The 57671-nt window shown below is 65.2% G+C and carries 51 protein-coding genes and 1 tRNA gene (1 of these 52 running past the window's edge); 28 read left to right on the top strand and 24 right to left on the bottom strand.

All coding sequences use genetic code 11. The annotated features are described in order from the left end of the window. A partial coding sequence (locus VGM71_RS14690; RefSeq protein ID WP_331546464.1) for a citrate/2-methylcitrate synthase occupies positions 1–508 on the top strand: 508 nt, incomplete at its 5' end. A gap of 59 nt (positions 509–567) precedes the next feature. Here the strand turns inward: VGM71_RS14690 and VGM71_RS14695 are convergent. Continuing rightward, entirely contained in the window at positions 568–1251 is a 684-nt protein-coding gene (locus VGM71_RS14695) for a TerC family protein (RefSeq protein ID WP_331546466.1), read from the bottom strand. Between the two features lie 282 nt (positions 1252–1533). On the opposite strand from VGM71_RS14695, the gene VGM71_RS14700 reads away from it, so the two are divergent. The 3 genes from VGM71_RS14700 to VGM71_RS14710 all read left to right on the top strand — a co-directional run bounded on the left by VGM71_RS14700 (position 1534) and on the right by VGM71_RS14710 (position 5304). Continuing rightward, the gene (locus VGM71_RS14700) at positions 1534–2985 is read left to right on the top strand and encodes a bifunctional 2-methylcitrate dehydratase/aconitate hydratase (RefSeq protein WP_331546468.1); all 1452 of its coding nucleotides are present in this window, start codon (positions 1534–1536) and stop codon (positions 2983–2985) included. A gap of 281 nt (positions 2986–3266) precedes the next feature. Further along, positions 3267–4391 carry an OmpA family protein gene (locus tag VGM71_RS14705; RefSeq protein ID WP_331546470.1) on the top strand — a complete coding sequence of 375 codons (1125 nt, stop codon included), beginning with the start codon at positions 3267–3269 and terminating at the stop codon, positions 4389–4391. 142 nt (positions 4392–4533) lie between these two features. Beyond that, positions 4534–5304 (top strand): pseudouridine synthase, encoded by a 771-nt coding sequence (locus VGM71_RS14710; RefSeq protein WP_331546472.1) that lies wholly within the window; start codon positions 4534–4536, stop codon positions 5302–5304. 18 nt (positions 5305–5322) lie between these two features. Here VGM71_RS14710 and kbl read toward each other — a convergent pair whose 3' ends face one another. The 4 genes from kbl to VGM71_RS14730 all read right to left on the bottom strand — a co-directional run bounded on the left by kbl (position 5323) and on the right by VGM71_RS14730 (position 12322). Further along, entirely contained in the window at positions 5323–6522 is a 1200-nt protein-coding gene (gene kbl / locus VGM71_RS14715; RefSeq protein ID WP_331546474.1) for a glycine C-acetyltransferase, read from the bottom strand. 90 nt (positions 6523–6612) lie between these two features. Next, complete coding sequence (locus VGM71_RS14720; RefSeq protein WP_331546476.1) at positions 6613–10272, bottom strand: DUF748 domain-containing protein; 3660 nt, start codon at positions 10270–10272, stop codon at positions 6613–6615. Between the two features lie 154 nt (positions 10273–10426). After that, positions 10427–11446: an L-threonine 3-dehydrogenase gene (tdh, locus tag VGM71_RS14725; RefSeq protein ID WP_331546658.1), complete on the bottom strand. Its 1020-nt coding sequence runs from the start codon at positions 11444–11446 to the stop codon at positions 10427–10429. Between the two features lie 147 nt (positions 11447–11593). Beyond that, on the bottom strand, positions 11594–12322 hold the full coding sequence (locus tag VGM71_RS14730; protein WP_331546478.1) for a hypothetical protein: 729 nt from the start codon (positions 12320–12322) through the stop codon (positions 11594–11596). Positions 12323–12438: 116 nt separating this feature from the next. On the opposite strand from VGM71_RS14730, the gene miaA reads away from it, so the two are divergent. From miaA to VGM71_RS14785, 11 genes are all read left to right on the top strand, one after another. Further along, a complete protein-coding gene (gene miaA, locus VGM71_RS14735; protein WP_331546480.1) occupies positions 12439–13401 on the top strand; it encodes a tRNA (adenosine(37)-N6)-dimethylallyltransferase MiaA in 963 nt (320 codons plus the stop codon). 152 nt (positions 13402–13553) lie between these two features. After that, positions 13554–13835 (top strand): RNA chaperone Hfq, encoded by a 282-nt coding sequence (gene hfq / locus VGM71_RS14740; protein ID WP_331546482.1) that lies wholly within the window; start codon positions 13554–13556, stop codon positions 13833–13835. A gap of 56 nt (positions 13836–13891) precedes the next feature. Beyond that, complete coding sequence (gene hflX, locus VGM71_RS14745; protein ID WP_331546484.1) at positions 13892–15193, top strand: ribosome rescue GTPase HflX; 1302 nt, start codon at positions 13892–13894, stop codon at positions 15191–15193. 174 nt (positions 15194–15367) lie between these two features. Beyond that, positions 15368–16438, top strand: coding sequence for an FtsH protease activity modulator HflK (hflK, locus tag VGM71_RS14750; RefSeq protein WP_331546486.1), 1071 nt, complete (start codon positions 15368–15370; stop codon positions 16436–16438). Then, the gene (gene hflC / locus VGM71_RS14755) at positions 16435–17307 is read left to right on the top strand and encodes a protease modulator HflC (RefSeq protein ID WP_331546488.1); all 873 of its coding nucleotides are present in this window, start codon (positions 16435–16437) and stop codon (positions 17305–17307) included. The genes hflK and hflC overlap by 4 nt, the downstream gene beginning before the upstream one ends. A gap of 303 nt (positions 17308–17610) precedes the next feature. Then, positions 17611–18918 carry an adenylosuccinate synthase gene (locus VGM71_RS14760; protein WP_331546490.1) on the top strand — a complete coding sequence of 436 codons (1308 nt, stop codon included), beginning with the start codon at positions 17611–17613 and terminating at the stop codon, positions 18916–18918. Between the two features lie 4 nt (positions 18919–18922). Further along, positions 18923–20290 (top strand): bifunctional tetrahydrofolate synthase/dihydrofolate synthase, encoded by a 1368-nt coding sequence (gene folC / locus VGM71_RS14765; protein WP_331546492.1) that lies wholly within the window; start codon positions 18923–18925, stop codon positions 20288–20290. Positions 20291–20392: 102 nt separating this feature from the next. Then, positions 20393–21430, top strand: a complete 1038-nt coding sequence (locus VGM71_RS14770; RefSeq protein WP_331546494.1) for an SPOR domain-containing protein — start codon at positions 20393–20395, stop codon at positions 21428–21430. Positions 21431–21472: 42 nt separating this feature from the next. Then, positions 21473–22108, top strand: coding sequence for a CvpA family protein (locus tag VGM71_RS14775; protein WP_331546496.1), 636 nt, complete (start codon positions 21473–21475; stop codon positions 22106–22108). Positions 22109–22120: 12 nt separating this feature from the next. Next, positions 22121–23599: an amidophosphoribosyltransferase gene (gene purF, locus VGM71_RS14780; protein WP_331546498.1), complete on the top strand. Its 1479-nt coding sequence runs from the start codon at positions 22121–22123 to the stop codon at positions 23597–23599. A 44-nt stretch (positions 23600–23643) separates the two neighbouring features. Further along, positions 23644–24444, top strand: coding sequence for a ferritin-like domain-containing protein (locus VGM71_RS14785; RefSeq protein ID WP_331546500.1), 801 nt, complete (start codon positions 23644–23646; stop codon positions 24442–24444). A gap of 135 nt (positions 24445–24579) precedes the next feature. Here VGM71_RS14785 and VGM71_RS14790 read toward each other — a convergent pair whose 3' ends face one another. The 9 genes from VGM71_RS14790 to VGM71_RS14830 all read right to left on the bottom strand — a co-directional run bounded on the left by VGM71_RS14790 (position 24580) and on the right by VGM71_RS14830 (position 35136). Next, the gene (locus VGM71_RS14790) at positions 24580–25305 is read right to left on the bottom strand and encodes a UDP-2,3-diacylglucosamine diphosphatase (RefSeq protein WP_331546502.1); all 726 of its coding nucleotides are present in this window, start codon (positions 25303–25305) and stop codon (positions 24580–24582) included. Further along, on the bottom strand, positions 25302–26009 hold the full coding sequence (locus tag VGM71_RS14795; RefSeq protein ID WP_331546504.1) for a peptidylprolyl isomerase: 708 nt from the start codon (positions 26007–26009) through the stop codon (positions 25302–25304). Before VGM71_RS14795 ends, VGM71_RS14790 begins: the two co-directional genes overlap by 4 nt. A 65-nt stretch (positions 26010–26074) precedes the next feature. Then, a complete protein-coding gene (locus tag VGM71_RS14800; RefSeq protein WP_331546506.1) occupies positions 26075–27592 on the bottom strand; it encodes a Ppx/GppA phosphatase family protein in 1518 nt (505 codons plus the stop codon). Continuing rightward, positions 27576–28109, bottom strand: a complete 534-nt coding sequence (locus VGM71_RS14805) for a hypothetical protein (protein ID WP_331546508.1) — start codon at positions 28107–28109, stop codon at positions 27576–27578. The genes VGM71_RS14800 and VGM71_RS14805 overlap by 17 nt, the downstream gene beginning before the upstream one ends. Continuing rightward, the gene (locus VGM71_RS14810; RefSeq protein WP_331546510.1) at positions 28106–29251 is read right to left on the bottom strand and encodes an MGDG synthase family glycosyltransferase; all 1146 of its coding nucleotides are present in this window, start codon (positions 29249–29251) and stop codon (positions 28106–28108) included. The genes VGM71_RS14805 and VGM71_RS14810 overlap by 4 nt, the downstream gene beginning before the upstream one ends. Then, positions 29248–31323: a polyphosphate kinase 1 gene (gene ppk1, locus VGM71_RS14815; RefSeq protein ID WP_331546512.1), complete on the bottom strand. Its 2076-nt coding sequence runs from the start codon at positions 31321–31323 to the stop codon at positions 29248–29250. The genes VGM71_RS14810 and ppk1 overlap by 4 nt, the downstream gene beginning before the upstream one ends. 78 nt (positions 31324–31401) lie before the next feature. Beyond that, complete coding sequence (gene phoR / locus VGM71_RS14820) at positions 31402–32679, bottom strand: phosphate regulon sensor histidine kinase PhoR (RefSeq protein ID WP_414675144.1); 1278 nt, start codon at positions 32677–32679, stop codon at positions 31402–31404. A 72-nt stretch (positions 32680–32751) separates the two neighbouring features. Further along, on the bottom strand, positions 32752–33441 hold the full coding sequence (gene phoB / locus VGM71_RS14825) for a phosphate regulon transcriptional regulator PhoB (RefSeq protein WP_331546514.1): 690 nt from the start codon (positions 33439–33441) through the stop codon (positions 32752–32754). A 78-nt stretch (positions 33442–33519) separates the two neighbouring features. Further along, positions 33520–35136 (bottom strand): M48 family metalloprotease, encoded by a 1617-nt coding sequence (locus VGM71_RS14830; RefSeq protein WP_331546516.1) that lies wholly within the window; start codon positions 35134–35136, stop codon positions 33520–33522. A gap of 155 nt (positions 35137–35291) precedes the next feature. On the opposite strand from VGM71_RS14830, the gene grxC reads away from it, so the two are divergent. Then, positions 35292–35561 (top strand): glutaredoxin 3, encoded by a 270-nt coding sequence (gene grxC / locus VGM71_RS14835; RefSeq protein ID WP_331546519.1) that lies wholly within the window; start codon positions 35292–35294, stop codon positions 35559–35561. Positions 35562–35710: 149 nt separating this feature from the next. Next, a complete protein-coding gene (locus tag VGM71_RS14840) occupies positions 35711–36733 on the top strand; it encodes an isocitrate dehydrogenase (RefSeq protein WP_331546522.1) in 1023 nt (340 codons plus the stop codon). Between the two features lie 130 nt (positions 36734–36863). Here the strand turns inward: VGM71_RS14840 and VGM71_RS14845 are convergent, their stop codons facing one another. Then, positions 36864–37787: an aspartyl/asparaginyl beta-hydroxylase domain-containing protein gene (locus VGM71_RS14845; protein WP_331546663.1), complete on the bottom strand. Its 924-nt coding sequence runs from the start codon at positions 37785–37787 to the stop codon at positions 36864–36866. Positions 37788–38064: 277 nt separating this feature from the next. On the opposite strand from VGM71_RS14845, the gene VGM71_RS14850 reads away from it, so the two are divergent. Continuing rightward, positions 38065–39876 carry a hypothetical protein gene (locus VGM71_RS14850; protein ID WP_331546524.1) on the top strand — a complete coding sequence of 604 codons (1812 nt, stop codon included), beginning with the start codon at positions 38065–38067 and terminating at the stop codon, positions 39874–39876. A 50-nt stretch (positions 39877–39926) separates the two neighbouring features. On the opposite strand, the gene VGM71_RS14855 is transcribed toward VGM71_RS14850, so the two are convergent. From VGM71_RS14855 to VGM71_RS14865, 3 genes are all read right to left on the bottom strand, one after another. Then, positions 39927–41315, bottom strand: coding sequence for a PhoH family protein (locus VGM71_RS14855; RefSeq protein WP_331546526.1), 1389 nt, complete (start codon positions 41313–41315; stop codon positions 39927–39929). 82 nt (positions 41316–41397) lie between these two features. Next, positions 41398–41868 carry a peroxiredoxin gene (locus tag VGM71_RS14860; RefSeq protein ID WP_331546528.1) on the bottom strand — a complete coding sequence of 157 codons (471 nt, stop codon included), beginning with the start codon at positions 41866–41868 and terminating at the stop codon, positions 41398–41400. A gap of 25 nt (positions 41869–41893) precedes the next feature. Further along, entirely contained in the window at positions 41894–42463 is a 570-nt protein-coding gene (locus tag VGM71_RS14865) for a glycine cleavage system protein R (RefSeq protein ID WP_331546665.1), read from the bottom strand. A 148-nt stretch (positions 42464–42611) separates the two neighbouring features. Here VGM71_RS14865 and dapA point away from each other — a divergent pair, with 148 nt between their 5' ends. Further along, on the top strand, positions 42612–43505 hold the full coding sequence (gene dapA / locus VGM71_RS14870; RefSeq protein ID WP_331546530.1) for a 4-hydroxy-tetrahydrodipicolinate synthase: 894 nt from the start codon (positions 42612–42614) through the stop codon (positions 43503–43505). Between the two features lie 22 nt (positions 43506–43527). After that, positions 43528–44118 carry a hypothetical protein gene (locus VGM71_RS14875; RefSeq protein ID WP_331546532.1) on the top strand — a complete coding sequence of 197 codons (591 nt, stop codon included), beginning with the start codon at positions 43528–43530 and terminating at the stop codon, positions 44116–44118. A gap of 42 nt (positions 44119–44160) precedes the next feature. On the opposite strand, the gene VGM71_RS14880 is transcribed toward VGM71_RS14875, so the two are convergent. From VGM71_RS14880 to VGM71_RS14890, 3 genes are all read right to left on the bottom strand, one after another. Further along, positions 44161–44988 (bottom strand): hypothetical protein, encoded by an 828-nt coding sequence (locus VGM71_RS14880; protein ID WP_331546534.1) that lies wholly within the window; start codon positions 44986–44988, stop codon positions 44161–44163. A 392-nt stretch (positions 44989–45380) separates the two neighbouring features. Next, positions 45381–45704 (bottom strand): ferredoxin FdxA, encoded by a 324-nt coding sequence (gene fdxA, locus VGM71_RS14885; protein WP_331546536.1) that lies wholly within the window; start codon positions 45702–45704, stop codon positions 45381–45383. 27 nt (positions 45705–45731) lie between these two features. Next, positions 45732–45807 (bottom strand) — tRNA-Glu (locus VGM71_RS14890). 180 nt (positions 45808–45987) lie between these two features. Here VGM71_RS14890 and pcnB point away from each other — a divergent pair. From pcnB to VGM71_RS14930, 8 genes are all read left to right on the top strand, one after another. Next, a complete protein-coding gene (pcnB, locus tag VGM71_RS14895) occupies positions 45988–47349 on the top strand; it encodes a polynucleotide adenylyltransferase PcnB (RefSeq protein ID WP_331546537.1) in 1362 nt (453 codons plus the stop codon). Next, on the top strand, positions 47346–47831 hold the full coding sequence (gene folK / locus VGM71_RS14900; protein ID WP_331546539.1) for a 2-amino-4-hydroxy-6-hydroxymethyldihydropteridine diphosphokinase: 486 nt from the start codon (positions 47346–47348) through the stop codon (positions 47829–47831). Before pcnB ends, folK begins: the two co-directional genes overlap by 4 nt. A gap of 58 nt (positions 47832–47889) precedes the next feature. After that, a complete protein-coding gene (locus VGM71_RS14905) occupies positions 47890–48975 on the top strand; it encodes a GlcNAc-transferase family protein (protein ID WP_331546541.1) in 1086 nt (361 codons plus the stop codon). A gap of 39 nt (positions 48976–49014) precedes the next feature. Continuing rightward, a complete protein-coding gene (panB, locus tag VGM71_RS14910) occupies positions 49015–49857 on the top strand; it encodes a 3-methyl-2-oxobutanoate hydroxymethyltransferase (RefSeq protein WP_331546543.1) in 843 nt (280 codons plus the stop codon). A 10-nt stretch (positions 49858–49867) separates the two neighbouring features. Continuing rightward, positions 49868–50713, top strand: coding sequence for a pantoate--beta-alanine ligase (panC, locus tag VGM71_RS14915; protein ID WP_331546545.1), 846 nt, complete (start codon positions 49868–49870; stop codon positions 50711–50713). Positions 50714–50849: 136 nt separating this feature from the next. Then, positions 50850–51230: an aspartate 1-decarboxylase gene (gene panD / locus VGM71_RS14920; RefSeq protein ID WP_331546547.1), complete on the top strand. Its 381-nt coding sequence runs from the start codon at positions 50850–50852 to the stop codon at positions 51228–51230. A 93-nt stretch (positions 51231–51323) separates the two neighbouring features. After that, on the top strand, positions 51324–52958 hold the full coding sequence (gene pgi, locus VGM71_RS14925; protein WP_331546549.1) for a glucose-6-phosphate isomerase: 1635 nt from the start codon (positions 51324–51326) through the stop codon (positions 52956–52958). A 174-nt stretch (positions 52959–53132) separates the two neighbouring features. Next, entirely contained in the window at positions 53133–54035 is a 903-nt protein-coding gene (locus VGM71_RS14930; RefSeq protein ID WP_331546551.1) for a hypothetical protein, read from the top strand. A gap of 109 nt (positions 54036–54144) precedes the next feature. On the opposite strand, the gene VGM71_RS14935 is transcribed toward VGM71_RS14930, so the two are convergent. The 3 genes from VGM71_RS14935 to VGM71_RS14945 all read right to left on the bottom strand — a co-directional run. Beyond that, complete coding sequence (locus VGM71_RS14935; protein ID WP_331546553.1) at positions 54145–54594, bottom strand: RDD family protein; 450 nt, start codon at positions 54592–54594, stop codon at positions 54145–54147. A gap of 178 nt (positions 54595–54772) precedes the next feature. Further along, positions 54773–56659 (bottom strand): DNA topoisomerase IV subunit B, encoded by a 1887-nt coding sequence (parE, locus tag VGM71_RS14940; protein WP_331546555.1) that lies wholly within the window; start codon positions 56657–56659, stop codon positions 54773–54775. Between the two features lie 209 nt (positions 56660–56868). Then, positions 56869–57671 carry the end of an aminopeptidase P family protein gene (locus VGM71_RS14945; protein WP_331546557.1) on the bottom strand. The gene runs 997 nt beyond the window's last position, so only the last 803 of its 1800 coding nucleotides appear in the window; its start codon lies off the right edge, out of view; it ends in the stop codon at positions 56869–56871.

The following is a 57671-nucleotide window of genomic DNA, read 5'->3' on the forward strand; positions in this document are numbered from 1 at the left end:
CTCGGCACTGACCGGCGCCATCGGTGCGTTGCGCGGCCCGAAGCACGGCGGCGCCAACGAGGTGGCGATGGAGATCATCGCTCGCTATCGCAGTGCAAACCAAGCCGAGGCCGACATCCGTGCCCGCGTCGAGCGCAAGGAAATCATCATCGGGTTCGGGCATCCGGTGTACACGGTGTCGGATCCGCGCAACGAGATCATCAAGGAAATCTCGCGCAAGCTGTGCACCGACGGCGGCAATCCCACGCTGTTCGAGGTGTCCGAGCGCATCGAGAAAGTGATGGCCGAGGTCAAGACGATGTTTCCGAACCTCGACTGGTTCTCGGCCAGCGCGTATCACATGATGGGCGTGCCCACCGCGATGTTCACACCGCTGTTCGTCATCGCGCGCACCTCTGGCTGGAGCGCGCACGTGATCGAACAACGAGAGGACGGCAAGATCATTCGCCCGAGCGCGAATTACACGGGGCCCGAAGATCAGAGTTACGTCCCGATCGACAAGCGCTGAGTCTTGACGGGGAAAGTGAAAAGGGAGCCGATAGGCTCCCTTCTTTCTGCGCAATCACGTCAGGCGCCTTTCGCATGCCTGCGCCATCGCTGCATCAGCCAGCCGCCGCCGCAGATGCCGGCGATCAGCATCACGTCGAGGACATATTTCATCGCGCCGTGCTGATCGAACCAGTCGCTCAGCCAATGATCGTGGGCGATCATCCTGCTTGCGGTGAGAGCGATGGCGCCGGCGCCGATATACATGATCGCCGGGAAGCGGGTGATCAGTTTCAGGATCAGCGTGGAACCCCAGACGACCAGCGGCACGCTGATCAGCAGCCCGATGATGACCAGGCCAAGATGACCGTTCGATGCACCGGCAATGGCGAGCACATTGTCGAGCCCCATCAGCGCATCGGCGACGATGATGGTACGCAAGGCCTTCCAGAATGAATCGGCTGCGCTGATCGCCGGATCGTCATTGCCGCTGTGCTGAAGCAGCTTCCATGCGATCGGCAACAGCAACAGGCCGCCGGCGAGCATCAGGCCGGGAAGCTCAAGCAGGAATACGACGATCGCGGTCAGTCCGAAACGGACAGCGACGGCGCCGAAGGTCCCCCAGAAGATGGCCCGCTTCTGCAACGCCGGCGGCAATCGGCTGGCGGCCATCGCGATGACAATGGCATTGTCGCCGGCCAGTACCAGATCCAGCAGGATGATGGCGAACAGGCCTGAGAAAAAATCGGTGCCGGTGATTTCCATAAGCATTCCATGCGCGTTGGACAATTGTGGCGGGCACAGGCACGCGCGGCCTGGGACCACCACAAAAGTCTCGTTCGCAGATGGCTGCCGCAGCGCCCGGAGCGAGGCATCGCTCGTGTTGACGATCGCTGCACCGACGCGGGAAACCCACGCCGGGAACTACTCCCTTCTGGGATGTGTAACTCGATTGTCGGCATCCCCGCGGGGATGGTCAAGCGATCCGGCTGCTGTCCTTGCGCGCCGGTCAGCTAAAATGGCGATTTCCCGTATCGAGGCTTATCCATGAGTGCGCACGACATTCGCTCCGCTGTCCGTCCGGATCCAGACCAGCCGCTGGTCGATATCGCCGATTATGTCGCCGACTACCGGATCGACTCGAAGGAAGCCTACGACACCGCGCGCTACATGTTGCTCGATTCGCTGGGCACGGCCATGCTGGCGATGAAATTTCCAGAATGCGTGAAGCATCTCGGGCCGCTGGTGCCGGGTGCGAACCTGACGGGCGGTGCCCGGGTGCCGGGAACCAGCCACGAACTGGACCCGGCGCAGGCCGCGTTCGCGATCGGTACGCAGATCCGCTGGCTGGACTTCAACGACACCTGGCTGGCTGCGGAGTGGGGTCATCCGTCTGACAATCTGGGCGCGATCCTCGCCGTCGGTGATTATCTGAGCCGCAAGGCGGAGCACGAAGGCGGCACGCCGTTCACGGTGCGCGATGTGCTGGGCTTCGCCATCAAGGCCCACGAGATCCAGGGTTGCTACGCGCTGCTGAACAGTTTCAACCGCGTTGGCCAGGATCACGTGATCCTCGTGCGGCTTGCCTCCACCGCGGTCGCCACCGCGATGTTCGGCGGAGACAAGGAACAGATCACCACGGCGGTATCGCATAGCTGGATCGACAACGGTGCGCTCCGCACCTATCGACACGCGCCCAATACCGGTCCGCGCAAGAGCTGGGCCGCGGGCGACGCGTGCCGTCGCGCGGTCACTCACGCGATCAACGCGGTCTATCGCGGCGTGGCTGGTTATCCCTCGGCGCTGAGCGCCAAGACGTGGGGTTATTACGACGTGGCGTTCAAGGGCAAGGCTTTCGAGTTCGAGCGCGGATTCGGAAGCTACGTGATGGAAAACGTGTTGTTCAAGATCAGCTTTCCGGCCGAATTCCATGCGCAGACGGCGGTCGAATGCGCCATGCAACTGCATGGCGCGGTGGCCGGCCGGATCGAAGAGATCGACCGGATCGTCATCGAAACCCAGGAGGCAGGCTGCCGCATCATCGACAAGACCGGGCCCCTGGCCAACTATGCCGATCGCGATCATTGCATTCAGTACATGGTCGCCGTACCGCTGCTGTTCGGGCGACTCACCGCCGATGACTACAACGATGAAGTGGCTGCAGATCCGCGCATCGATGCGTTGCGGGGAAAAATGCAGGTCAGCGAGAATCCCCAGTTCACCAAAGACTATTTCGACCCGGCGAAGCGCTACATCGGCAATTCGGTGCAGGTGTTCTTCAGGGACGGCACGAGTACCGAAAAGGTGTCGATCGATTACCCGATTGGTCATCGCAGGCGCCGCGAGGAGGGCATTCCGGTGCTGCTGAAAAAATTTGAAGCGGCCATTCGGGGGCACCTGCCTGCGCATCGGGTGAAGGCCATCATGGAGGCCACCGGCACGGCGTCGAAACTGGACGCCATGCCATTGCATGAGTTCCTGGGTCTTTTCACGCTGTAAAGACGATGTGAGTGGAAAATTAACGTTGTCGGGATGACTTCGCCGCTCGACGTTGTCTGGTTTTACAACTGGCGAACTTCCTGAACGAAGTCTCACCGGAAAGCATCCGGCAAGATGTAATTCGCCACCCACTTAACGATTTTGCTACACTCTCCCCCGCTTATGGCAGGAACGCCAAGCAGGGGCTACTAAAGCTCTGAATGACGTAAGCTCAGTTCCGATACGCGATTTCCGGTTGGGACTGAACGGACGCGAAAACCTAATAATCGAGGAGACACCTGATGAAACGTAAGGGCTTGTATTTTCTGATCGCGCTGGCCCTGGGCGGCGTAGGTGCCGTTCATGCGCAAGACACTGCTGCTACGGCGGCCGACAGCGCATCCATGGATGCGACTTCCAGCTACGATGGCCGCTGGTACATCGCCCCCACCGTTGGTGGCTACTACAACGATACCGATCGCAACACCAACAGCCGCCAGATCTATTACGGCTTGGGCGTTGGTCGTTTCATCGCCCCGAACGTGTCCCTTGACCTGTTCGCGGACCGCACCAGCCGTGATGTCGATGCGGGCAACGGCAAGTGGTCCAACAATGCGTACGGCGTGGCCGCACGTTTCTATGCCGGTGGCTGGAACGCATGGCGCCCGTACCTGCTCGCCGCCGTGATGGGCAGCCAGCATCATTCCGCTGGCGACAGCGGCTGGTCCCCGGCGGCCGAACTGGGCGCGGGTCTGTCCAAGACGATCACCGACAGCTCCGACTTCCGGGTCGAAGCCGGCTATCGCTACGACTGGGACGACAAGACCCAGCCGCGCGAAGACGGTTACGGCGACTGGTTCCTGGGCCTGAGCATCGTTTCGCGCTTTGGTGCGCCGCCTGCGGCTCCGGCCCCGGCTGTTGCGCCGCCGCCGCCGGCACCTGACTGCTCGACCATGGACGACGACAAGGACGGCGTGAACAACTGCGACGACAAGTGCCCGGGCACGGCTGCCGGCACCATCGTCGATGCGACCGGTTGCCCGCAGAAGGTCGTCATTGACCTGCGTGGCGTGAACTTCAAGTTCGATCGTCCGAAGAAGGGCGAAACCAACATCGCCAAGTCGCTGGCTGAGCCGAGCGCCGATTCGATCTCGGTCCTGGATCAGGCTGTTGACACCCTGCAGCGTTACCCGCAGGTGCACGTGACGGTTGCTGGTTACACCGACTCGAAGGGTACCGACGCGTACAACCAGAGCCTGTCCGAGCGTCGCGCGAAGATCGTGTACGACTACCTGACCGCCCACGGCATCGATGCAAGCCGTCTGGAAGGACCCATCGGTCACGGCGAGAACGATCCGATCGGCGACAACGCCACCGACTCCGGTCGTGCGCAGAACCGTCGTACGGAGTTGCAGGTTCAGCAGTAATCGAACCTTGTCACCTGATGTAGAAAAAACCCGGCTTCGGCCGGGTTTTTTTATGCTTCGCGGAGGAGGGCGGAATGATCAGCGCGTCGCCTGCGTGGCCTTTGACCTGTCGTTTTGAGCCCTGGGCCGATAGGCTGCGCGGATGAGTCCGACCCGATCCCTGCTTCCAGGCGTCAAGCTGCCGCCAGCACCACGCCATGGCCTGGCACGTGTGCTGTCCAAATTGGGCATCTGCTCACGCAGCCAGGCCGAACAATGGGTGCGCGACGGTCGTGTCAGTCTGGATGGCCGCGTGATTCGGGATCCCGAATATCCGGTGCATGCCGACCGGCAGAAGGTCGCTGTCGATGGCAAGCCGGTGCAGGTCGCCGACAAGGTGTACGTCGCCATCAACAAGCCACGCGGGCTGATTGTCAGCGCGGCGGACGAGCGCGGTCGCGACACCATTTACTCCAGCCTAGCTGCAGCGGGTTTACCCTGGCTCGGCCCGGTGGGCCGACTGGACAAGGCCAGTGAGGGACTGCTGTTGCTCAGCAACGATACCGCCTGGGCTGCCGGAATCACGGATCCACAGACCCATCTCGACAAGACTTATCACGTGCAGGTTGCCGGAAAGCCCGACGCGGCGACCTTGCTGGCGATGCAAAAGGGCATCGTCGATGCCGGCGACCTTCTGAAAGCAAAACGCGCCGAACTGCTGCGCGCGGGCGAGAAGAACGCCTGGCTTGAGGTGGTGCTGGACGAAGGCCGCAACCGCCATATACGGCGCCTGCTTTCCGAACTCGGTTTCGATGTGTTGCGGCTGATCCGCGTGGCGATCGGACCATTGGCCCTGGGCGAATTGCCGAAGGGCCAATGGAGGCGACTGGACGAAGCGGAAGTCAGCGCGCTGGATCAGCGCGGCACCCGCTGACTATCCGACAGCGGCGCATCAGCTGCCAAGTACGCCCAGCTTGCGCCCAACCTTGATGAATGCCGCAATCGCCTGATCCAGCTGCGCACGTGTGTGTGCCGCACTCATCTGGGTGCGGATGCGTGCTTGGCCCTGGGGAACGACGGGGAAGAAGAAGCCGGTGACATAGATGCCTTCAAGCAGCAGCTCGGCCGCCATGGCCTGCGCTTTCTTCGCATCGTGGATCATCACCGGCACGATCGGATGCACGCCGGGCTTGATGTCGAAGCCTGCGGCTGTCATGCGCTCCCGGAAGTAACGCGTATTGTCCTGCAGCTTCGCGCGAAGATCGCCGGCGGACTCCAGCATGTCGAATACCTTGATGCCCGCAGCCACCACGTGCGGCGGCAACGAGTTGGAGAAAAGGTAGGGACGCGAACGTTGGCGAAGCATTTCGATCACTTCGCGGCGTCCGCTGGTGAATCCTCCCAGCGCGCCGCCGAGTGCCTTGCCCAGCGTGCCGGTGAAGATGTCGATCTTGTCCATGACGCCGTGCACTTCGGCCGAGCCGCGTCCGGTTTCTCCAAGGAACCCCGTGCAATGGCATTCGTCGATATGCACAAGGGCGTTGTACTTCTTCGCCAGCGTGGTGATCCGGTCGAGTGGCGCGATGAAGCCGTCCATCGAGAAGGTGCCGTCGGTGGTGATCAATTTGGTACGCGCGCCGGCGGCGTCGGCGGCCTGAAGCTGCTTCTCCAGATCGGCCATGTCGCTGTTGGCGTAGCGATAGCGTTTGGCTTTGCACAGGCGGATGCCGTCGATGATCGATGCGTGATTCAGTGCATCCGAAATAACAGCGTCTTCTTCGCCCAGTAGCGGCTCGAACAGGCCGCCATTGGCATCGAAGCATGCCGCGTAAAGAATCGTGTCTTCGGTGCCGAAGAACTTCGCGATCTGTGCTTCAAGCTGTTTGTGCAGATCCTGCGTGCCGCAGATGAAACGTACCGAGGCCATGCCGAAGCCGTGCGAATCCAGCGCGTCTTTCGCGGCCTGGATCACTTCGGCATTGTCGGCGAGGCCGAGATAATTGTTGGCGCAGAAATTGAGCACCTTGTGCCCGCCCTGCAACTCGATTTCGGCGGACTGCGGCGAGGTGATGATGCGCTCGGCCTTGAACAAGCCCTGATCGCGGATCGATTCGAGTTCAGCGCTGAAACGCGACTGGCCGGGATAGCTCATGGGGAATTCCGCAGGCTGGAGAAAGGCTGATTGTGAGCCTTTCCCGCCCCGCAGAAAACCTTGACAGCCGCCGAGCGGCGCAGCCCGCTGCTAGTGCAGCCCGAAATCGACGCGCGTGGTTTTGCCGGAATCGTCGATGCCTTTGCCATTGAGCTTTGGCGCCAGCGCGAACACGCGCTTGTCGTCGACCTTGCCACGCAGCCACTGGCGCACCGCGTCCGCGCGACGTTCGGCGAGGTGGCGCATGGCATCGTCGTCGACCGGCACGTTGTCCTCGAGCATCTTGCGCATCACATCCGGCGGCTGGGATTTGGTCAGACCGATAAGATCGCGCGGCTTCTTGAATTTGGCATGCTTGTAAGCCTTCTTCAGATACTTGTCGTTGTCTTCTTCGCTGAGTTTGGTGGATTGCGCCGAAGCATTCTTGCCATCCTGCGACTGGTCGTCCGACGCATTGGACATCTCGGCACGCACCAGGTCATCCACCGTCACCTTGCGCAGACCGGCCTCATCGAACTTGCGATCGACGCGGCCGATCACGTCGAGCTTGAGCGATGGCTTGTCATTGAGAATTTTCACGATGCCCGCCAGCCGATCCTGTGCCTGTTTGTCGAGCACGCTCGATCCCGGCACGAACTCCACGTAGCCGAGATCCTGCTTGCTGCCACCCGCGGAGGCGAGCAGGCGGAATGGAGAAGTGATCGCGCGTCCGATCAGGTTGACGATCGCGTGCCAGACCAGCCCGCCGACGCTGAAATGCGGATCGCTCAGCGAGCCGCTGACGGGCACGTGCACGTCGATCCGCCCCTCGGAATCCCTCAGCAGCGCTACCGCAAGTTTCACCGGCAGATGGCTGATGCCAGGGCCATCGATGCGGTCGCCGAAGGTCAGCTGATCGATGAAGATGTGGTTGTCCGCGGTGAGCTTGCCTTGGTCGAGCAGGTAATGGACGTCCATCGTCAACCGACCCTTGGTGATCGGATAACCCGCGTATTTGCCCGAGTACGGCGACAAGTGCGTCAGCTCGACGCCATCGGCCTTGGCCTTGACGTCGAGATACGCGACCGGCGCCAGCGGATTGATGTTGCCGTCGATATTGACCGGCGCGTCATCGTCCAGCTTGCCTTGCAGCACCAGCGCGGCAGGTGGGCCGCCGGCCGCCGTTCCGAAGGCGCCGATGGTGCCTTCGAGCTGCGTGATGTTGGCGGTGTAGTTGGGCTTGATGAAGTTGTCGGTGTAGTTGAGCTGGCCGCGTGCGACCTTGATTTCGCCGATCTGGATATCCGCCGCAGGCGCAGCCGACGACGTGGCGGCTGCAGGTGCTGCCTGAGCGACCGAAGCAGCCTGTGCGGGATTCTGCACGGCAGTGACGGACACGGGTGCAGTCGCCGGATTGCTCACTACGTCCTGCAGATTCATGCGGCCCGTCGCGTTGATGATCACGCGCGCATAGAAATCGCCGAGGGTCAGGCCCGCGATGGACACATGCGGCACAGCCTCGCCCATGCGCACATCAAGGCCGCGCGCAGTCAATGCGTTCCAGCGCAGGAAATCGTCACCGCTGATTTTGTCCTGCACGCGCACGCGGGTGAAGGCGAGCTGCCCGCGATAGCTGATCAGTGCGGCCGGTTTGCGGTCGCGATAGCGTGCACGCCCGTTCACGCTCATCAGCGCGCTGGAGATGCGCACGTTCAACGGCACCTGCACCAGCGATTGCAGCGACGCCACGTCGAGGCGCGTCGTGTTCACCCGCAGGTCGGCATCCAGCGGCTCGGGTTTCACCGTGCCGGCAATGTGATACTGGCCACGCCCGATGCCGCCGGCCAGATCGATCTTCAGCGGCTGGTGCATGTTGTCGGAGAGGTTGTCGACGCTGTACTTGTCCGCCTTGACGGTGACGTTGGTCGGCTTTCCCGTGCCACTCAGGTCTTTGAAGGCAAGCGTGCTGCCGTCGACGCCGAGGTGGCGGATCGTCCAGTGCCAGGCTGGTGCTGCATGGACGGCGGCGGATCGACGCGCGGCTTGTGGCGTCGACTTCATCAGCTCGGTCAGATCGATTTTTCCGTCTCGCGAGCGTTGTGCATCGAGCTTGAGGCCGTGCATCAGCACGCTGTCGATCTGCGCCGAATGCGACGCCAGATCGATCTTGCCGATCTGAACGTTCAATGCCTGCCACGCGACCGGCGTACGGCCACGATGCGTCAGCACGAGGTTGTTGATGGCAACCGCTGCTGGTGCGACTTGCACGTTGAACGCCTTGCCCCAGTTTGCTTTCAGCTGAGCCGTGCCATCAAGGTTGCCGCTCTTCATCTCCGACGCCAGCATCGGCGGGCCCAGCGGAAGCAGTGGCGCGATGTTCACGCCTTTCATGCCGACCGAGCCGATGTAGCTGCCCGCGGTCATGTCGATCTTGCCGGTCGTCGTTGCGGTTCCGCCGGCGAGCTGGGTGGCGAAATCAATGCTCGCCGACGGGGCGGCAAGCGTGGACAAGCCCCGCAGCGTACCGTGTAGGTGATCCAGCGTCAGCCGTGCCGGGTTGGCGCCGCTCAGATCCGAATACTCCACGCGTCCTTCCTGCAAGGTCAGCATGGCGATGCGTGCATCGGTGGCAGGTGGTTTGGGATCGGAAGCTTTCGGCGGCGGTCCCGCCGCCGTCAATGCATCGATATTGCTGCGCCCACCGGGCAGCTTGCTGTAATGCAGGGTTGGCTGATCGATTTGCAGCGTGCCGAGGTGATAGCGCGACAGCAGCGGCTCGACATCGTCGAGCGTGGTGGTCACGCGACCGAGTTCGATGAGCGGTGAGTTGTCATGGCTGGTGGCCGCGAAGTTGTCCAGTTGCAGCTTGCCGCCGAGACGCAGCTGTGGCGTCGGCTGCGCTGCAATGAAGTGCAGGTCGAGCTGCCCTGACAGTTGTCCACGCGTCACGTTGACCGGCAGCGGCGTCGGCGAGTAGCCAAGGTAGCGGGGCAGGTCGAGATGATCGAGCGTGAATGTCATCACCGATTCGCGACTGTCCGCGAACGGCTTGGTTTGACCTTCTGCACGCAGCGGACTCCCGTCCACGCGCATGGCCAGCAGCGGCTTCACGAACACATCGACGGAATGCGGCAGGTTGGTGATGAACGGAATGCCCAGCTCGATCTGGTCGACTCGATGGCTGATGTTCTGCACCTTGTCATCGACCACGATCTCGCCGTTGTGCAGGCTGATGTTGTAGAGCGAGAACCGCGCCGGCTTCTGGTCGGGTGGCGTCGGCGTGGAAGACTCGAGCAGATCGGAGAAATTGAACTGCTGCGCGGCGATGCGCGTGATGTGCACCTGTGGATGTTCCAGCGTCAGTGCATCGAGCACCGGTGCCATGTGGAACACCGAGCTCCACGAAGCGTTGATGGTCAGTTTGTCGATGTCGACGAACGGCGACGGACTATCGCGATCACCGATATGCAGATGATCCAGCGCCACGTTCAAGGTGAACGGGTTGATGCTCACGGCACCGACCGTGACGGGCCGATGCAGCGCGGCGCTGAGCCGGCTTTGCAATTGGCTCTTGAGGATCGAGGGTCCCGCAAGGAAGCCGAACAGGCCGAACAGAACGATCAATGCGAGGAGGATGACGCCAGCAATGCGCAGCCGTCGCGAGCGTGACAGGGCGACCACTTTCTCGCGCCCGGCGGCGATCCGTTTCCGCGGCCAAGAACTGCGTTCAGCCATGCCGGCATGCTCCGATGACGTCGTGAACGACGACATGATCGGTGCAGGCTGAAACTCCCCCGAGGCCGATCACGCCGTGGCAGGTTCGTGCATCGGGGAGTGTACAACGCGCTCGGCGATTCAATGCGTCACGCCGTTGGCGCGATCCGTCGTTAACGATCCGTCGTTATACGGACGTTGCGAAACGGGCTTACCAGCTGCAGACGACCTTGCCGCAACTGCCCGCATCCATCAGGTCGAAGCCGCGCTGGAAATCGTCGATGGCGATCTGGTGCGTGAGCACTTTCTGCAGCGGAAATCCGGTCAGCACCATCTGCGTCATCTTGTACCAGGTCTCGTACATGCGCCGGCCGTAGATGCCCTGCAGCGTGAGGCCCTTGAAGATCACCTTGTCCCAGTCGATGCCCGCGCCGCGCGGCATGATGCCGAGCATGGCGATCTTGCCGCCGTGGTACATGCAGTCGAGCATGTCGGCGAACGCGCGCGGATTGCCGCTCATTTCCAGGCCGACGTCGAAGCCTTCGATGTGCAGGTCGGCCACGGCGTCCTTCAGCGACTGCTTGGAGACGTTGACCACGCGCGTGGCGCCCATGTCGGCGGCAAGCTTGAGGCGGTAGTCATTGACGTCGGTGACCACCACGTTGCGCGCGCCGATGTGCTTGGCGATGCCCGCGGCGATGATGCCGATCGGGCCGGCGCCGGTGATCAGCACGTCCTCGCCGATCAGGTCGAACTCCAGCGCGCAATGCGCGGCGTTGCCGTACGGGTCGAAGAACGCGGCCAGCTCGGACGGAATCTGGTCCGGAATCGGCCACAGGTTCGAGGCCGGCATGGTCATGTATTCGGCGAAGGCGCCGTTGCGGTTCACGCCGATGCCGATGGTGTTCGGGCACAGATGCTGGCGACCGGCGCGGCAGTTGCGGCAATGGCCGCAGACGATGTGACCTTCGGCCGAGACGCGGTCGCCGATCTTGTAACCGGTCACGCCCGGGCCGATCTCGACGATGCGGCCGACGAATTCATGGCCGATGGTGAGGCCCGGCTTGATCGTGCGCTGCGACCACTCGTCCCACTTGTAGATGTGCAGATCGGTGCCGCAGATGGCGGTTTTCTCCACCTTGATCAGCACCTCGTTCGGGCCGACCTGCGGCACCGGAATCTCTTCCATCCAGATGCCCTGTTCGGGCTTGCGCTTGACCAGGGCCTTCATTGTCTGCTGCATGGCAATCCATCGTTTGGCCCGCGCGGCGGGCTGGGGAATCACAATTATAGTGCTATTGAACCGGGTGCCGAAGAGACTTCGGCAGTCGCATCACCAGCCATGCATCCGCGGCATCGACGTGCCTTCTTGCGCGACTCAGATGTCGAGGCGGTCGTAGCTGCGCTTGAACACGATCGGCTGTTGCACCGCAGGCGTGGTCCAGCTCTCGGTCACGATCAGATGATGACCGTCCGGCGAAACGACCCAGCTCTCCCTGAGCCGCACTTCGCCGTCGAACTGCATGGTGAAGTCGAGCCCATCGGCATCGAGATGCGATTGCACGCTGGCGTTGCCGCTGAGCGACTGGCTGGTCACGCCGTCGAGCCGGCCGTCGAGCTGATCCTTGTCGCCGAACACCACGTGGATGGTTTTCGCATCCTGCTGCACGTTGAGTACCGAGTCGTCGTCCAGCAGCGGCGGCGGAACATCGGGCGGCGGCGGGCTGTTGTCGCTGTCGCTGGTTTTGTTGTGGTTGCCGCCGCCCCGGCCGTGACCACCACCATGCATGCCGCCGCCCATTCCACCACCACCCATTCCGCCGCCGCCCATGCCGCGTCCACCGCCATGCCCGCCGTGGCGGCCGGATGCCGGCGTCGAGGAGCTGCTGGCGCTGGCGGGTGCTGTGGTGTTCTGCGGCGCCGCCTGTTCGAGTTTTCTTTCCGCGCGCAGGCGGGCGGCAATGTCCGGCGGGCTGTCGCTGTGCTGGTCGTCCAGTCGCCAGATGCCGGTGAAGTTCGGCATGGCTGCGGCCATGCACGCTGCCGACCAGTACGATGCGGCAGCGAGCAAACCGAGCGACAGGTACAGCGATTTCGTCTGGGTCATGGGAGTTCTTCGAGGCCTGCTAGGGTGTTGGCAAACCACCCAAGCAACGCCCTTCGCGAGGGTCCGGTTGACGCGTTGCCCACGGGTCGCGCTGCGCTGGCCATTACAATGCGTCCATGCCCATCGACCAGCGCCCCCTCGCCATCTTCCTGATGGGCCCGACCGCGTCGGGCAAGACGGCACTGGCATGCGAACTGGCTGACCGGCTGCCGCTGGATCTGGTCAGCGTGGATTCGGCGCTGGTCTATCGTGGCATGGACATCGGCAGCGCCAAGCCGGATGCCGCGACGCTCACGCGCCATCCGCACGCGTTGATCGATATCCGCGATCCGTCGCAACCATATTCGGCTGCCGAATTTCGCGACGACGCGGTATCCGTCATGCAAACCATCAGCGCGCGCGGGCGAGTGCCGTTGCTGGTCGGCGGCACGGGTCTCTATTTTCGCGCCCTGCAGCAAGGGCTCTCCGAATTGCCTGAGGCGGATCCGGCGATTCGTGCAGGCTTGTCGGAGGAGGCTGCGCGTATCGGCTGGCCGGCCATGCACCAGCGCCTGGCGCAACTCGATCCGGTGGCGGCCGGGCGCATCGGCAATAACGACGCGCAGCGATTGCAGCGCGCGCTGGAGGTCATTGAACTCACCGGCCAGCCGCTGTCCGATCTGCAACATGGGCGAAGCGAGCTCTTTCCCTGGCGTGTGCTGAAGCTGGCCTTGTTGCCGGAGGATCGCGGCCCGTTGCATGCGCGCATCGCGGAGCGTTTCGACGCGATGCTCGCGGCCGGTTTCCTCGACGAGGTCCGGGCCTTGCGCGCGCGAGGCGATCTGCACGCCGAGCTGCCGGCGATCCGTGCAGTCGGCTATCGGCAGGCCTGGGAGCACCTCGACGCCATGATCGATGACACCGAGTTCCGCAATCGCGCCATTTACGCGACGCGACAGCTGGCCAAGCGGCAGATCACCTGGTTGCGAAGTGACCATGCGACACGGCGCATCGATCCCGACCGCGTACGGCCGTTGAAGCCTGCTCTCGACGCCGTCGAGCTGTTCCTCGGCGAGCCTGCACGGCCGCCGAGAGAGTAAAACGCAGCGCCACGGCTCGTGGATACAGCGATCCGGTCGGCAAAAGCCCCCTTTCATCAAGCTTTTGAAACCGGTTAACATCCAGTCATGTTGGGCCCGGGCGCCGCGTTGGCGTTTTTTCCGGACCTGTCCGCGGAAGGGGAGAAGAAGAAATGTCCAAGGGACAATCGTTGCAGGATCCGTTTCTGAATGCGCTGCGCCGCGAACGCGTGCCGGTCGCCATCTATCTGGTCAATGGCATCAAGCTGCAGGGAACGGTCGAGTCGTTCGACCAGTTCGTGGTGCTGCTGCGCAACCAGGTCAGCCAGATGGTCTACAAGCACGCCATCTCCACCGTGGTGCCCAGCCGCAATGTGCGCATGGGCAATGGGCACGACGGCCCGGACCACGACAGCCATGGCGACGCATCGTCATCGACCGACGCGGACGCTTGATTGACGGCCGTGCAGGCCGCATGACAGGGGTCTGCCCGTAAGGATCAAACCCATCCGTGTTCGATAGACACAAGAAAGGCGACCGCGCACTGCTGCTCCTGCCGCATTCGCGCGGCGAAGGCGACACCGTGCGTCGGGGCGAGGAATTCGCCGAACTGGTGAAATCCGCCGGCGCCGAGATTCTGGGCGTCATCGCCGCGCGCGTCGAGGATCCCAACCCTCGCTACTACGTCGGCAGCGGCAAGGCCGACGAGGTCGCCGAGGCGGTACGCGCGCTCGAAGTCGACCTGGTACTGGTCGACCATGTGCTGACGCCGGTGCAGGAACGCAACCTCGAAAAGCACGTCGGCGTGCGCGTGGTCGATCGCGCCGGCCTGATCCTCGACATCTTCGCCCAGCGTGCGCGCTCGCACGAAGGCAAGCTGGAAGTGGAACTGGCCCAGCTCAAGCACCTGGCCACGCGCCTGGTGCGCGGTTGGACCCATCTGGACGCCCAGCGCGGCGGTGCCATCGGCAACCGCGGTCCTGGCGAAACCCAGCTCGAAACCGACCGCCGCCTGCTCGCCGAGCGCGTCAAGATGCTGACCAAGCGCCTGCAGAAAGTGCAGACCCAGCGCGGCCAGCAGCGTCGCGCGCGCCTGCGCAACATCGTGCCGCGGGTGGCGCTGGTCGGTTACACCAACGCCGGCAAGTCCACTCTGTTCAATGCACTGACCACCGGCGATGTCTACGCCGCCGACCAGCTGTTCGCCACGCTCGATCCCACCGTGCGCAAGCTGGAAAACCTGAGCTGCGGTCCGGCCGTGCTGGCCGACACCGTCGGTTTCATCCGCGAGCTGCCACACGATCTGGTCGCCGCCTTCCGCGCCACCCTGGCCGAAGCGCGCGACGCCGATCTGCTGCTGCACGTCAGTGACGCCGCTGATGAAGAACGCGAACGCCTGCACCGCGTGGTCGACAACGTGCTGGAGGAAATCGACGCCGGCGACGTGCCGCAACTGCAGGTGATGAACAAGATCGACCTGGCCGGCGTCGAGCCGCGCATCGATCGCGATGCATCGGGCAAGCCGGTGCGGGTCTGGTTGTCCGCCGCAACCGGGGCCGGCACCGAGCTGTTGCGCCAGGCGCTGGGCGAGCTGCTGGGTGGCGACCGCGTGCGCTCGGAGCTGCAATTGCCGTTGTCGGCCGGCCGGCTGCATGCGCGCCTCAAGGCCGCCGGTGCGATCACCGGCGAGACCATCGACGAGCACGGCTGGCAGTTGCACATCGACGCGCCGCGCAGCGTCATCGCGCCGCTCAGCGGCGGCGACGCGGTGGAAACCCGCCTGCTGCGCGAGCTGCTGGCGCCAGTGGACTGAGTGGCGAGACGGGGGACGCCCCGATCCAGCTCTGCTAGAATCTTCGGCGTTTGCGCGGCCTCGTTCCAGGCGTCGCGTCGCCTCAACCGCTTTGGCCCAACTCAATGCGCGATCCCGTTCAACGTGTGTTCCGGCCGTGGTTGCCGGCCTCCGGCGAGCCCAAGGAGACTGACCGTGGCATGGAATGAACCCGGCAACGGGCAACGCGATCCCTGGAGCAAGAACCGGCAGGGCGGCAGCAAGTCGCCGCTGGACGGGCTGCTCAAGAACCTCAAGTCCGGCCTCGGCAAATTCGGCCAGGGTCCGGGCAGCCTGCTCACCGGCGTGGTGGTACTGCTGCTGGTCGGCCTGCTGCTGAGCAGCTACACCATCATCGATGCGCGCCAGGTCGGCGTGGTGCTGCGCTTCGGCCAGTACTCGCGCACCTTGCCGCCCGGCTTCCACTTCAAGCTGCCGCAGCCGGTCGAAGCGGTGACCAAGGTCGAGGCCACGCGCGTGCGTTCGGTCAACGACACCGTCAGCATGCTGACCCGCGACGAAAACATCATCACCGTCGATTTCACCGTGCAGTACCAGGTGGACGACGCGCGCAAATATTTGTTCTCACTCAACGATTCCGACGGCAGCATCCAGGCCGCCGCCGAGGCCGCGGTGCGCGGCGTGATCGGCAACAGCGACATGGACCAGATCCTCTCCGCCGCCGGCGCCAACCTGGTCAGCGAAGCCCAGCAGACCTTGCAGAAAACCCTCGACGGCTACGACTCCGGCTTGCGCGTCACCGAGGTCAGCTTCCAGAACGTGTCGCCGCCCAAGGACGTGAAAGACGCCTTCGACGACGTCAACAAGGCGCGCGAAGACAAGCAGAGCATCGAGAACGGCGCGCTGGCCTATGCCAACAAGGTCGTGCCGGTCGCGCGCGGCGACGCCGCCGCCATCGCGCAGCAGGCCGACGGTTACAAGGCCGAGCGCATCGCCACCGCGCAGGGCGACACCGCGCGCTTCGATCAGCTGCTGAAGGAATACAAGGCCGCGCCCGAAGTCACCCGCCGCCGCCTGTACATCGAAACCATGGAACAGGTGATGGCCGACAACGCCAAGGTCATCGACACCACCGGCGGCCGCAACATCATCAACCTGCCGTACGGCCGCGAGCCGGTCAGCGACATGGGCACCGTCAATGCCGTGGCGCCGACCGCCACCGACACTCCCGCCAGTGACGCCAAGACCAACGGGAGCCAGCCATGAACCGGATCGTGATCGCACTGGTCGTGGCCGTGCTGGTGCTGCTCGGCCTCAACAGCATGTTCGTGGTGAAGGAAGGGCAGAACGCCATCCTGCTGCAGTTCGGACGCATGGTGCGCACCGACTACCAGCCCGGCCTGCATTTCAAGATTCCGCTGATGCAGCAGGTGATGCAGTTCGACAACCGCATCCTCTCGCTGGATGCACCGCCGGAGCGTTACTTCACCTCCGAGAAGAAAAGCGTCAACGTCGATTTCTATGCCAAGTGGCGCATCGCCGACAACGCCGCGTTCTATCGCGCCACCGGCGGCGACGAGCTGCAGGCCGAACAGCGTTTGACCCCGGTGATCAAGGACGCGCTTCGCTTCGAGTTCAACGCGCGCACGCTGGAAGAACTGATCTCCGGCGGCCGCAAGGACATCACCGAGCGCGTGCGCCAGCAGACCGACGCCTCCGCGCGCAAGAACCTCGGCATCGCCATCGTCGATGTGCGCATCAAGCGCATCGACCTGCCGGAAGAAGTCAGCGAATCGGTCTACAAGCGCATGCGCGCCGAGCGTCTGCAATTGGCCAACGAGCTGCGTTACACCGGCCAGGAAGCCGCAGCGAAAATCCAGGCCGACGCCGATCGGCAGGCGCAGGTGCTCAAGGCCGATGCCAACCGTGACGCCGCCAAAGTGCGCGGCGACGGCGACGCACAGGCCGCCGCCATCTACGCGCAGTCGTACGGGCAAGACCCGGAGTTCTACGCGTTCTATCGCAGCATGGCCGCGTACGCCAAGTCGTTCAAGGACGGCAAGGGCGTGCTCGTGCTCAAGCCCGATTCCGAATTCCTGCGCTACTTCAGCGACCCCGGTTCACCGAAACGCTGATGCTGCGGCCGCTCGCGCATACGAGCGGCCCGATTCGACACACATCGCAAACCTGTCACCGTCAGCGCCCCACAATGGGGCTGCACCAACCTGAGCGAGAACATCATGGGCAAGTCAGTCGTCATTCTCAGGGCCCAGTGGGGGCGAGCCGGGCTTTAACGGAATGCCTTGAATGGCATTCCGTTCCGGCGAGCGCCCGAGGCAGGATGCCGCAGGCCGGGTGACTTGATGAGCCATGGATGGCGAATCTAGTCACCGACGTCGGCCCACAGCGGGTCAACTCAAACTTCAGCGAGAGACATCATGGGCAAGTCAGTAGTTATTCTTGGCGCGCAGTGGGGCGACGAAGGCAAAGGCAAGATCGTCGACCTGCTCACCGAACGCGTCGGCGCCGTCGCGCGTTTCCAGGGCGGCCACAACGCCGGTCACACGCTGGTGATCAAGGGTAAGAAGACGGTCTTGCACCTCATTCCCTCGGGCATCCTGCGCGACGACGCGCTGTGCCTGATCGGCAACGGCGTAGTGCTGTCGCCGGCCGCGCTGGTGAGCGAAATCGCCGAGCTGGAAGCGCAGGGCGTCGATGTGCGTCCGCGCCTGAAGATCTCGCCGGCCACGCCGCTGATCATGCCGTACCATATTGCCGTGGATAAGGCGCGCGAAGTCGCTTCCGGTGCCAAGGCCATCGGCACCACCGGTCGCGGCATCGGGCCGGCGTACGAGGACAAGGTGGCTCGCCGCTCCATCCGCGTGGCCGACCTCATGTATCCGCACGAACTGCCGGAGAAGGTGAAGGCAGCCGTCGAGTACCACAACTTCGTTCTCACGAAGTGGCTGAAGGCCGAGCCGGTCGATTACCAGACCGTGCTCGACGAAGCGCTCACTTGGGGCGAATACCTGCGTCCGATGGTCGACGACGTAGCCACCATCCTGCACGACATGCGCCGCGACGGCGGCAACATCCTGTATGAAGGCGCGCAGGGTGCGCTACTCGACATCGACCACGGTACCTATCCGTACGTCACTTCGTCGAACACCACGGTGGGCGGTGCGCTGGCCGGTACCGGCGTGGGCGCGCGCGACATCGACTACGTGCTGGGCATCTGCAAGGCCTACGCCACGCGCGTCGGCGGCGGTCCGTTCCCCACCGAGCTCAACGACGAGATGGGCGAGTTGTTGCGCAAGAAGGGCAACGAGTTCGGCGCCAGCACGGGCCGTCCCCGGCGCTGCGGCTGGATCGACCTGGTGGCGCTGAAGCGCGCGGTGCAGATCAACGGCATCGACGGTCTCGCCATCACCAAGCTCGACGTGCTCGACGGGCTGGAAAGCATCAAGGTCTGCATTGCGTACGAGTATCGCGGCAAGCGTCGCGAACTCGCGCCGCTCGATGCGGATGGTTGGGCCGAGTGCAAGCCGGTGTATCTCGAGTTCCCGGGCTGGGAAGAATCCACCGCGGGCATCCGCGACTGGAACAAGCTGCCACCGGCCGCGCGCGCCTACCTGCGTGCCGTCGAAGAACTCTCGGGCTGCAAGCTCGCGCTGGTTGCCACCGGCGCGGACCGCGATGACACGATCGTCCTCGACGATCCGTTCGGCGGCGACGGCAACTGCTGATCGCATGACCCGCACGCTGGGCGAGTGGCTGTCGTACCAGGAACGCACGCATCCCCGTGACATCGAGCTTGGTCTCGAACGGGTCCGTGCCGTATGGGAGGCGATGGGCGCCCCGCGCCCCGCCCCCCTGGTCATTACAGTGGGTGGCACCAACGGCAAGGGTTCCACCGTGGCCCTGCTCGAGGGCATGCTGCGCGCCGCCGGCTACCGCACGGCCTGCTATACCTCGCCGCACCTGCTCCGCTACAACGAGCGGATCAGGATCGATGGCGAGGATGCGGCCGACGAGGCGCTGGTTGCCTCGTTCGAGCGCATCGAGGCCGCGCGCGGCAGCATTCCACAGACCTATTTCGAGTTCGGTACCCTCGCGGCGCTGGACCTGATGGCGCGCGCGAGGCTGGACGTGGCAATCCTCGAGGTCGGTCTCGGAGGGCGGCTCGACGCGGTGAATATCGTGGATGCCGACGTCGCGGTTATCACCACCGTCGATCTCGACCACCAGGACTGGCTGGGCAACGATCGCGACAGCATCGGCCGCGAGAAGGCAGGCATAGCGCGGGCTGGGCGACCGGCGATCGTCGGCGAACTGGCGCCGCCGCAGGGATTGCTGGATGCGCTACGCGGCATCGGGGCGGTGATCGTTCGGGCCGGCGAAGCATACGTCTCTGTAGGAGCGCGCCTTGCGCGCGACAGCCTTTCGCCATCATTTGAAATCTCGCGCGCCAGCTCCGGGGGGCGGCCTCGAAACATGTCGCGCGCAGGTCGCGCTCCTACACCGGCTCCGGAAAATACGTGGTCGTGGGAGCATCGTGACGGTACGAGCCTCGAGTTGCCTCTCCCCGCACTCGACGCCCCGGTACAACTCGCCAACGCAGCGACAGCGATCGCCGCCATCCACGCGCTCGGAACGCGCGTGGACGTTTCCCCGGCAGCGATTCGCGCCGCGTTGTCGACGGTTCACGTCCCCGGCCGCCTGCAGCGCATCGCCGACCATCCACGCACGCTCGTGGACGTCGGCCACAACCCGCAGGCAGCGCGTGCGCTCGCGGCGTGGCTGGATGCACAGCCAGCCTCGGGCCGCGTGTTCGCAGTCTACGGCGCGCTCGCGGACAAGGACGTGGCCGGTGTCGTCAGCGCGATGGGCCGCCGGATAGATCGCTGGTTCATCGCCGGGCTGGAAGCCGACACGCCGCGCGGCCTGGGCGCAGGGGTGCTGGTGTCCACCTTGGTCGCCGTGCTGCCCGGTGCATCGGCCTCAGCACATGCGAGCGTCGCCGAGGCATGGGCTGCCGCGCGCCAGGCGGCGAGCGACGACGATACGCTGCTGTTGTTCGGATCCTTCTTCGTCGCCGCCGCGGCCCTTACCGGGTAGGAACGGCCCCCACCGGGCAAGCTCTTCACAAAGCGCCGGGGCGGCGCCATTGCCGGTTATAATCGCGCCGATCCGCATTGCGCCGGTCGTATGGAGCCTTCCTTGAAAACACGCCTGCTGGGTGCCGCCGTTCTGATCGCTCTGTTGGTCCTGTTCGTGCCGATGTTCTTCTCCAGCACGCCGCCAAAGACCGATACGGACCAGACCGTGAGCCTCGCCATCCCGCCGGCGCCCGACCGTGAGCTGCAGACCCGTACCCTCGACGTCGCGCCCGCCGGCACCCCCATCGCCCCTTCCAGCGCTCCGGCGGCGAGCGCCCCCGTGGCGCAGCCGGCGTCCCCGGCCGCCACCGTGACGCCGGGCAACGGCAACCGCCTCGCCGCGGTGGATATCACGTCGCGCAAGCCCGCCGACGCGCTCCCCGAGGATCTCGCCGCGTCGCCCGCAGCCGGCAACAAGCCCGCCGCCACGGCGGCACCGAAACCGGCGCCGGCCGCTCCGGCTCCGGCCACTCCGGTCGCGAGCCCCACGACCCTGACGGCCGGCACCGCCGCCCGCGGCAGCTACAGCATCAACCTCAGCGCCTATGCGGACCGCAGCAAGGCCGACGCGCTGGTCCAGAAAGTGAAGGCCCTGGGCTACCCGGTCAGCACCGCCGCCACGACCCAGGCAGGCAAGGCGCTGACGCGCGTCACCGCCGGTCCCTTCGAGACGCGGGCCGCCGCCGAAGCCGCGCGCCTGAAGATCGTCGCCGCCGCACCGGGCGCTCCCGCCACACTCTCCACCAAGGCCGAGGCGCAGACCGCCGACGCGCCCGCGCCTTCCCGGACGGCTCTCGCCAGGACGCCGGCCACCACCACGGGTACCACGCCCGCGGCGGTACCTGCCGCCGCGCCGCGCGCCGGCGGCTTCGCGGTCCAGGTGGCTGCCGTGAGCAACGAGGCGGAGGCCACCCGCCTGCGCGACAGGCTGCGCGGTGCCGGCATCCCGGGCTACGTGGACAGCATCGCTTCCAGCAGCGGCGCGAAGCTCTGGCGCGTCCGCGCCGGGCCGCAGACGCAGCGTGACGACGCGGTTCGTCTCAAGGACCAGATCAAGGCCAAGATGGGCCTCGACGGTGTCGTCGTCCCGGCGCCCTGACGGGCCTGACCTGCCAGCCGTCGCCAAACCGAGGAACACCGTGTGAATTGGGCCGACTACGTCATCCTTGCCGTGCTGTTCATCTCGGTCTTGATCGGCCTGGCGCGCGGCCTCATTTCGGAAGTGCTGTCGCTGGTGATCTGGGTGGCGGCGTTCTGGCTGGCCTGGCTATTCGGTCCGGTGGTCGCGCGGTATTTCGAAGGCAGCGTGTCGCTGCCCACGGCGCGGATCGCGATCGGCTACGGACTCTGCTTCATCACGGTGCTGCTGGTGGGCGCCGTGCTTCGGTTCCTGATTTCACGCCTGGTCTCGGGATCAGGGCTGGGCGGCGTGGATCGCCTGTTCGGGATGCTCTTCGGTCTCGCGCGCGGCGTGCTTATCGTCAGCGGCGTGGTGTTCCTGCTGGGTTTCACCCCGTTGCCGAACGAGCCGTTGTGGCGCGAGTCGACGATGCTGCCACAGTTCGCTGTGCCGGCGGCGTGGCTGGGCCAGCAGGTGCCGGCGAACGTGCGCGAGTACATGCATCCGCCCGCGGCGCTGAAGGACATGAAGCTGCCGGACGTGAAATTGCCCAGCCGGGAAGAATTGATGAAACTGCGCGACCTCACGACCCCCGCGCGGCCCACGCAAGAACAGAACGTTCACCCTGCCGCCGCGACCACGGCGGCCTCTTCGTAGAAGGCAAGACCCATGTGCGGAATCATCGGCATCGTCGGTACCACGGAAGTGGCATCGGCCCTGTATGACGGCCTGACCGTCCTGCAACATCGCGGGCAGGATGCCGCCGGCATCGCCACCGTGGATGGCGCCCGCCTGCGCCTGCACAAGGGCAACGGACTGGTGCGCGACGTCTTCAATTCGGCGGGCGTGAGCAAGCTGCGCGGGCGTATCGGCATCGGTCATTGCCGTTATCCCACCGCGGGGTCGGAAGGCACCGACGAAGCCCAGCCGTTCTACGTCAACTCGCCCTACGGCATCGCCTTCGCGCACAACGGCAATCTCGTGAACACCGAGACCCTGCGCAAGGAGATGTTCGAAGACGACCGCCGCCACATCGACACGGATTCCGATTCCGAAGTGCTGCTCAACGTGCTCGCGCACGAACTGCAGGTGGAAGACCGCGGCGACCTTACCCATGAGCACGTCTTCAAGGCCGTATCGCGCGTGCACGCGCGTGCACGGGGTGGGTATGCCTGCATCGCGCTGGTGCTGGGCTATGGCCTCATCGCCTTCCGCGATCCGAACGGTATCCGTCCTCTGGTGCTCGGCGAGCGCGTCACCGCGGAAGGTCGCGAGTATGCGGTGGCTTCCGAATCCGTGGCGCTCGACGTCCTGGGTTTCAAACGCCTGCGCGATGTCGCGCCGGGCGAGGCGGTCATCATTACCGAAGGCGGCGAGCTTCTCTCGCAGCGTTGCGCCGAAGACGCTGTGCATGCCCCGTGCATCTTCGAATACGTGTACCTCGCGCGTCCGGATTCGATGATCGAGGACGTCTCCGTTTACAAGGCGCGCCTGCGCATGGGCGAGAAGCTTGCCGAGAAGATCCTGCGCGAACGTGGCCCGGACCATGGCATCGACGCGGTCATTCCGATTCCGGATACCTCGCGCACCGCGGCCAGCTCGCTGGCCCAGGCGCTGGGCGTGCCGATGCGCGAGGGGCTGGTGAAGAACCGCTATATCGGCCGTACTTTCATCATGCCGGGGCAGGGCGAGCGCGTGAAATCCGTTCGCCGCAAGCTCAACGCCATCGACCTCGAGTTCCGTAAGAAGAACGTGCTGCTGGTGGACGATTCGATCGTTCGCGGCACCACCTCGAGGCAGATCATCCAGATGGCTCGCGACGCCGGCGCGAAAAACGTCTACTTCGCTTCCGCCGCGCCGCCGGTGCGCTACCCGAACATCTACGGCATCGACATGCCCGCGGCCTCGGAACTGGTCGCCGCCGGACGCACGGTGGAAGAAGTGGAGAAGGCGCTCGGTGCCGACTGGCTGGTCTATCAGGACCTCGACGATCTCATCTGGGCGGTCGCCGACGGCAACGAGGACCTGCGCAAGTTCGATACCTCGTGCTTCTCCGGCGAGTACGTGACCGGCGTGGACGCCCGCTTCCTCGAACAGCAGGAAGCCCTGCGTTCGGACGCGGCGAAGAATGAACGCCGCAGCGCGTAAAGTTAGCGTGGCACGGGCGTAGGGTCCGTGCCACGACGCCTCGCATGAATGACCTGCATGCCGCCGCCCGCCGATGCCTCGATGCGACCGATCCGGTCGAGAAGGTGCGGCTCACGTTCGAGACATGGTCCGCACTCGAAACCGGAAGCGTCTCGCCGGATACTTTCTCCCCAGCGCCATTGCCTATTGGTTTGCCGGGGCGCCCCGAGCGGCCGCGCCTCGTGCCGGCGCGCGAACTCGCACAGCGCGGGCTTGGTACGGAGGCGGGGCGCGCGGCGCTGGTGCACGCCATCGCGCACATCGAATTCAACGCCATCGACCTCGCATGGGACGCGGTTTATCGATTTCGCGGCAAGCCCGCTGCCTATTATCGCGACTGGGCATCCTGCGCGAACGACGAAGCGCGTCACTTCACGATGCTGTCGGGGCGCCTGGCCGAACTCGGCCAGGCGTACGGCGACTTCGACGCGCACAACGGTCTTTGGGAAATGGCCGAGAAAACCGCACACAGCGACACCGCGCGCATGGCTCTGGTACCGCGCGTGCTGGAAGCGCGCGGCCTGGATGTCACACCCGGCATGATGGAGCGCCTGCGTCGCCAGGGCGACGAACGCACGGTGGCGATCCTGGAAGTGATCCTGCGTGAGGAAGTCGCTCACGTAGCGGCGGGATCGCGATGGTTCCACTGGTGCTGCGCGCGCGACGGCATCGATCCCGAAGCCACCTTCGCGCAGCTGCTCGCCGATTACATGAACAACTCGCTGCGCGGCCCGTTCAACCTGGACGCCCGTCGCGCAGCAGGTTTCTCCGAATCCGAACTGACCTGGCTGGGCACGCTGAGCTGAAGCACACCCCTTGTAGGGGCGCGCCCTGCGCGTTTATGCCCGCGTCGGGTACGACATCTCTTGAGGCCGTACCCAAAAAGCTGGCGCGCAAGTTTGGTGATTGCGGCGAAAAGCCGTCGCGCGCAAGGCGCGCTCCTACAAGTGCAGTCCGCGCAAGTCGACGCTTTCGCCATCAATACGCAACACCGACCCATGCTCGTACCAGTCGCCCAGCACGATACGCTGCGCCGCCGCGCCGTCGAGGGTGAAATCGTGGATCGCCGGACGATGCGTATGCCCATGCACCAGCCGGCGCACGCCGGCCTGCCGCATGGCTTGTTCGACGGCGCCCTGGTTCACGTCCATGATCGTCTCGTCGATGCGCCCCGTGCGCGACTTGCTGTCGCTGCGCGCTTTCGCGGCAAACGCACGGCGGGCATCGAGCGGCATGGACAGGATCTGCGCCTTCCATGCCTCGGTGCGCACCTGCGCACGCACGGCCTGGTACTCCACGTCGTCGGTGCAGAGCACGTCGCCGTGCATCAACAGCGTGGGCACGCCTTCGATCTCGTGCACGGTGCCGTCGTCGAGCAAGGTCATGCCTGCGCGCTCGGCGAATACCGGCCCGAGCAGGAAATCGCGGTTGCCGACCATGAAGTACACCGGTACGCTCGCGTCGCGGACGCCATGCGTGGCGGCGGCGATGCGCTTGGGCAGTTCGGCATCGTCGTCGTCGCCGATCCACGCTTCCACGAGATCGCCGAGAATGTAGAGCGCGTTCGCGGCACGCGCCTCGTCCGAGGCAAGGAAGCGTTCGAACAACGTGGTGATGTCGGGCCGTGCATCGTCCAGGTGCAGGTCGGCGATGAACAGGGTGCTCATGCGGACTTCGGCGCCGTGGCCTTCTTGTCGGCCTTCTTCGGCGCGACAGGCTTCGTGGGAGCCGCCGTGGTGGAAGCCGGCGCGGGCGCCGCCTTTTCCTCGCCGACGACGTTGGCCGAATCGATGATCACCAGCGGATTGGGAACGTCGCCCACGAAGGGGCCTTGCGCCCGGGTGGGCAGGGCGGCGATCTTGTCGATCGTGTCCATGCCGGACACGATCTTGCCGAATACCGCGAAGCCCCAGGTGAGGCTGCTCTGGTTGCCGACGTAGTCCAGGCGCCGGTTGTCGACGAGATTCACGAAGAACTGTGAAGTACCCGAGTTCGGGTCCGTGCCGCGCGCCACGGCGACCGTGCCGCGCAGGTTGGACAGGCCGTTATCGGCTTCGCTTGGAATGGGGGCGCGGGTACGCCGCTGGGTGAGATCGCGGCTGTAGAGGCCGCCCTGCACCATGTAGCCGTTCACGACGCGGTGGAACACCGTGCCATCGTAAAAGCCGTCGCGCGCGTACTGGAGGAAATTGGCGACGCTCTTGGGCGCCTTCTCCGGGAAAAGTTCCAGGGTGAAGTCGCCCTGGCTGGTGTGCATGAGCACTCGCGGGTGCTCGCCAACGGCAGGAGGCTGGGTCGCCGGCTTGGCCGCCTGTGCGAAGGTAGCAACAGGCAGGGCGAGGAGGGTGCTGACGACAAAAGCTCTGAGCATGGGTGACCGGTCGTGACGGTGAAACATTCCCGGCATGATACGCCCCTCTGCCGGGGGATTCCCGCTCATTCGGTGACGATCTCGAGTTCCAGGCCCAGTTCCGCCAGCGGTTCGCGCTCCTGGTCCAGGTCCGCCCCGGTCAGGGGATGCTGGTCGAGCCAGTCGGCCGGCAGCGAGAGCCGCAGGCGCTGGCGCGTGGCGACGACACGGATGCGCGGCAAGGCCTCCGCGCGACGCGCCCGGCGGAACAGCACGCCGAGTCGCAGGATCGTGGTGATGTGACGGGCAAGCATGCGGTAGCGCACCGGCAGCGCCGAGATCACGGACTTCTCCGGCTTGCGACGGTGCGATTCGACGATGACGGCGAGCAACTGCTGTTCCTGCCGCGAGAAACCGGCGAGGTCGGCGTTACGCAGGATGTAGGCGCCGTGGCGATGATGCTGGCTGTGCGCGATGGCCAGGCCCAGTTCGTGCACGCGCGCAGCCCAGGAGAGCCACTCGCGCGCGTCGTTGTCGAGCTTCCACGCCTTGGCCAGCTGGTCGAAGATGGCCAGGGCCGTGGTCTCCACCCGGCGGGCCTGCGCGCGGTCGACGCCATAGCGGTTCGCGAGGGCATCGATGCTGGCCATGCGCGGGTCGGTACCCGCGGAACGGCCGATCAGATCCCAGAGCACCCCTTCGCGCATGGAACTTTCCGACACGCGGAGGCGCTCGATGCCCAGCGCCTCGAACGCGGCCTCGAAGATGACCACGCCGCCGGCGAAGACCGCGGTTCGGTCTTCGGCGAGGCCGGGCAGCTTCAGCACATCCGAGGACCCCTGCTCGATCAACGCCTCGCGGACCGCCACCAGGGACTCCGGCGTGACGCCATCGTCGGAAAGCTTCATGGCACGCACCACGGCGCCGATGGACTTGGCCGTGCCGGAGGAACCATAGGCGTCGGCCCAGCCGGCCTCCCGGTAGTCCTCGGAGAACTGCTGGAGCAGCACGCCGATTTCGCGGCGGGCGCGCAGCCAGCGCTTGCGCGTGATCTTGCCTCCGGGAAAGAAGCGCATCGTGCTGGCGATGCAGCCGACCTGCACGCTTTCCGTCAGGATGGGAGAGGTACCGCGGCCGATGATGAACTCGGTGCTGCCGCCACCGATGTCGATCACCAGGCGGTGGTCGCGCGACGCGGGCAGGTCGTGCGCCGCGCCGAGGAAGATCAGGCGGCCTTCCTCGCGGCCGGAGACGATTTCCACCGGATGGCCGAGGGCGGCCTCGGCCGCGGACAGGAAGGCATGCGGCGAGGCCAGCCGGCGCACGGTATTCGTGGCCACGGCGCGCACGTGCAGGGCGGGAATGCCGGCGATGCGCTGGCCGAAGCGCGCGAGGCTGGCGAGCGCGGCGGCGCGATGGCCGGCATCGAGCGTGCCGTCGGGACGCAGGCCCACCGCCATACGCACGGTATCGCGCAGCCGGTCGATGACGCGGGGCTCGCCGTGTTCGTAGCGTGCCACCACCATGTGGAAACTGTTGGAGCCGAGATCCACGGCGGCGAGCAGTTCGCCTTCGTTGATCTGGGATTTACCGGACGGTGCCATCGGGGAATTCTGTCATGGCTGCTTGTCGAGGGCGAGGCTTTGGTAAGGCCGAAAGCACGAACAACACGATGCACAGGAACCCGAACACCCAGTAATCCGTTGGCGCGGGGCCCCACCAGTGCCGGTGCCACGGCACGTCCGCCGGATTGAACCGGGCTAATCCGAAGGCGGGATTGAGCGTGAACCACAGTCCGTCCTCCGCCACCCAGAACAGCATCACGCAGGCGATCGCCCGCACCTGTGCGCGCCAACTCCAGAAACCCCGGAACACCATCGGGAAATGGAAGAACAGCGCAATGAACGGAAACACCCACGCGTGGTAGCCGGTCATCGGCCGGCCGCCCCAAAGCAGGTCGAGCAACCAGTGGTGCTCGATACGCCAGGTAGGCAGGCTCGTGGCCCAGCCGTGCGGGCCCTCGATCTCGATCTCCACGTGGGCGAAGCAAAAGGCGAGGAGGAGGGTGAAGAAGGCGGTCGACACGACGGCAGCGATAGGGTGACGCGCCGAGTGACTCATGCACCGTCCAGTTGGTTGAGCACCGTATGGATCACCTCGCGCGCCGCATGCGGTCGCCCGATGGCACGCGCGCTCGCGGCCATGGCGGCAAGTCGCGCCGGCTGCGCCTGGAGTTGGCCGATCCGCCAGGCGAGCGACACGGCGTCGATCGCCTTCCAGGCCGCGCCCTGTTCCATGAGGTAATCGGCGTTGCGTTCTTCCTGTCCCGGGATAGGCGCGTTGACGATCATGGGCAGGCCCATGGCGAGGCATTCGGAGGTGGTGAGGCCGCCGGGCTTGGTGATGGCAAGGTCGCAGCAAGCCATCAGGCGGTCCACGTGTGGGGTGTAACCCTGCGGGAAGAGCCGGTCGGGATAGCGCGATGCCGCGAGGTCACGCAGCCGTTCGAGCATCGCGGCGTTCCGGCCGGCGAGCACGACGAGCTGGAAGCCATTCGCTGTCGAAAGCAAGGCGTCAGCAAGCTTGTCCAGCCCGCCGACGCCAGCGCCGCCACCCATGACGAGGTAGGCCGGACGGTCGGGATCGAGGCCGATTCCGGTGGACAGCGAACGCCGGTCGTGTGGCCCCGAGAATGCGGGCATCACGGGAATACCCGTGGTGTGTACGCGTGTCGCGGGCAGGCCGACGGCGCGCATGCGTTGCGCGATCTCCGGGCTGGCGGCGAGGTAGCCCGTCATCTCGGGAATGACCCACATGCGGTGCAGGTCGAAGTCGGTGACCTGCAACCACACGGGCGCGTGGATGCGGCCCTTGCGGATCTGCCGCGCGAGCATTTCGGCCGGAAGGAAGTGCGTACAGACGATCGCATCCGGCGCGAACTGTGCGATGGCGGCACGCAACCGGCGCGTGTTCAGGCGCTCGATCGTCCGGCGCATGCGCTGGGTCAGGGCCTCCGGACGGGAGTCGTCCGTGATGCGATAGAGCATGCCCCACAGTTGCGGATGGCGGGTGATGAGGCGCAGGTAGAAGTCGGCGTAGATGCGCCGGAAGCTCGACGGTACGTAATCCATCACGTCCAGATGGAGCGCTTCGACCTCGCGTCCGTCCCCTGCCAACGTGGATACCGCCGCTTCGAGCGCCTGCGCCGCGCGTACGTGCCCCGCGCCGGCAGACACGGAAAGGAGGAGGATGCGCCGCTTCACCCGCTATAAACCGCGAGGAGGGCTTGCTGCGCCGCGTGCGGCGCCTCACCCCTGGCCGGGTGGCTGCGCGTGTAGCGGCCGTCGCTGCCGAGGATCCATGCCTGCGTGTTGTCGCGCAGGTAGTTGTCGAGTGTCTCGTCGTAGACGCGGCGGGCGAGTTGCGGCTGGAGGATGGGTACGCCTACTTCGATGCGCCGCATGAGGTTGCGTTCCATCCAGTCCGCGCTGGCGCAGTACAACTCCGGTGCGCCATCGTTGCCGAACCAGTACACGCGGCTGTGCTCGAGGAAGCGCCCGACGATGGAGCGGACGCGGATGTTCTCCGACACGCCGCGGATGCCGGGACGCAGCGTGCACGCACCGCGGATGATGAGGTCGATCTGCACGCCCGCCATCGATGCGCGGTAAAGCGCCTCGACCACATGCGCTTCGTTCAGCGCGTTGAGCTTGGCCACGATGCGGCCGGGGCGTCCGTTGCGCGCGTGTTCCGTCTCGCGCTCGATCTTGCCCATCACGCTGGTGTACAGGGTGAAGGGCGAATGCAGCAGGCGCTTCAGCTGGATCATCGGCCCCAGGCCGGACAACTGCTGGAAGACCTTGTGGATGTCTTCGCCGATCTCCGGATCCGCCGTCATCAGGCCGATATCGGTGTAGCCGCGGCTGTTGCCCTGATGGTAATTGCCGGTCGAAAGGTGGACGTAGCGGCGCAGGCCGCCGCTTTCACGGCGCACGATCAACAGCATCTTGGCGTGGGTCTTGTAGCCGACCACGCCGTAGACGACCTGTACGCCAGCCTCCTGCAGCCGGTTCGCGAGGCCGATGTTGGCCTCCTCGTCGAAGCGTGCGCGCAGTTCGATCACCACGGTGACGTCCTTGCCGTTGCGCGCGGCCTCCACCAGGAGGTCCACCAGCGGCGAATCCTTGCCGGCGCGATACAGCGTCTGCTTGATGGCGAGCACGCCCGGATCGTCCACGGCACGGCGTAGCAGTTCCACCACCGAGGCGAAGGATTCGTAGGGGTGATGCAGCAGCACGTCGCGCGAGCCGAGCACGTCGAATTCGTTCACGCCTTTTTCGAAGGCCGGCGACAGGCGCGGCGTGAACCGTGGGAATTTCAGTTCCGGGCGGTCCACCTGGTCGTAGATCATGGCGGCGCGGATGATGTTCACCGGGCCGTCGCAGCGATAGACGTCCGTTTCCTCCAGTTCGAAGTTCGCGATCAGCATCTCGGTGATGGCACGCGGGCAGTCGGCGCCGACTTCCAGCCGCACCGGCCGGGCGTAACCGCGGCCGGCGAGTTCCTCGCTCAAGGCCCGCGCGAGATTCTCCACCTCGGCTTCCTCGACCACCAGCTCGCTGTTGCGCGTGACGCGGAACTGGTACGTGGCGCACACCTGGAAACCGGGAAAAATCTCATCGGCGAAGGCCTGCAACACCTCGGCCAGGAAGACGAAGTCGCCGTCGCCACCGGATACCTCGGCGGGAAGGTGGATGATCCGGGGTAGGGAGCGCGGCGCACGCACCAGCGCCATATGGCCTTCGCGGCCGAACGCGTCGCGGCCCTTCAGGATCACGGCGAGGTTAAGCGTCTTGTTGAGGATGCGCGGGAACGGATGCGCCGGATCGAGGCCGAGCGGCGAAAGTACCGGCATGACCTCGTTCTGGAAATAGCCCTGCAGCCAGCGGCGTTGCTTGTCGCTCCAGCCGTCGCGGGTGAGGAAGCGGATGCCTTCGGCCTCGAGCGCGGGGAGCAGTTCCTCCCGCCATGTGGCGAAGATGTCGGCGACCAGTTCCAGCGTGCGTTCGCGGATGCGCGCGAGGATCTCGCTGGAAGAAAGGCCGTCCGCGCCCGCCACGGCCACGCCCAGGGCGTGCTTGTGCTTGAGCACGGCCACGCGCACCTCGAAGTATTCGTCGAGGTTGTTGCTCACGATCGTGAGGTAGCGCAGTCGCTCCAGCACGGGCACGTCGGGATCGCGCGCCTGGGCGAGGACGCGGAAGTTGAACTCCAGCGCTGCCAGCTCACGATTGATGTACAACTCGGGATTGCCGAGGTCCACGATCTTGCTCATGCGTTCCACTGTTCCGCTCACGACGTCCGATGGTGGCTCAACGGCGACCATGCCGGAAAGCGGCGACGCAGCAAGCCATTAAGGGTGCAGTCCGGCGGCTTCCTGGATACGCGCGCCGTCGAGCAGGCGTTCGCTACCGAAAATGCAGGCGAAGGTGGAGCCTTTGCCGGGCTCGCTTTCTATCGCCAGGCGGGCCTGGTGCAGGTTAAGCACGTGCTTCACGATCGAGAGGCCGAGGCCCGTGCCGCCCGAGTCGCGCGAGCGGCTGGAGGAAACACGGTAGAAGCGCTCGGTAAGCCGCGCGATGTGCGCCGCGGGAATGCCGAAGCCGGAATCCTGTACCGAGAAGCGCGCGCCGCCTTCGAACTCCGCCCAGCGGATGGCGATGCGGCCGCCTGTGGGAGTGTAGCGCACGGCATTGCTGACGAGGTTGGAGAATGCGCTGTGCAGGTCCTTGGGCGAGCCGAGCAGGTCGAACGAGGTGGCGACGTCCAGCGACACCGTATGCCGGCCCTGGCTGAGGGCCTCCGCCTCCTTGCGCAGGCTGGCGAGCAACGGGGACATCTGTACGTGTTCCTCGGCCACATGGTCCTGGGTTTCGAGTCGGGACAGGGTCAGCAGGTCTTCCACGATCTGGCCCATGCGCTTGGATTGCGCACGCATCTCATCCAGTACCGGTGCCAGCTCGGGCACGTCTTCCGGGTCGAGCAGTTCAAGATAACCGTGGATCACCGTGAGCGGCGTGCGCAGTTCGTGCGAGACGTTGGCCACGAAGTCGCGGCGGATCTGTTCCAGGCGGGTGAGGTGGCTGGTGTCGCGTGCCAGCAGGAGCCCCTGCCGGCTGCCGAAAGGCAGCAGGGTGGCGGTCACGTGGCGATTGGGATGCGCGGGCGCGGTGACGTCATTGAGCGGTTCGCGACCCCCGTCGGCGAGCCATCCGGCCAGTTCCGAGTTGCGCAGCAGTTCGGCGATGGAGCGGCCGCGGTCGCGCGGGCGTTTCAGGCCAAGGAGGTCTTCCGCCGCGTGGTTGAACCAGCGCACGTGCAGGCCGTGGTCGAGGAGGACCACGGCGTCCGGCAAGGTTCCGGCCGCGCTGCGCAAGTCGCGCAGGCGTGAGGCGATACGGCGGGTGCGAGTCATCAGACGGTCATGCTCAGGATGGGGCGTGGCGGGCGCTTGCAACATTGGCCGCGTCTCATGACGGAACAAAGACAACAGCACGACGGTTTCCGCTACGGCGACCACGGCGATGACAGAAAGGGTCGCACCTGCCAGGAAGCCCACGCCGGCGCCCGCCAGCAGCGCGGCGGCGCATGCTGCGGGTAGTCGCCAGGTGGTTACGAAGCGATCAGGCATGCGTTGGGCCGATGACGGTCTGGTGTCGTCCACCATAGCGCGGCTCGGCCCGGAAAACCTAGGGCCGGGCGCCTAGGTGCTCGAGGAGAACCGGTAGCCCGCGCCGCGAACGGTCTGGACCATGTCGTCCAGCTTCCACGGCTCAAGGGTCTTGCGCAGGCGGCGGATGTGCACGTCGACCGTGCGTTCCTCCACGTATACGCTGCCGCCCCACACATGGTCGAGCAGCTGGGCGCGCGAGTACACGCGCTCCGGGTGCGTCATGAAGAAAAAGAGCAGGCGGTATTCGGTCGGCCCGATGGGCACCGCGTCTTCGCCCGCGAATACGCGGTGCGCGGGGCCATCGATGCGCAGACCACCCAGTTCCACCACGCCCGAGCCGTCGTCGCCCTGGCTGCGGCGGAGGACCGCCTTGATCCGGGCGATGAGCTCCCGGGTGGAGAAGGGTTTGATGACGTAGTCGTCGACGCCGGCTTCCAGGCCGTTCACGCGGTCCATTTCCTCGCCGCGGGCGGTGAGCATGATGATGGGGATCTCCCGCGAGAGCTCCTCGCGGCGGAGGCGCCGGGCCAGTTCCAGCCCGCTGGTGCCCGGAAGCATCCAGTCGAGCAGGATCAGGTCGGGAACCCGTTCCGAGATGGCCATCTGTGCGGCGCGGGCGTCGGCGGCGTGTGCCGCGTCCATGCCCGCCTTGCGAAGCGCGAAGGCGACCATGTCGCGTATCGAAGCTTCGTCTTCCACGATAAGGATGCGCTTATGCACGCTGGGACCGCCCGTTGGCTATGACGGTCATATTGCAGCCATGCTGTGTTACACGGCAATGACAATCGTCACATTGGCCTACTGGCTCCGGCCGTCGGGGTTGTCGTCGGTGGTCACCCGGCGCTTGCGCAGCTCGAGCAGGAGCGGGGTCAGGTCGCTGATCCGGGCCTGGATGCGGGAGCGCTGGTAATAGTCGAGGTCGTCCCGCTTCAGCAGGCGGCGCAGCTGCTCCATGGCGTCGAAGGGGCGGCCGGAAAGGTAGGCGCTGTCGGCATAGGCCTCGGCGGCGCGCACGGTATCCCCCGAGCGCTCGCTGGCCCGGGCGAAGGTGCGGAAGATCTCCGGATCGTCGCTGTCGTCGAGCATCGGCCGTAGCAAGGTTGTGGCGGTGCGGGCGTCATCGGCACGGCCGCTGTCGGCCAGGGCCTTGGCATAGCCCAGGGCCACGGCCCGGTTTCGGGGAGAGTTTTCGTGCAAGGCTTTGTAGATCGCCATGGCGTCGCCGTGCCGCCCGGCGTCCTCATAGGCGTCCGCCATGGTCAGGCGGATCACCACGCTTCCTGGCTGGCTGGCGAGGAGCGGCTGCAACTGGCCCACGGCCAGCGCGCCCTGGTTGCTGCGGATGAGGGCCAGCGCGTAGCCATAGCGGTTGGCCGCGTTGTCGAAATCCTTCCGCTTCAGGTTCGTGACGTAATAGCTCGCGAGCTTCCGGGCATCGCCTGACAGGACACGCACCCGTTCGCGCATCAGCGCGTATGTATCGCCGGCGCTGTCCGTGGCTACCTTGGAGGCGACGCCGACCAGGGTGGTAGGGTCCTTCACGAACGCCAGCGGAGCGGTGCTCTTCTCCCAGGTGGCCTTGTCGATGGTGGGCAGGCGCGGCTTGTTCGCCTGGCGTTCCTCGAGCACGCGGGCCCGGGCCTTGGCGTCGCTGATGCGGGCGAGGGTTACGGGATGGGTCTGGAGCAGGGCGGGCAGCGCCTCCTCGCCTTCGCCGACGCGCAGGGTGTCCTGCATGCGGCCGAAGAACCCGGCCATGGCGTTCGGGTCGAAACCGGCGTTGGCGAGGGTCTGGATGCCGACCCGGTCGGCCTCGACCTCGTCCTTGCGGGTGAAGTTGATCTGCCGCTGCAGCAGCAGGCCCTGTCCACCCATGAGCACGGCCGGGGCGGCGTCGCCCGCACCACCGCCCGCACCGGCGGCAATGGCGCCCAGCAATACCAGGGCCATCAGCGGCGCGTTCTTCTTCGAGTCCTCGAATGCCCGGTACAGGTGGTTCTGGGTGATGTGGCCGATTTCGTGCGCGATGACGCCGGCCAGTTCGCTTTCGCTACGGGTGATGTCGATCAGGCCCGCGTTCACGCCGATGTAGCCGCCCGGCGCGGCGAAGGCGTTGATCTGGTCGTCGCGCACGATGAAGAAGGAAAAATGGTCCTTCGGGCGATCGCTGGCGGCAACGAGGCGGTAGCCCAGGTCGTTGATGTACTGGTCGAGCAGCGCGTCGTCCACGGTCAAGTCCAGCGCGTGCATCTGGCGCAGCATCATCGCGCCGTACTGGTCGGCCTCCCGCGGGCTGATCAGGGCATTGGCGGAGCTGCCCAGATCGGGCAGGCGGACGGCGTCCTGGGCGCCCGCGACGAAGGTCGCGAGGGTGGTGGTGGCGACGAGGGCGAGGCGGGAAATGGACGGGCGCATAGTCAAACGACGATACCATCACCAAACGATGAGTTTGCCTTCCACGAGCGGGGCGCTGGGATGCTTTGACCACGGCTCCGGCCGCGGGTTCGCCGGTCTTGTAAAATCCAGCCCAGAGCGCCATCTTGCGCTCATTCCTGCCGAGAAATAGCGTCATGTCCACGCCTGATATCACCATTTATTCGACGGCCGTCTGCCCGTACTGCGTGGCGGCCAAGAACCTGCTGAAGGCCAAGGGCCTGTCGTGGAACGAGGTGCGCATCGACACCGATCCCGTCCAGCGCAACGCGATGCTCGAAAAGAGCGGCGGGCGCCGCACCGTGCCGCAAATCTTCATCAACGGTACCCATGTGGGCGGTTTCGACGACCTCGCAGCGGCCGACCGCAGCGGCCGTCTGGCCGAGATCCTCGAGGCGGCGCACTGATGGCCGGCGACCGGGTGAAGGCGTCCGGCGATACCGCCGCCTGGATGGACCCTACGGTGGGCTGATCTGCACGATCCTTGAAGGAAGCGGGGCAGATCGCCGATAATCAGGCGATTTTTTCGCTACGCTTCCCCTTCAGGAGTATCCCCATGAGCAAGACCATTGCCGTGATCCCCGGCGACGGCATCGGCCCCGAGATCATGGACGCGACCATTCGCGTTCTCGAAGCGCTCGATTGCGGCCTCACCTATGACTACGTGGACGCCGGCGTGGCGGCGCTCGAAAAGCATGGCGATCTCCTCCCCCAGGCCACGATCGACGCTATCGAGAAGCACAAGGTAGCCCTGAAGGGGCCACTGACCACACCCATCGGGGGGGGCTTCACCTCGATCAACGTCACCTTGCGCCGCAAGTTCGACCTCTACGCGAACGTGCGTCCGGCGATCAGCTTCCCGGGCACTAAGGCGCGCTACGAGAACATCGACATCATCACGGTGCGCGAGAACACCATGGGCGCGTACATGGCGGAAGGCCAGACGCGCGAAGGCGAGGGCGAGAACGAGGTGGCCGTGTCGGTCATCCGCAACACCCGCCCGGGCATGGAGCGCATCTGCCGTTATGGCTTCGAGATGGCGCGTAAGAAGGGCCGTAAGAAGGTTACGGCCGTGCACAAGGCCAACATCATGAAGACGTCGTCGGGCCTGTTCCTCGACGTGGCGCGTGAAGTGGCGAAGGATTACACCGATCTCGAATTCAGCGAGATGATCGTCGATAACGCATGCATGCAGCTGGTGATGAACCCGTACCAGTTCGACGTGATCGTCACCACGAACCTGTTCGGCGACATCCTCTCCGACCTCTGCGCCGGTCTCGTCGGCGGACTGGGCCTCGCGCCGGGCGCGAACATCGGCAAGGACGCAGCCATCTTCGAAGCCGTGCACGGTTCGGCTCCGGACATCGCGGGCCAGAAGAAGGCCAATCCCTGCGCACTGCTGCTCGCCGCGGCCGACATGCTCGACCATCTTGACATGGTCGCCAAGGCCACCCGCCTGCGCAGCGCCATCCGCGACGTGATGGATGCCCACGATCGCACCACGCCGGACGTCGGCGGTACCGGCACCACGGACACCTTCGGCGACGCGATCGTCGAGCGGATCCGCGCTACGGCCTGACACCACGCGTAGGAGCGCGCCCTGCGCGCGACAGGTTTTGAGGCCGTGACATGGAGCTGGCGCGCCAGCTTTGGGAACTGGGACGAAAACCTGTCGCGCGCAGGGCGCGCTCCTACATGTGCACTACGCCTCAGCGAAAGAACGGATACGGCGCGAGGAAGATGAGCCAGATCATCACGACGATGCCGATGTACTTCAGTACGCGAAAGAGTTTCGGATTCGCCTTCTTGAACCGGCGCGTGCGGTCGCGACTCCGCTGGTTGAGCGCGAACATGCGATTGACGAAGCCGACCTGTTCCTTGCCATCGTCGCTGTTCGGCGAGGCGGTGATCGAACCCATGAACGCGCCCACGCGCTTGTTGATCGCGGTCATCAGGCCGCTCTTCAGCGGGCGCTCCACGTCGGCGAACAGGATCACTCGGGTCTGGTCCGTGCGGTTCTCGGCCCAGTGCACGTAGGTTTCATCGAAAACCACATCCTTTCCGTCGCGCCACGCGTGCATCTCGCCGTCGACGAAGATGCGGCAGTCGTCGGAGTTCGGCGTGATCAGGCCGAGGTGGTAGCGCAGCGATCCTGCGAACGGATCCCGGTGCGGATTGAGCTTGCTGCCCGGCGGAAGCAAGGCGAACATCGCGGCCTTCACGCTGGGAATGGTTTTGAGCAGCTTCACCGTTTCCGGGCACAGCGTTTCGGCCGACGCGAGCGGCTCGCCATACCACTTCAGGTAGAAGCGCTTCCAGCCCTGCTTGAAGAAGGAATTGAACGAGGCGTCGTTGTGCTTCTCGGCGGAGCGGATGAATCCCTCGTCGAACAAGTGGAGCGCTTCCTCACGGATCGTCTGCCAGTTGGCCTGGAGCAGGTCGAGTTGGGGGAAGCCGCTGCGGTCGAGGATCGGTCGGGCGGGCACCGCCGAGAACGCGTACATCAGCAAGTTGTACGGCGCGAAGATCGCCGAATGATCGACCAGCTGGCGGTCGAAGCGCAGGCGCGAGCGGCCACGCAGGTGCACCAGCAGCACGCAGAGCGCGAACAGGATCAGCACGTACAGGACGATGAAGCGTGGCCCGAGGAAATTCATGCGGAGGACTCGAGGGGACGGGCGACGGTACGCCGTGGGCGGTTATATCAGCGCCATAGGATACTCCGCCCCCGTTGCCTGGGCACCTCCGTCGTCCTGACACCGGGGATCGACGCTTCTCGGCTTCCGGTCGGGCGGAGGCCCATGGATTCACGGTAGCCGGGGCGGGCGCCTACAACTTAAGCGGGATTGTAAGTGGAACGTGCACGGCGGATGCTGGACATCGACGGGCCACGGAATGGCTGGAGGCAACATGGACAGGAAAGTCTTCATGGCGGCGCTGCTCGTGTCGCTCGCACCAACGTTCAGCGATTGTGCCCCCCTTCACCGCGAGGCGCCGCAGGTGTCAGTCCCGGTGACCGACACGATGGCGCGGGCTTCCGGCCTTACCTCCGCACCCGCCACGGAAAGCGCGCCGGGCGGGGACGGCCCCGCGGTACGACAGGGCGTGCGAGGGCAGCAGGTCGCGGCTGCCCTGCGCGAGAGGTTCGACGACGTCGCGCAGCAATGCCTGGGCTCCGCGACGGCGCCGGGATTCCTGTGCAGCGGCGTGATGCTACGTCCGTCCAGGGCGTCGGATTTGCAGCATGCGTGGAACCCGACCGATGCCGAAATCACGGCCGGCGGGATGACGGCAACGTTCCTGCGCCGCGATATCCTCTTCGGCAGGCTGGCGCAGGAGGACGACCACGGTCTGGTCCTTTATCCGGTGCTGGGCACCCCTGCGGGCAAGTTGCGCCTGCAGGTGCTGTGCGTGTTCCCGACGTTCGCCCGTTCGGAAGAACGAGACCGGCCCGGCTGCGGACGGCACCCGGCGTATTGGGATCAAACCCGCTACTGCCAGGGACAGGGCATCACAACGGCGGCAGGCTGGCTCGCGCACGTCAGTCAGGCACCCGGTGGCGATATCGCTCGCTACCAGTGCAGTTTCGACATTCGCGATAGTGCGGCGGATACGGCGAGGATATTCAACGAGGTGCCGCTTATCCGGGCCGCGTTAAGCGCGGAAGCCGGAGGCCAGCCACCGGAATTTATCGTTGCGCCCTGGCCGCGGGACGCCGTCGCGCAGGTGCCCGTGGAGGCTATTTTCTACGTGTCAGGCACCGGTGGCGTGGCCGCTGCCCGGCGTGACCAGGAAGACTTCTTCAGGAATTCCGGCGGCATGGTTCTGCCGATTGTCCAGATTACCCTGCCGGCGACTTCCGGCGCGGATGCAGGATTCGAGTTCCGCGAAGAGGATCAGGTGCCGCTGGCACCCACGGGTGCCTGGATAGCCGACGACATGGAGGCGCGCTATCGCTCCAGCGTGGCCGATTGCGGTACGCCCACGCGCCCCGCTTTCCTGTGCTCCGGCGTGCTTGTGCGTGGCACGGCGTTCGCCCCGAGCTTTCATTCGTGGTTGCCTAGCCCCGCTTCCGTGTCCAGGCAAGGCGTATCGTTCACCTACCTTCGCCACGACTTTCCCGTCGAGGCGATTTATATTCCAGAAGGCTTCATCGTTTATCCCGCGCTCGATACGCCGGAGGGTAAAGAGCAAGCGGTTATCCGTTGTGTGTTCCCTGTGGACGGTCATACGGCGGGACGCTCGAATGCGTGCAATGAGCACCCCTATTATCCGGTAGCGAGCAAATCCTGCCAGGACCAGTCGCCTGCCATCACCACCGTGTCGACGTGGCTTGCGCATTTCAATGGGGCACCGGCAGATCCCGCTGCCCGGTCCCAGCACCAATGCGGGTTCCGGCTTGTGACAGGCACGCCAGACAGCGCGGCCATCTTCATCGAGGCGGGCAAGGCAACGTCGCTGGCCACGCCAGTGTCCGCTCTGACCAAATACAATGAAGTGGTCGTGCAGCCGTGGGCTCAGACCATCGGCGCGCGCGTTCCGCTCGAAGCGTTCTTCTATATAGCCGGTACGTATGGCCTGGACCCGGCGCAAAAGGACCAGAAGGACTTCGAGGCTACCTTGGGCCTGCGCGTGCCAATCATCCGCATCACATTGCCCGCCAAGCCAGAGCAACGCATGTTCGAGTTCGATCCGGCAGACCAGGCGGTGCCGTACCCTTGAATGGCGAGGACCATGAGCGCGGGTTCCGTTGCCCGCGCTCATGTTTCTCTTTACAACGCTTCCGAGGCGAAATCCGCCAGCCTGGACCGCTCGCCCCGCCTCAGTGTGATGTGGCCGGAATGCGCCCACATCTTGAAGCGGTCCACCGCGTAGGTAAGGCCCGAGGTGGTTTCAGTCAGGTATGGCGTGTCGATCTGTTCCACGTTGCCCAGGCAGACGATCTTCGTGCCAGGGCCCGCACGGGTGATCAGTGTTTTCATCTGCTTCGGCGTGAGGTTCTGCGCTTCGTCGATGATGAGGTAGCGGCTGAGGAAGGTACGGCCGCGCATGAAGTTGAGCGAGCGGATCTTCACGCGCGAGGCGAGCAGGTCGTTGGTGGCCTGGCGACCCCAGGAGCCGCCTTCCTCGGGGTTGGCGAGTACTTCGAGGTTATCGGTGAGCGCGCCCATCCACGGTGTCATCTTCTCTTCCTCCGTGCCGGGCAGGAAGCCGATGTCCTCGCCGACGGAAACGGTGGCGCGGGTCATGATGATCTCGCGGTAACGCTGCTGGTCCATCACCTGCGCTAGGCCGGCGGCGAGGGCGAGCAGGGTCTTGCCGGTGCCGGCGGTGCCGAGCAGGGTGACGAAATCCACCTCGGGATCCATCAGCAGGTTGAGTGCGAAGTTCTGTTCGCGGTTGCGTGCCGCGATGCCCCATACGCCATGCGCCGCGTGACTATGGTCGTCGAGGAGAACGAGCTTCGCCTTGCGCGCGTCCTCGTCGCCGGTGAGTTCGAGCACGCGCAGTTCCACGTCATTCTCGCCCGGCATGTAGAGGCACTGATTGGCGTACCACAGCTCGTCGTCGCGCACGTTCACTTCGTAGAAGGTGCGGCCGCGCTCGTTCCACGAGCGCAGTTCCGGGTGCAGGCTCCAGAAATCCTCCGGTAGTTCGTCGGAGCCCGTGAAGAGCAGGGCAAAATCGTCCAGCGCGCGGTCGTTCTCGTAGTCTTCCGCAGTGATGCCGTGGATCGACGCCTTGATGCGGAGGTTGATGTCCTTGGTGACAAGGATGACCGGACGATCAGGGAACTGGTCGCGAAGGTCGATGACCGACGCGAGGATCTGGTTGTCGGCCTTGCCGTTGCCGTGCCCCACCCGCTGTTGGAAGAACAGGCGCCCCACGGCGCCGCGCTTGAGGTTGACGCCGTGCGGGTTGGTGAGTTCCAGGCCGTTGCTGATGCCGTGGCCGTTGCCGCGCTCGATCAGTTCGTTGAGGAAACGACTGACCTGGCGGCCGTTGCGCGAGACTTCAGAGCCGCCTTTCTTTTTATCGTCCAGTTCCTCCAGCACCGTCATCGGGATGAAGACATCGTGTTCCTCGAAGCGGAACAGAGCGGTCGGGTCGTGCAGAAGCACGTTGGTGTCGAGGGCGTAGATGCGTTTGCTTCCGGTCATGCGGAAGTGACCTCATGCGGAGGTTGCGGATGCCGGCCGCACGGCGACGGCCGGAGGGGAAAGCCGCGTGTCGCGGTATCCGTCACGCGGGGGGAACACTCAGGAGTGCGCCTAGGACGGCCTGCGCATGGCCGGGTATCTTGATGCCGCGCCATTCCGCGGCCAGGCGGCCGTCGGGATCGATAAGGAAGGTGCTGCGGACCACGCCCATGTAACGTTTTCCGTACAGCACCTTCTCGTGGATGACGTCGAACGCCTTGCACCAGGTTTCGTCGGCGTCGGAAACGAGCGGGAACGGAAGTTCATGCTTCGTCGCGAAATTCGCGTGTGAGCGCACCGAATCGCGCGAGACGCCGATCACCTCGGCGTTGTGGGCACGGAACTTCCCGTACAGATCGCGGAAGTCCTTCGCCTCGTTCGTGCAGCCAGGCGTGTTGTCCTTGGGATAGAAGAAGACGACGACCCACTGGCCCTGGAGCGAAGGCAGCGACAGCGTGGAGCCGTCGCCGAGCGTGCCTTCGAGTTTCGGTAGCTTCTTGCCCTTGGCGGTCATGCGTGCGTCTGTCGCTCCTCGGAGGTCAGAATTTCACCGGATCCATGATGGCGTCGAGGTTGAGGCCATCGCACAGTTCGAGGAAATCGTCGCGCAGGGCGGCGATGTGCGTTTCCGCGGGAATGCCGATCGTGATCTGGGCCTGGAACATCTCGGCGCCGGTCTGCATCGCCTGGTAGCGCATGGAGGAAAGCTGCTCCACGCTGATGTCGCGGCGGGAAAAGAACTCGATGATCTTCACCAGGATGCCGGGACGATCGGCGGCGATCACTTCCACCAGGTAAGGCAGAAGGTGGGCCGTGGGTTCGCGCGGCGTGGTGCGGTAGTGGACGATCTGGATTTCCTCGTCGCGCCCGAGCTTGCCGAGCGAGGTTTCCAGCTTGGCCACCGCGTCCCATGCACCGACGGCGAGGAGCATCACCGACGTATCGTTGCCGATCGTCGAGACCCGGGCGTCGGCGAGGTTGCAACCGGAGTCGGCGATCCGCTTGGCCAGCGCCAGGATTGGCGCGCGGTGCGCCGGCGACAGCGTCGAAATAAGGAGCTGGTTATCGGTGGCGCCGTTGCGTGCTGCGGAACGATTCAAGGCGGAAATTACCCATGGCGCGTCCCGCGGTGCGCGGAACCAACGCTTTGGGAGCAGCTTACTTGCCCCTGTCGCACGCTAGCAAGGCACCCCCGAATGGACGCGCCAGAACGGCCCCGGTAACATGCGAACGGCTGATGACACAACGGGTTTCACCTTGGATATCTCAGGAAGCATCACCGCGCTGGCGACCCCTTTCGCCGCCGACGGTTCCCTCGACCTGGAGGCCTTCGGGCGGCTGCTGGACCAGCAGCTGGCAGGAGGCACGCAGGCAGTTGTCGTGGCCGGCTCCACCGGCGAATCGCACTTCCTCGAGCATGACGAATACGAGCGCCTTCTGGCCTTCGCGGTGAAACACGTGGCCGGGCACATCCCGGTCATCGCGGGTACCGGCGAGGCGGGCACGGCGAAAACCATCGCCGCCACCCGACGCGCCAAGGCCCTCGGCGCCGATGCCGCGCTGGTCGTCGCGCCGTTCTACGTGCGTCCCACCCAGGAAGGCCTGCGTCGCCATTTCCTTGCGGTGGCGGACGAGGGCGGCCTGCCCGTGATCCTCTACAACGTGCCTCCGCGCACCGGCTGCGACATCGCGCCGGAAACCGTGGCTGTCCTGCGCGATCATCCCGCCATCGTCGGCCTCAAGGAGGCCCGTGGCGATGCCGGACGTATCCAGGCCATCGCGGAACTTATCCGTCCCGATTTCGTCTACCTGAGCGGCGACGACGGCTCGGCCCACCAGGCCATGCTGGCGGGCGCCGCGGGGACCATCTCCGTCGTGGCCAACCTCGTGCCCGAGGCTTTCCGTGCCCTCTGCGACGCCGCCCGTGCGGGCGACGCAGGGCGGACCGCGGAGATCGCGGCGCGGCTGGCCCCGTTGGTCGAGGCCTTGAATTGCGCGCCCAACCCCATCCCGGTCAAGGCCGGTTTGGCCGCCCTGGGGCTCGGTTCGGCCGCGCCCCGGCTGCCGCTGGTGGAGCTCGGACCTGGTCCGGCGCTGGCGCGGCTACGCGAAACACTCGCGGCTCTGGCACCATTGGCGTCTGCCGCCTGAAGCACAACCCAACGGAACTAACATGAAGAAAACCTCGTACGCGCTGGTCGTCCCGGCACTGCTCCTCTCCGTCCTGGTCGTTTCCGGTTGCGGCGCGTTCCGCTCCAAGAAGGATTGGCAAAGGGCCCAGCAGGAAGCCCCGCTCGAGATTCCGCCCGGCCTCGATACGCCTTCGACAAGCGCCGCCCTGGTCGTTCCGGACGTGGGCTCCGGTGCATCGGGCGCTGCCGCCAGCCAGGCAGCCGCGCCGGTGTCGGACGGCTTCATCCTCGCCGACGATGCCGATGCCGCTTACCGCCGCATCGGCGAGTTGCTCAGCGTGGGCGACCTGGGCAAGGTCACCTCGCACGACGACGCGACGCACACCTACCAGATCGCCGCGAACCGCGGTAAGCCGGAAGATCGCCCGGGCTTCTTCCGCCGCATGTTCGGTGGAGGCAAGAACGCCGACCAGGACACCAGGGATGCGCCGGCTTCCGCATCGGGCAACACGCAAAGCGTCGTGCTGAATGTCACGGCAAGCGGCAGTGGCAGTGAAGTCCGTGCGCAGGGCGATGCCGATGGCGTTCGCCGCGTGATCGACGCGTTGAAGTCGCGCATGGGCAGCAAGTAAGCAAGGAGGTGCCCCTGGCAAAGGGGCACCTCCAGGGTCTTTTCAGCGAACTTGCTGGTCCGCTGCCACGTACCTGAACGAAGCCGGCCCGTTCTGCACTGTCGGTAGCGTCATCTGGATTACCGGCACCCAGCGGCCGGTACGCACCCTGAAGTCGCCCTGGTTCGCTTTTGCCTCGGCCAGGCCGGTCGTCCCCGTCAGATAGAAGAAAGCCTCAAGCGGGATGCGAGTGTCGCCCACTGTCCAGGCGCCGATTTTGATCTCCGTAGGTATGGCAAAAGCTCTCGCGCCAAGGGCGTTACGAATAAGTGCGAATTGGGCAAACACCCCGGAAGCTGCCGAACCTGGCTTGAGATTGAAGCCGCACTGGTTTCCGTAGAGCTGGCCGGCACCAAACAATTGGATCCACCGCGCGCTCGTTGTAATTCCCTGCGCCTGGCAAGGGCCCGAGTTGGCTATGTTCGGAGTCGGACCACAACCGTCGTTTTCCGCCGAGCGACGACCATTGGTCGCTGCGTCGACCGGATAACCGCAAAGCACGGTTAGTTGTGTAAAGCCGTCCGACGGAGTGTCCGCGTAAAAAAACGGCAGGATGATGTACCCGTTCGCAAAGTTGAAGGCGAATCGCTGCATGCCACTGTCCCGTCGCAACCAGGAGAACGACACGCCCCTCGGTTGGGCATTGGCCGGGTTCGGGTTCCAGGTATCGAATCCAGGCCCCCGCGCGGTGACGCGCAGGAGGATGCCCGAACATAACAGCGCCGGCAGCGGCTTGGGATCGCTCGAATTCTTTCGGCAATCGCTGAGTTTCTCGTCGTAGCGCTCCTGCAGATGCCTGGCGACCGTGGCGCCCTCAGTATCGTTCGCCATGCTCGATACAGGCGTGTCGCACGAGCCCGACTCCGGCGGGCATGCAGCCTGGGCGCCAGGGGGTTCCGCCCCCAGGGCTTCGTACGTGATGCGCTGCTCGCAGAAGCCCGATGCCGGGGGGCATGGATCAGACGCCCGTTCCGCTGCCGCAGCGATGGGTTCTGCCATCCCGGACCTGGGTCCAAGCCCTGCGCACGCAACGACCAGGGCGACCAGGGCCGCTGACCCCAGAGCGCGCACGTAATGACCAATCCGTGTGTTCATGCCGCACCTCCATGTGCGATTGCCGGTGATCGGGACCTCTTACCGCACAGTGTTCGGCAGGAGGCTGGTCACGACCATACGCCCTCGGTTGTAGGCGCGTGCGGCACGTATCCGGCCGCCTGAGTGCCTCAGCGCTGAAGCTGCTCCAGCTTGTCCGGCTTGCCTTCCCATTCCTTGGCGTCGGGAAGGCCGTCCTTCCGCTCGGTGATCACTGGCCAGCTCTTCGAGAGCTCCGCGTTGAGCGCGACGAACGGCTCCTGGCCCGCGGGAACGTCGTCCTCGGGGTAGATGGCGTTGATCGGGCATTCCGGCTCGCAGAGGGTGCAATCGATGCACTCGTCCGGATTGATCACGAGGAAGTTCGGGCCTTCGTGGAAGGCGTCCACGGGGCAGACCTCGACGCAGTCCGTGTACTTGCACTTGATGCAGTTGTCGGTAACGACAAAGGTCATGCGAACGGTTCGGCGCCGGAAGGAAAGTGGTGCTCCCTACGAGGTTCGAACTCGTGTTCCCGCCTTGAGAGGGCGGTGTCCTGGACCACTAGACGAAGGGAGCGGGTCGTACATGAAGTACGAAGCGCGCTAGTATAGCCGAATTCGACCACCCGGCAATGGGTTTCCCTGCCGCTCGTCGAATGGGGCCGAATTCGTTACATTTGGCCCATTCATCCCAACCGGCATACGGTAGGGCAGCCACGTGTACGGGCGCCGGGGCGCCCGCCAGGACTTCGACCGCTTGAATCCCGAAACCAGGAGTGACGTTCCGCCGGCATTGCGCATCATCCCGCGCGACCAGCACTCCATCTCCCGCAAGAACATCAGCAAGGCCGCTTTGCGCGTGCTGTATCGCCTGCACGACGCAGGCTTTTCCGCGTACCTTGTCGGTGGCGCCGTGCGCGACCTGCTGCTGGGTGGTCATCCGAAGGATTTCGACGTCGCGACCGACGCCACGCCGGACGAGGTGAAGGGGCTGTTCCGCAATTGCCGCCTGATCGGCCGGCGGTTCCGCCTGGCCCACGTGGTTTTCGGCCCGGAAATCATCGAAGTGGCGACCTTCCGTGGCACCGGCGAGGAAGGTGGGGAGGGCGACCGCCACATCGTCGACGGCCGGATCGTGCGCGACAACATCTGGGGCTCGATCGAGGAAGACGCGGTCCGCCGCGACTTCCGCGTCAATGCCCTCTACTACGACATTGCCGATTTCAGCGTTCGCGATTATGTCGGCGGCATGCGCGACCTCGAAGATCGCAGCATGCGACTCATCGGCGACCCGGAGCAACGTTACCGCGAGGATCCCGTGCGCATGCTTCGCGCTGCACGCCTTGCGGCGAAACTGGGGTTCACCATCGATTCCGCGGCGGAAGCACCCTTCGCCACGCTGGGCCACTTGCTGGGCGAGGCCGCGCCGGCCCGCCTGTTCGACGAGTCGCTGAAGCTGTTCCTTGCCGGCCACGGCCTCAAGAGCTTCAAGATGCTCGAGGCGCGCGGCTTGCTGAAATTCCTGTTCCCGGCCACCGCCCGCGCACTCGAGCGCGGCGACCACGCCCTGCGTGCCCTGGTCGAGCAGGGTCTGGCGAATACCGACGCCCGTATCGCCGAGGGCAAGTCGGTCACCCCGGCCTTCCTTTACGCCGTGCTCCTTTGGGGCGAAGTACGCGACCAGGCCCAAGGCTGGATCGCCAATGGCCAGGACGACAACGAGGCCTGGCAGCGCGCTGCCGTGCACGTGGTGGGCGAGCAGTGCCAGCGCGTGGCCATCCCGCGCCGCTTCACCTTCACCATGGAAGAAATCTGGGCGTTGCAGCCGCGCTTCGAGCAGATCCACCGCAAGCGCGTATTTCGCCTGATGTCGCATCCGCGTTTCCGCGCCGCTTTCGACTTCCTGCTGCTGCGTGCGCACGAATCGCCCCGCATGCGGGAACTGGGCGAGTGGTGGGCGCACGCGCAGCAGCTCCCGCCGGAGATGCTGGCGGCCGCACTTGGCGGCGGCGGCGTCCCCCCACACGAGCCCTCGGTGGCCTCCGGCACCCCGCCGCGGAAGCGCCGCCGCCGGCGTAAGCCGGTGGGGCGCGGCAAGGGCGATTCGGGCGGCGCGTGAACGCCCGCGCCCTCATCGGTCTGGGCGGCAATCTCGGTAATGTACGGCAGACCCTGGAATCCGCCATCGAGCGACTGGCCCGGCATCCGGGTATCGATATCGCCGGGCGTTCGCGCTTTTATCGCACCTCGCCATGGGGTGTCGTCGACCAGCCGGATTTTGTGAACGGCGCCGTCGCGGTCGATACGACCCTGGAGCCGCATGCCCTGCTGGATGTACTCCTGGAAACCGAGCGCGCTTTCGGGCGCGTTCGCGACGGCATGCGCTGGGGGCCGCGCACGCTGGACCTGGACCTGCTCGCCCACGGTGGCGCGATCGTCCACGACGAACGGCTCGAGCTTCCGCATCCACGCATGGCGCAACGTGCCTTCGTCCTCCTGCCGCTGTCCGACATCGATCCCACCTACGAGATTCCGGGGCACGGCACGGTCGCGAGCTTGCTGGAAACGCTTGATACCCGGGGCTGCGAACCTCTTCCCTAGTCGTTCCGGGCGGGCGTAGCATCGATCGTGCGCCAGGAAGGTGCACCAGGAGACGCTCATGGACGAGCCCGGAAAGACCATCTTCGTGCAGATTCCCGCCTACCGGGATCCCGAACTGCTGCCGACCCTCATGGACCTCGTCGACCGGGCCACGCATCCGGCCCGGCTGCACGTGAGCGTGTGCTGGCAGCACGACGAAGGCGAAAACCCGTCCTCGTTCGCCGAGGCGGGCTTCGACATGACCAGTAGCGTCGCCGCCGGCCGTCTCCATCATCATCTATCGCGGCGCGCCGCTTCCCTGCGGATCTTCGACTACGCGATGCGCGAGTCGCGCGGTTGCGGTTGGGCGAGGGCTGTGGCGCAGCAGGGATTCGACGGCGAGCACTACATGCTGCAACTCGATTCGCACCACCGTTTCGCGGACGGCTGGGACGTCCAGTTGATCGGGATGCTGGAGCGCGTCCGTTCCGGCCGGTACCCGCGGCCCGTACTCGTGGCACATCCACCCGCCTACGAGCCGGGGCAGCCGGTACCGGACCGCTGTGAGGAGGGTTACCAAATCGATTTCGTCGGTTTCGGTGGCCCCGGCGTCGTGCGCACGCGCTCCTCACCCATCGCTTCTCCCGCGGGCCGGCGCGCACCCGTGCGCGCGCGGTTCTTCAGCGGCGGGTTCGCGTTCGCCGACGGGAGCTTCGTTCGCGACGTGCCCGCCGATCCCGACCATTACTTCAATACCGAGGAAATCACGTTGGCGGTGCGAGCGTACACGCACGGGTACGACCTGTTCCATCCGCACCGCCACGCCCTCTGGCATCACTACGGGCGGCAAGGCATGCCCAAGGTCTGGGAAGACCAGTCGCGGGCCTTGGCGCGCGGCGAAACCACACTCGACGGTGCGCAGCTCGGCATGCGGGCGATGGTCGCGGCGGAGGCGGCCTTCGGCATGCACGGAGCACCCGAGCCGGTCGACTGGCTCGGCAAGCAGCGCAGCCTCGAGGATTACGAGCGCTATGCAGGCCTATGTTTCGCCCTGCGTGCGGCCACGGCGGAGGTGTTCGCACGCATTCCGCCATCCGACGCGGACACCGGCCTGGGCCGAAGCGCCTGGGAAGCCAAACTGCGACCGGCCCCCTGGTTTCCTTGAGATACCGCGCCTGTAGGCGGACAATTCCCGTTTCTACCCATGAGGCGACAGAGCGTGTACGTCGAAAATACGAGTGCGCCGGCGCGCAAGCCGGTGACCGTGCCGGGCCTGAAGGCGATGAAAGCCGAAGGCCGGAAGATCGTGATGCTCACCGCCTACGACGCGAGTTTCGCCGCGCAGCTGGAATCCGCCGGGATCGATGTGGCCCTGGTCGGCGATTCCCTGGGCATGGTGGTGCAGGGCCGGACGAGTACGTTGCCGGTCACGGTCGACGAGATGGTCTACCACACCGCGGCGGTGGCCCGCGGGCTCTCGGCCACCTTGCTGGTGGCCGATCTTCCGTTCATGAGCGACCGCGACGTGCCGGCGGCGATCGATGCCGCGGCGCGGCTGGTCGCCCAGGGCGGCGCGGCAATGGTGAAGATCGAGGGCGCGGGCCGGGTCTGCGGGGTGATCGCCGCGCTGGCGGAGCGGGACATCCCCGTATGCGCCCATCTGGGCCTCACCCCGCAATCGGTGAATCGCTTCGGTGGTTACAAGGTGCAGGGTAAGACTGAAGAAGCGGCTGAACGCCTGTTCGCCGACGCGAAGGCCGTGGAAGCGGCAGGCGCGGACCTGCTCGTGCTCGAATGCGTGCCGGCCGCGCTGGCGGCGCGGATCACCGCGGAACTTACCATTCCCACGATCGGCATCGGTGCCGGTGTGGATTGCGACGGCCAGGTGCTGGTGGTCTACGACCTGCTCGGTCTTACGCCAGGCAAGCGGCCCCGATTCTCCAAGAATTTCCTCACCGGCCGCGATTCCATCCAGGCCGCCATCGGCGCCTATGCCGAGGACGTGCGCGAAGAACGCTTTCCCGGCATCGAGCACAGCTTCACCTGAGGACACCACCATGCAGACCGTCACCGATGCCGCCGCACTGCGTGCCGCGATCCGGGGCTGGCGCACCGCGGGAAAGACCGTGGGCTTCGTGCCCACGATGGGCAACCTGCACGCGGGCCATCATTCGCTTCTGAAGCTGGCGCGGGCGCGGGCCGACCGCGTGGTCGCCAGCGTCTTCGTCAATCCGACCCAGTTCGGACCTGGCGAGGACTTCGAGCGCTATCCGCGCACCCTGGCCCAGGACCAGGCCGGCCTGGCCGAGGCCGGCTGCGACCTGCTGTTCGCGCCCGATGTCGCCACGATGTACCCGTTCGGTCCCGCCGCCAGCGTGAGCATCCACGTACCGGTGATCACCGACACCCTGGACGGAGCGCATCGGCCCGGGCACTTCGATGGCGTGGCGACCGTTGTCGCCAAGCTGTTCAGCCTGGTGTCGCCCGATCTGGCCCTGTTCGGGCAGAAGGACTTCCAGCAGCTCAAGGTGATCGAGCGCATGGTCCGTGACCTGTCGCTTCCGCTCAAGGTCATGTCCGCACCCACCCTCCGCGAAGAGGACGGCCTGGCCATGAGTTCTCGGAACCAGTACCTGTCTCCCCAGGAGCGGATAAGGGCGCCGATGATTCATGCAACCCTCCAGCAGATACGCGACCTGTTCCGCCAGGGGCATGCCTGGCAGGCCCTGGAAACGGCCGCCAAGGCCCGCCTGGAGCGGGCGGGCTTCGTTCCGGACTATGTGGCCATCCGCCGTGCCGAGGATCTCGGCGAGCCGGGGGCTGAGGAACGGGAGGGCCTGGTCGCCCTGGTGGCGGCGCGCCTGGGCACCACCCGCCTCATCGACAACCTGCCGTTCGACTGACGGCTTCACGAACGGGGACTTGCGTTTCATCGCGCGGTCCCTCATAAAGCGCACCGACAGAGGAAGCCCACACGACGAGCGGGTAACCCTCCGTTAGAATGGGCGTTTTTTTCAAAGACAAACCCCAGAGACCGCCATGCACCTCAACATGCTCAAGTGCAAGATCCACCGCGCCACGGTGACTCACGCCGAGCTGAACTACGAAGGTTCGATCGCCATCGACGGCAACCTGCTGGATGCCGCCGGCATGCGCGAGTACGAGCAGATCCATGCCTGGAACATCGACAATGGCGAACGCTTCGTCACCTACGCGCTGCGCGCGGAAGAGGGCTCCGGCATCATCTCGGTGAACGGCAGCGCGGCGCGCCGCGTGTCCCCCGGCGACCTGCTGATCATCGCGGCGTTCGTGGGTCTTTCCGAGGCGGAGCTGGCGAAGTACCAGCCGGACCTTGTCTACGTGGACGCGGACAATCGCATCACGCACACGAACCATTCGATCCCGAAGCAGGCGGCCTGACCCGCCTGCCGCTCGCGCGGCATCCATACAATTCACTTACGCTGCACTGCGGTAAGATCGTCGCTTCCCTTCTGTCGCAGCCCTGTGGAAGCTATGGAATCAAAGCACGCACCGTTGCCCTCGTTCGAGGAGCACGCCTCCCGTCTCGCCGGGACCCATCTGCGCACCCTCGTGCAGGACGACGCGCGCGGCGAACGCCTGCGCAAGCGCATGGGTCCCATCCTCCTCGACGTATCGCGGCAGAAGCTCGACATCGCCGCGCTTGACGCCGTCGGTGCCTACATCGAAGGCACGGGCTGGACGGCCGCGCGCGACGCGATGTTCGAAGGCAAGCATATCAACACATCCGAGGACCGCGCGGTCCTGCACACCGCCCTTCGCGGTGGTGCCTCGCGGCATCCCGCGGCGCCGGCGGACGTCCGCAAAGAAGTCTCGGATGCGTTGGACAAGATGGAAACCATCGTCAGCGCCGTGCACAGGGGCGACGGCGAGTCGGTCGGCCTGATCGGCGGCGTCACGGACGTGGTGAACATCGGTATCGGCGGATCGGACCTCGGTCCGCGCCTGGCCGTGCATGCGCTGGAACAGTTCCACGTGAAGGGCATCACCAGCCACTTCCTCACGAACGTCGACGGTCAGGCCGCGACGGACCTGATGAAGAAACTCGATCCGGCGCATACGCTGGTCATCCTGGTGTCAAAGAGCTTCAACACGCAGGAAACCCTGCTCAATGGCGGGGTTTTCCGCAACTGGATACTGAAAGCCAACGACGGCGACGAGAAGAAGACCACGAAGCATTTCATCGCCGTGAGTTCCAATGTCGAGGCGGTTCAGAGGTGGGGTGCCTCGCAGGTGCTCCCGATGTGGGATTACGTGGGTGGCCGCTTCTCCCTGTGGTCGGCGGTGGGCGCCTCGATCGCGTTCTCCATCGGCATGGCGGGCTTTCGCGAATTGCTGGCCGGTGCCGCCGAAGCCGACGACCATTTCCGTACCGCGGAGTGGAAGGATAACCTTCCGGTATTGCTGGCCATCGCAGAGGTCTGGAACCGCAACGTCCTTGGCCGCAACAGCCGTGCCGTGGTGCCTTATGTCGATTCGCTGGCCGATCTTCCGTCCTACCTACAGCAGCTGGAGATGGAAAGCCTCGGCAAGCACGTGCATCCGGACGACGGCAGCGAGGTGACGCAGCCGACGGTCCCGGTCGTCTGGGGCAGCATCGGCACCAACGCGCAACATGCCTATTTCCAGGCACTGCACCAGGGCACCGACACCGTGCCGCTGGAGTTCATCGGCCTGGTGAAGCCGGCGCATCCGCTGCGCGAGAACCACGACGTGCTGCTGTCCAACCTGCTGGCACAGGCCGCGGCGCTTTCGCTGGGCAAGACATTCGACGAAGCGCTCGCCGAGGCGAAGAGCGGTAGCGAATCCGAGCGCCGCGCGCTGGCCGCGCAGCGCACGTTCAAAGGCGATCGCCCGAGCACGGTGTTGATGCTCGACGCGCTCACGCCGCATTCGCTGGGCGCGCTGATCGCGCTGTACGAGCACAAGGTGTTCATGCTCGGCCACCTATGGGGCATCAATGCGTTCGACCAATGGGGCGTGGAGTTGGGCAAGGTGATCGCTAAGCAGATCTATCCGTCGCTCGCCAACGATAAGGACCCCGGCGACCTGTCGCAGTTCGACGGTGCGACGCGGGCATTGATAGGCGCTATCCGCGGGCGCCGCTGATCCGCTCTCAGACGGTCGATCCATGAACGAAAAACCCGGCGCCGGCCGGGTTTTTCGTTTCCGCCTGCCGAATAGGCAAGGACTCGAACCTACAACAGATGACATATCGCATGCGTCCCTCCACTGGCCGCACAATCGCATCGCAATGATCACCCAAGGAAGGGGAGAAGGTCCATGGAACACCGCTTTTGTCTGTACCTCATGGGCATGGCGCTCGCGGTGGCGATAATCGGTTGCAGTGGGAAGACACCGGATTCGCCCGAAGCGAAGCCGGTCGCGACAAGAGTGGAAGACGGTCCGACCGTCGCCGCGCACCTTCAAGAGCGCTACAACGAATTGCGCGAGGATTGCGGGATGCCGACGCGTCCCGCATTCCTGTGCTCGGGCATCCTCCTTCGCTCCACCGACTATTCCCCGGCATATCGTTCCTGGCTTCCCAACCCGGCGACGGCCGCTTGGGGGGTATCGTTCTCGTGGTTGCGCGGCGACTCCCCTTTCGTGGACACGCATCCGACGGGGAACGGGTTCATCGTCTATCCATGGTTCTACGCCGACGACGTACCCGGCCAGTACGAGCAACTCAATGTACGTTGCATCTATCCGCAGGACGCGTGGACGGCTGGTCCGGATCGGTGTCGCGAAGTTTGCCAGGATCTGGACGTGACGACCGCGCAGCAATGGCTGGAGAGATACACCGATAACGAGGACCAGTGCGCTTTCGGTGTGGGGCATGGGACCAGCAATTCGGCGCATGCGTGGACGCAGGTGTCGATCGTGCGACGCGAGGGGCGCATGTCCGAACGCAACGAAGTCATCGTTGAAGCATGGCGGGAGGACGTGGGGAGGCAAATGCCGCTGGAAGCCTTCTTTTATCGCGACAACTGCCATCGCGAGGACCATCTGTGCCGTATCGAGACGACTGTCGAAGAGCGGCGGCAGCACGCGAGGGCGGACCAGCGGGATTTCCTGAAGTTCACTAGGCGCTGGGTACCGGTCATCCGCTGGACCCCTTCGCTCGACCCTGTACCGGGTTCGGGTTTCACCTATGACCCGGCGGACCAGGGTGTCCAGCCATGATCGTCAGACTTCCAGTGTCGCCAGGTCGCCCTTGTCGCGGCGTCGATCCTGCCGCGAGTAGCCGCATCGAGACGCCTTCCGGCGTCTCGCGCCGTCCGTCGAGCGGGGTCTAGCCAGGGCTTTCGACGACGATGGTGTCCGCGATCTGGTCGTGCAGGCAGCGAATGTCCTTGCCAAAGATCACTATGAAATTGGCGAGCGCGATCGGCCCGCCAAGATACGGAATGCCGCACAGGAAATGCATGGGCATGATCCGGAGGAAGACGATTCGGCGCAGTGACGCCCGGGAACCGTCAGTGCGGACGATCTTTGTGCCCATCATTTTCTTGCCGATCGACTGTCCCGACCTGTGCATCATGACCAGATTGACGATGACGAGCGCAATGACGGCGAGAATCGTGACGATGAGAGCCGTATCTTCGCCGCTGGTGGTTCCGGTTGCCGTCACCATGAGGAGGATGGGCACGATCACCACGAAGAGCACGGCGCTGTCTAGAAGTGCGCCCCCAAAGCGCTTGCCTCGGGAGGCTTTTTGCCGTTCCAGCCAGTTCCCATCCACGGGTTCGCCATCTAGAGTCGCGCGTGGCACAGCGTGCCGGTTGCTTTCCATATCCTTGTATCTTCTCTCTTTTAGCACCGTTCCCCTGATCCTGAGGGACGCAAGTATAGAGCTCGACCCTGTACCGGCTTCGGGTTTCAACTATGACCCGGCGGACCAGGGTGTCCAGCCATGACCATCAGACTTCCAGTGTCGCCAGGTCGCCCTTGTCCTCGAGCCACTGCTTGCGGTCGCCTGCGCGTTTCTTCGCCAGCAGCATGTCTATCAGCTTGTGCGTGCCGTCGTCGGTGTCGACCGTGAGCTGCACGAGGCGGCGCGTGTCCGGATGGATGGTGGATTCGCGCAGCTGCGCCGGGTTCATCTCGCCCAGGCCCTTGAAGCGCGTGACGCTCACGGCACCCTTCATCTTCTCGCGCTCGACCTTCTCGAGCATCAGGCGTTTTTCTTCCTCGTCGAGGCAGTAGAACACCTGCTTGCCCACGTCCACGCGGAACAGCGGCGGCATGGCCACGAACACGTGGCCCTCGCTGACGAGGGTAGGGAAGTGGCGCAGGAACAGCGCGGCAAGCAGGGTGGCGATGTGCAGACCGTCGGAATCGGCGTCGGCGAGGATTACAACCTTGCCGTAGCGCAGGCCTGAGAGGTCATCCTTGCCGGGATCGCACCCGATCGCCACTGCGAGATCGTGCACTTCCTGCGAAGCGAGCACGGCGCCGGATTCGACTTCCCAGGTGTTGAGGATCTTGCCGCGCAGCGGAAGGATCGCCTGGAAGTCCTTGTCGCGCGCCTGCTTGGCCGAGCCACCCGCCGAATCGCCCTCCACGAGGAAGAGTTCGGTGCGGGTGAGATCGGTGGCCGCACAATCGGCGAGCTTGCCAGGCAGGGCGGGGCCCTGGGTGATCTTCTTGCGCACCACCTGCTTGGCCGCCTTGAGTCGTGCACTGGCGCGCTCGATCGCGAGTTGGGCGATCTTCTCGCCAAGGTCGACGTGCTGGTTGAGCCAAAGGCTGAAGGCATCGTGCACCACGCCCTCGACGACGCCGGCGGCGTTGCGCGACGACAGGCGCTCCTTGGTCTGGCCAGCGAACTGGGCGTCCTGCAATTTGATGCTGAGTACGAAGGCGAGGCGTTCCCACACGTCTTCCGGCGCCAGCTTCACGCCGCGCGGCAGCAGGTTGCGCAGGTCGCAGAACTCACGGATGGCATTGGTAAGGCCGGAGCGCAGGCCGTTCACGTGCGTGCCGCCCTGCGCCGTGGGAATGAGGTTGACGTAGCTTTCCTGCACCAGTTCGCCTTCGGGTAACCAGGCGAGGGCGACATCGAGCGTGTCGGTGTCGCGTGCGAAGTGTTTCACGAACAGGTCGGACGGAAGGGCCTCGGCGCCCTGCAATTCGTCGCGCAGGTAGTCGGGCAGACCATCTTCGTAGTACCACTCGCTGGTTTCGCCGCCTTCCTCGACCAGTCGCACGGTGAGGCCGGCGCAGAGCACGGCCTTCGCCCGCAGCAGGTGCTTGAGCTTGGACACCAGGATCTTCGACGTGTCGAAATACTTCGGATCCGGCCAGAAGCGCAGCGTGGTGCCGGTCTTCTTCTTCGGCACGCTGCCGATCACCTCGAGCTCGCTTGCGCGGTCGCCGTTGGCGAAGCTCATCCGGTATTCCTGGGCGTCACGGCGGATCGTCACGTCCACGCGCGTGGACAGCGCATTGACCACCGACACGCCCACACCGTGCAGGCCGCCGGAGAACGCGTAGTTCTTGTTCGAGAACTTGCCGCCCGCATGCAGACGGGTGAGGATCAGTTCGATGCCCGGCACCTTCTCTTCCGGATGGATGTCCACCGGCATGCCGCGGCCGTCGTCGGAGACCTCCACCGAGCCATCGTTGAAGACGATGACCTCGATGATCTTCGCGTGTCCGGCCAGGGCCTCGTCGACGGAGTTGTCGATGACTTCCTGCGCCAGATGGTTCGGGCGCGAGGTATCCGTGTACATGCCGGGGCGGCGCTTGACCGGGTCGAGACCGCTGAGGACTTCGATGTCTGAGGCGTTGTAGCGAGTGTTCATTGGGCGTGGTGCTCGTTCGTAGCCAGGCAGGATGGGGCGTTGGGGTCGTGGCGGTCAAGCCTGGAGGATGGCGGTATCACCCATCGAGACCACGGTAGGAGCGCGCCTTGCGCGCGACAGTTTTTCGCGCCAGTCCGGACGTTGGCGCGCCAGCTCCATGTCATGGCCTCAAAATATGTCGCGCGCAGGGCGCGCTCCTACAGGTCCCGTCACAGTGGCGAGCAGTGCCACTCGAGCCATTCCCGGTCCGCCCCGTCCAGCAGCGGCGACAGCGCAGCCCGCACCGTGGCGTGGTAGTCGTCCAGCCACGCACGTTCCGACGGCTCGAGCAGGCGCGGTTCCAGGCCGCGGCGGTCGAACGGGCAGAGGGTGAGTGTTTCGAAGGCGAAGAATTCGCCGAACTCGGTGCTGTCGGCCTGGGTCACCACCGCGAGGTTCTCGTGGCGGATGCCGTAGCGGCCGGGCTTGTACAGGCCCGGCTCGATCGAGGTGATCATGCCGGTTTCCAGTGGCACCAATGCCCCACCGGCCACCGGCGGGCGGATGCCGTGCGGACCTTCGTGCACGTTGAGGAAGTAACCCACGCCGTGTCCCGTGCCGTGGCCGAAGTCCATGCCGGCGGCCCACAGCGGCGCGCGAGCGAGGGCATCGAGCTGGGGCCCGCTGGCGCCTTTGGGAAAGCGCGCGCGGGACAGCGCGATCAGGCCCTTGAGCACGAGGGTCGAATCGCGGCGCTGTTCGTCGGTGGCCGGTCCGAGGGCCAGCACTCGGGTGATGTCCGTGGTGCCGCCCATGTACTGGCCACCGGAATCCACCAGCAGCAGGCCCTTCGCCGCCAGCGGGCTGAAGCCGGCTTCCGTGGCCCGGTAATGGGGCAGGGCGCCGTTGGCCTGGTAGCCCGCGATGGTGGAGAAGCTCTCGCCAACAAAGCCTGCCTGGGCTGAGCGGGCCTCCCGGACGATCGTATCGACGTCCAGTTCGGTGAGCGGCTCGCCGGCGGCAAGGCCTGTCT

This window comes from Luteibacter sp. (assembly GCF_036499525.1).
GTDB lineage: Bacteria > Pseudomonadota > Gammaproteobacteria > Xanthomonadales > Rhodanobacteraceae > Luteibacter.

What these genes read in the sequence shown, in the direction of transcription:
- VGM71_RS14695 (WP_331546466.1), bottom strand. Translation starts at nt 1,251, where the DNA reads ATGGAAATCACCGGCACCGATTTTTTCTCAGGCCTGTTCGCCATCATC.
- VGM71_RS14700 (WP_331546468.1), top strand. Translation starts at nt 1,534, where the DNA reads ATGAGTGCGCACGACATTCGCTCCGCTGTCCGTCCGGATCCAGACCAG.
- VGM71_RS14705 (WP_331546470.1), top strand. Translation starts at nt 3,267, where the DNA reads ATGAAACGTAAGGGCTTGTATTTTCTGATCGCGCTGGCCCTGGGCGGC.
- VGM71_RS14710 (WP_331546472.1), top strand. Translation starts at nt 4,534, where the DNA reads ATGAGTCCGACCCGATCCCTGCTTCCAGGCGTCAAGCTGCCGCCAGCA.
- kbl (WP_331546474.1), bottom strand. Translation starts at nt 6,522, where the DNA reads ATGAGCTATCCCGGCCAGTCGCGTTTCAGCGCTGAACTCGAATCGATC.
- VGM71_RS14720 (WP_331546476.1), bottom strand. Translation starts at nt 10,272, where the DNA reads ATGTCGTCGTTCACGACGTCATCGGAGCATGCCGGCATGGCTGAACGC.
- tdh (WP_331546658.1), bottom strand. Translation starts at nt 11,446, where the DNA reads ATGAAGGCCCTGGTCAAGCGCAAGCCCGAACAGGGCATCTGGATGGAA.
- VGM71_RS14730 (WP_331546478.1), bottom strand. Translation starts at nt 12,322, where the DNA reads ATGACCCAGACGAAATCGCTGTACCTGTCGCTCGGTTTGCTCGCTGCC.
- miaA (WP_331546480.1), top strand. Translation starts at nt 12,439, where the DNA reads ATGCCCATCGACCAGCGCCCCCTCGCCATCTTCCTGATGGGCCCGACC.
- hfq (WP_331546482.1), top strand. Translation starts at nt 13,554, where the DNA reads ATGTCCAAGGGACAATCGTTGCAGGATCCGTTTCTGAATGCGCTGCGC.
- hflC (WP_331546488.1), top strand. Translation starts at nt 16,435, where the DNA reads ATGAACCGGATCGTGATCGCACTGGTCGTGGCCGTGCTGGTGCTGCTC.
- VGM71_RS14760 (WP_331546490.1), top strand. Translation starts at nt 17,611, where the DNA reads ATGGGCAAGTCAGTAGTTATTCTTGGCGCGCAGTGGGGCGACGAAGGC.
- folC (WP_331546492.1), top strand. Translation starts at nt 18,923, where the DNA reads ATGACCCGCACGCTGGGCGAGTGGCTGTCGTACCAGGAACGCACGCAT.
- purF (WP_331546498.1), top strand. Translation starts at nt 22,121, where the DNA reads ATGTGCGGAATCATCGGCATCGTCGGTACCACGGAAGTGGCATCGGCC.
- VGM71_RS14785 (WP_331546500.1), top strand. Translation starts at nt 23,644, where the DNA reads ATGAATGACCTGCATGCCGCCGCCCGCCGATGCCTCGATGCGACCGAT.
- VGM71_RS14790 (WP_331546502.1), bottom strand. Translation starts at nt 25,305, where the DNA reads ATGAGCACCCTGTTCATCGCCGACCTGCACCTGGACGATGCACGGCCC.
- VGM71_RS14795 (WP_331546504.1), bottom strand. Translation starts at nt 26,009, where the DNA reads ATGCTCAGAGCTTTTGTCGTCAGCACCCTCCTCGCCCTGCCTGTTGCT.
- VGM71_RS14800 (WP_331546506.1), bottom strand. Translation starts at nt 27,592, where the DNA reads ATGGCACCGTCCGGTAAATCCCAGATCAACGAAGGCGAACTGCTCGCC.
- VGM71_RS14805 (WP_331546508.1), bottom strand. Translation starts at nt 28,109, where the DNA reads ATGAGTCACTCGGCGCGTCACCCTATCGCTGCCGTCGTGTCGACCGCC.
- ppk1 (WP_331546512.1), bottom strand. Translation starts at nt 31,323, where the DNA reads ATGAGCAAGATCGTGGACCTCGGCAATCCCGAGTTGTACATCAATCGT.
- phoR (WP_414675144.1), bottom strand. Translation starts at nt 32,679, where the DNA reads ATGCCTGATCGCTTCGTAACCACCTGGCGACTACCCGCAGCATGCGCC.
- VGM71_RS14830 (WP_331546516.1), bottom strand. Translation starts at nt 35,136, where the DNA reads ATGCGCCCGTCCATTTCCCGCCTCGCCCTCGTCGCCACCACCACCCTC.
- grxC (WP_331546519.1), top strand. Translation starts at nt 35,292, where the DNA reads ATGTCCACGCCTGATATCACCATTTATTCGACGGCCGTCTGCCCGTAC.
- VGM71_RS14840 (WP_331546522.1), top strand. Translation starts at nt 35,711, where the DNA reads ATGAGCAAGACCATTGCCGTGATCCCCGGCGACGGCATCGGCCCCGAG.
- VGM71_RS14850 (WP_331546524.1), top strand. Translation starts at nt 38,065, where the DNA reads ATGGACAGGAAAGTCTTCATGGCGGCGCTGCTCGTGTCGCTCGCACCA.
- VGM71_RS14855 (WP_331546526.1), bottom strand. Translation starts at nt 41,315, where the DNA reads ATGACCGGAAGCAAACGCATCTACGCCCTCGACACCAACGTGCTTCTG.
- VGM71_RS14860 (WP_331546528.1), bottom strand. Translation starts at nt 41,868, where the DNA reads ATGACCGCCAAGGGCAAGAAGCTACCGAAACTCGAAGGCACGCTCGGC.
- VGM71_RS14875 (WP_331546532.1), top strand. Translation starts at nt 43,528, where the DNA reads ATGAAGAAAACCTCGTACGCGCTGGTCGTCCCGGCACTGCTCCTCTCC.
- VGM71_RS14880 (WP_331546534.1), bottom strand. Translation starts at nt 44,988, where the DNA reads ATGGCGAACGATACTGAGGGCGCCACGGTCGCCAGGCATCTGCAGGAG.
- fdxA (WP_331546536.1), bottom strand. Translation starts at nt 45,704, where the DNA reads ATGACCTTTGTCGTTACCGACAACTGCATCAAGTGCAAGTACACGGAC.
- VGM71_RS14905 (WP_331546541.1), top strand. Translation starts at nt 47,890, where the DNA reads ATGGACGAGCCCGGAAAGACCATCTTCGTGCAGATTCCCGCCTACCGG.
- panB (WP_331546543.1), top strand. Translation starts at nt 49,015, where the DNA reads ATGAGGCGACAGAGCGTGTACGTCGAAAATACGAGTGCGCCGGCGCGC.
- panC (WP_331546545.1), top strand. Translation starts at nt 49,868, where the DNA reads ATGCAGACCGTCACCGATGCCGCCGCACTGCGTGCCGCGATCCGGGGC.
- panD (WP_331546547.1), top strand. Translation starts at nt 50,850, where the DNA reads ATGCACCTCAACATGCTCAAGTGCAAGATCCACCGCGCCACGGTGACT.
- pgi (WP_331546549.1), top strand. Translation starts at nt 51,324, where the DNA reads ATGGAATCAAAGCACGCACCGTTGCCCTCGTTCGAGGAGCACGCCTCC.
- VGM71_RS14930 (WP_331546551.1), top strand. Translation starts at nt 53,133, where the DNA reads ATGGAACACCGCTTTTGTCTGTACCTCATGGGCATGGCGCTCGCGGTG.
- parE (WP_331546555.1), bottom strand. Translation starts at nt 56,659, where the DNA reads ATGAACACTCGCTACAACGCCTCAGACATCGAAGTCCTCAGCGGTCTC.